At 68.6% G+C, this 55,552-nt stretch carries 44 protein-coding genes, 1 tRNA gene, 1 other RNA gene and 1 pseudogene; 23 read left to right on the top strand and 24 right to left on the bottom strand.

The window, feature by feature from the left end; translation table 11 throughout:
- Together IG99_RS38415 and ffs are read right to left on the bottom strand one after the other, a co-directional pair.
- On the bottom strand, positions 1-1,472 hold a 1,472-nt coding region (locus IG99_RS38415; protein WP_037682629.1), incomplete at its 3' end, for a DNA polymerase III subunit gamma and tau.
- A 44-nt stretch (positions 1,473-1,516) separates the two neighbouring features.
- Positions 1,517-1,611: signal recognition particle sRNA small type (gene ffs, locus IG99_RS44885), an RNA gene on the bottom strand.
- 73 nt (positions 1,612-1,684) lie between these two features.
- Here ffs and IG99_RS38410 point away from each other — a divergent pair.
- A tRNA-Ser gene (locus IG99_RS38410) sits at positions 1,685-1,769 on the top strand.
- A gap of 616 nt (positions 1,770-2,385) precedes the next feature.
- Here the strand turns inward: IG99_RS38410 and IG99_RS38405 are convergent.
- Positions 2,386-3,207: a hypothetical protein gene (locus IG99_RS38405; RefSeq protein WP_158973327.1), complete on the bottom strand. Its 822-nt coding sequence runs from the start codon at positions 3,205-3,207 to the stop codon at positions 2,386-2,388.
- Positions 3,208-3,343: 136 nt separating this feature from the next.
- On the bottom strand, positions 3,344-4,639 hold the full coding sequence (locus IG99_RS38400) for a HEPN/Toprim-associated domain-containing protein (protein ID WP_234312105.1): 1,296 nt from the start codon (positions 4,637-4,639) through the stop codon (positions 3,344-3,346).
- Positions 4,640-4,894: 255 nt separating this feature from the next.
- Here IG99_RS38400 and IG99_RS38395 point away from each other — a divergent pair, with 255 nt between their 5' ends.
- The gene (locus IG99_RS38395) at positions 4,895-5,596 is read left to right on the top strand and encodes a restriction endonuclease (protein WP_234312104.1); all 702 of its coding nucleotides are present in this window, start codon (positions 4,895-4,897) and stop codon (positions 5,594-5,596) included.
- Positions 5,597-5,737: 141 nt separating this feature from the next.
- Here IG99_RS38395 and IG99_RS38390 read toward each other — a convergent pair whose 3' ends face one another.
- Positions 5,738-5,995 carry a DUF397 domain-containing protein gene (locus IG99_RS38390; RefSeq protein WP_037682625.1) on the bottom strand — a complete coding sequence of 86 codons (258 nt, stop codon included), beginning with the start codon at positions 5,993-5,995 and terminating at the stop codon, positions 5,738-5,740.
- Positions 5,992-6,873: a helix-turn-helix domain-containing protein gene (locus tag IG99_RS38385; protein ID WP_037682622.1), complete on the bottom strand. Its 882-nt coding sequence runs from the start codon at positions 6,871-6,873 to the stop codon at positions 5,992-5,994. Before IG99_RS38385 ends, IG99_RS38390 begins: the two co-directional genes overlap by 4 nt.
- Positions 6,874-7,094: 221 nt before the next feature.
- Between IG99_RS38385 and IG99_RS38380 the strand changes: the two genes are divergently transcribed.
- On the top strand, positions 7,095-8,435 hold the full coding sequence (locus IG99_RS38380) for a hypothetical protein (protein ID WP_037682619.1): 1,341 nt from the start codon (positions 7,095-7,097) through the stop codon (positions 8,433-8,435).
- A 55-nt stretch (positions 8,436-8,490) separates the two neighbouring features.
- On the top strand, positions 8,491-9,195 hold the full coding sequence (locus tag IG99_RS38375) for a 2'-5' RNA ligase family protein (protein ID WP_037682616.1): 705 nt from the start codon (positions 8,491-8,493) through the stop codon (positions 9,193-9,195).
- Here the strand turns inward: IG99_RS38375 and IG99_RS50930 are convergent.
- Complete coding sequence (locus IG99_RS50930) at positions 9,091-9,636, bottom strand: ATP-binding protein (protein WP_078948167.1); 546 nt, start codon at positions 9,634-9,636, stop codon at positions 9,091-9,093. The two genes, IG99_RS38375 and IG99_RS50930, sit on opposite strands and share 105 nt — an antisense overlap.
- Positions 9,637-9,848: 212 nt before the next feature.
- On the opposite strand from IG99_RS50930, the gene IG99_RS38370 reads away from it, so the two are divergent.
- The 6 genes from IG99_RS38370 to fxlM all read left to right on the top strand — a co-directional run bounded on the left by IG99_RS38370 (position 9,849) and on the right by fxlM (position 16,446).
- Positions 9,849-10,256 carry a hypothetical protein gene (locus tag IG99_RS38370; protein ID WP_234312103.1) on the top strand — a complete coding sequence of 136 codons (408 nt, stop codon included), beginning with the start codon at positions 9,849-9,851 and terminating at the stop codon, positions 10,254-10,256.
- Positions 10,257-10,264: 8 nt separating this feature from the next.
- Positions 10,265-10,432, top strand: coding sequence for a hypothetical protein (locus IG99_RS49235; RefSeq protein ID WP_199815701.1), 168 nt, complete (start codon positions 10,265-10,267; stop codon positions 10,430-10,432).
- Between the two features lie 185 nt (positions 10,433-10,617).
- On the top strand, positions 10,618-10,821 hold the full coding sequence (locus IG99_RS38365; protein ID WP_037682614.1) for an FxLD family lanthipeptide: 204 nt from the start codon (positions 10,618-10,620) through the stop codon (positions 10,819-10,821).
- Between the two features lie 79 nt (positions 10,822-10,900).
- Positions 10,901-13,954, top strand: a complete 3,054-nt coding sequence (locus IG99_RS38360; RefSeq protein ID WP_037682612.1) for a lantibiotic dehydratase — start codon at positions 10,901-10,903, stop codon at positions 13,952-13,954.
- Positions 13,954-15,129 (top strand): lanthionine synthetase C family protein, encoded by a 1,176-nt coding sequence (locus IG99_RS38355; protein WP_037682644.1) that lies wholly within the window; start codon positions 13,954-13,956, stop codon positions 15,127-15,129. Before IG99_RS38360 ends, IG99_RS38355 begins: the two co-directional genes overlap by 1 nt.
- A gap of 87 nt (positions 15,130-15,216) precedes the next feature.
- The gene (fxlM, locus tag IG99_RS38350; protein ID WP_037682609.1) at positions 15,217-16,446 is read left to right on the top strand and encodes a methyltransferase, FxLD system; all 1,230 of its coding nucleotides are present in this window, start codon (positions 15,217-15,219) and stop codon (positions 16,444-16,446) included.
- A 460-nt stretch (positions 16,447-16,906) separates the two neighbouring features.
- On the opposite strand, the gene haaN is transcribed toward fxlM, so the two are convergent.
- The 4 genes from haaN to haaT all read right to left on the bottom strand — a co-directional run bounded on the left by haaN (position 16,907) and on the right by haaT (position 21,750).
- Positions 16,907-17,386, bottom strand: coding sequence for a cyclophane-containing RiPP N-acetyltransferase HaaN (gene haaN, locus IG99_RS38345; RefSeq protein WP_037682606.1), 480 nt, complete (start codon positions 17,384-17,386; stop codon positions 16,907-16,909).
- Between the two features lie 92 nt (positions 17,387-17,478).
- Entirely contained in the window at positions 17,479-18,639 is a 1,161-nt protein-coding gene (locus IG99_RS38340; RefSeq protein ID WP_037682604.1) for an FxsB family cyclophane-forming radical SAM/SPASM peptide maturase, read from the bottom strand.
- Between the two features lie 13 nt (positions 18,640-18,652).
- The gene (gene haaA / locus IG99_RS38335) at positions 18,653-18,856 is read right to left on the bottom strand and encodes a HaaA family cyclophane-containing RiPP peptide (RefSeq protein WP_037682602.1); all 204 of its coding nucleotides are present in this window, start codon (positions 18,854-18,856) and stop codon (positions 18,653-18,655) included.
- Between the two features lie 128 nt (positions 18,857-18,984).
- Positions 18,985-21,750 (bottom strand): cyclophane-containing RiPP biosynthesis TPR protein HaaT, encoded by a 2,766-nt coding sequence (haaT, locus tag IG99_RS38330; RefSeq protein ID WP_199815698.1) that lies wholly within the window; start codon positions 21,748-21,750, stop codon positions 18,985-18,987.
- Positions 21,751-22,281: 531 nt separating this feature from the next.
- On the opposite strand from haaT, the gene IG99_RS38325 reads away from it, so the two are divergent.
- Entirely contained in the window at positions 22,282-23,031 is a 750-nt protein-coding gene (locus tag IG99_RS38325) for an SPDY domain-containing protein (protein WP_037682600.1), read from the top strand.
- On the opposite strand, the gene IG99_RS52220 is transcribed toward IG99_RS38325, so the two are convergent.
- Complete coding sequence (locus IG99_RS52220; RefSeq protein WP_394298073.1) at positions 22,948-23,133, bottom strand: TilS substrate-binding domain-containing protein; 186 nt, start codon at positions 23,131-23,133, stop codon at positions 22,948-22,950. The genes IG99_RS38325 and IG99_RS52220 overlap by 84 nt on opposite strands.
- A 19-nt stretch (positions 23,134-23,152) precedes the next feature.
- On the opposite strand from IG99_RS52220, the gene IG99_RS49845 reads away from it, so the two are divergent.
- Together IG99_RS49845 and IG99_RS38315 are read left to right on the top strand one after the other, a co-directional pair.
- Entirely contained in the window at positions 23,153-23,599 is a 447-nt protein-coding gene (locus tag IG99_RS49845; protein WP_234312102.1) for a hypothetical protein, read from the top strand.
- A gap of 93 nt (positions 23,600-23,692) precedes the next feature.
- Positions 23,693-24,400 (top strand): hypothetical protein, encoded by a 708-nt coding sequence (locus tag IG99_RS38315; protein WP_037682598.1) that lies wholly within the window; start codon positions 23,693-23,695, stop codon positions 24,398-24,400.
- 198 nt (positions 24,401-24,598) lie between these two features.
- On the opposite strand, the gene IG99_RS44535 is transcribed toward IG99_RS38315, so the two are convergent.
- From IG99_RS44535 to IG99_RS38290, 5 genes are all read right to left on the bottom strand, one after another.
- On the bottom strand, positions 24,599-25,600 hold the full coding sequence (locus tag IG99_RS44535) for a ParB/RepB/Spo0J family partition protein (protein WP_158973325.1): 1,002 nt from the start codon (positions 25,598-25,600) through the stop codon (positions 24,599-24,601).
- Positions 25,601-25,667: 67 nt separating this feature from the next.
- Positions 25,668-27,389, bottom strand: a complete 1,722-nt coding sequence (locus IG99_RS38305) for a relaxase/mobilization nuclease domain-containing protein (RefSeq protein ID WP_037682597.1) — start codon at positions 27,387-27,389, stop codon at positions 25,668-25,670.
- Complete coding sequence (locus tag IG99_RS38300) at positions 27,386-28,030, bottom strand: MobC family plasmid mobilization relaxosome protein (RefSeq protein ID WP_037682594.1); 645 nt, start codon at positions 28,028-28,030, stop codon at positions 27,386-27,388. The genes IG99_RS38305 and IG99_RS38300 overlap by 4 nt, the downstream gene beginning before the upstream one ends.
- A gap of 123 nt (positions 28,031-28,153) precedes the next feature.
- Positions 28,154-29,137 (bottom strand): DUF2637 domain-containing protein, encoded by a 984-nt coding sequence (locus tag IG99_RS38295; protein ID WP_037682592.1) that lies wholly within the window; start codon positions 29,135-29,137, stop codon positions 28,154-28,156.
- Between the two features lie 375 nt (positions 29,138-29,512).
- Positions 29,513-31,033: a DnaB-like helicase N-terminal domain-containing protein gene (locus IG99_RS38290; protein ID WP_037682590.1), complete on the bottom strand. Its 1,521-nt coding sequence runs from the start codon at positions 31,031-31,033 to the stop codon at positions 29,513-29,515.
- A 279-nt stretch (positions 31,034-31,312) separates the two neighbouring features.
- Here IG99_RS38290 and IG99_RS38285 point away from each other — a divergent pair, with 279 nt between their 5' ends.
- From IG99_RS38285 to IG99_RS38275, 3 genes and pseudogenes are all read left to right on the top strand, one after another.
- Positions 31,313-31,852: a helix-turn-helix domain-containing protein gene (locus IG99_RS38285; protein WP_037682587.1), complete on the top strand. Its 540-nt coding sequence runs from the start codon at positions 31,313-31,315 to the stop codon at positions 31,850-31,852.
- A 160-nt stretch (positions 31,853-32,012) separates the two neighbouring features.
- Positions 32,013-32,309 (top strand): helix-turn-helix domain-containing protein, encoded by a 297-nt coding sequence (locus tag IG99_RS38280; RefSeq protein WP_037682585.1) that lies wholly within the window; start codon positions 32,013-32,015, stop codon positions 32,307-32,309.
- Positions 32,310-32,320: 11 nt separating this feature from the next.
- Positions 32,321-33,544: pseudogene (locus tag IG99_RS38275) on the top strand (tyrosine-type recombinase/integrase); the annotation flags it as partial.
- Between the two features lie 617 nt (positions 33,545-34,161).
- Here IG99_RS38275 and IG99_RS38270 read toward each other — a convergent pair.
- Together IG99_RS38270 and IG99_RS38265 are read right to left on the bottom strand one after the other, a co-directional pair.
- Positions 34,162-36,732, bottom strand: coding sequence for a DEAD/DEAH box helicase family protein (locus IG99_RS38270; RefSeq protein ID WP_037682583.1), 2,571 nt, complete (start codon positions 36,730-36,732; stop codon positions 34,162-34,164).
- Positions 36,732-38,837, bottom strand: a complete 2,106-nt coding sequence (locus IG99_RS38265; protein WP_078948166.1) for a site-specific DNA-methyltransferase — start codon at positions 38,835-38,837, stop codon at positions 36,732-36,734. The genes IG99_RS38270 and IG99_RS38265 overlap by 1 nt, the downstream gene beginning before the upstream one ends.
- A 363-nt stretch (positions 38,838-39,200) precedes the next feature.
- On the opposite strand from IG99_RS38265, the gene IG99_RS44530 reads away from it, so the two are divergent.
- Positions 39,201-40,109, top strand: coding sequence for a DUF559 domain-containing protein (locus IG99_RS44530; RefSeq protein ID WP_051866424.1), 909 nt, complete (start codon positions 39,201-39,203; stop codon positions 40,107-40,109).
- A gap of 258 nt (positions 40,110-40,367) precedes the next feature.
- Here the strand turns inward: IG99_RS44530 and IG99_RS38255 are convergent, their stop codons facing one another.
- Positions 40,368-41,327: a hypothetical protein gene (locus tag IG99_RS38255; RefSeq protein ID WP_051866421.1), complete on the bottom strand. Its 960-nt coding sequence runs from the start codon at positions 41,325-41,327 to the stop codon at positions 40,368-40,370.
- 210 nt (positions 41,328-41,537) lie between these two features.
- Between IG99_RS38255 and IG99_RS38250 the strand changes: the two genes are divergently transcribed.
- The 5 genes from IG99_RS38250 (at position 41,538) to IG99_RS38230 (ending at position 50,216) form a co-directional block, all read left to right on the top strand.
- The gene (locus IG99_RS38250; protein ID WP_158973324.1) at positions 41,538-43,052 is read left to right on the top strand and encodes a hypothetical protein; all 1,515 of its coding nucleotides are present in this window, start codon (positions 41,538-41,540) and stop codon (positions 43,050-43,052) included.
- The gene (locus IG99_RS44525; protein ID WP_051866419.1) at positions 43,039-43,830 is read left to right on the top strand and encodes a hypothetical protein; all 792 of its coding nucleotides are present in this window, start codon (positions 43,039-43,041) and stop codon (positions 43,828-43,830) included. The genes IG99_RS38250 and IG99_RS44525 overlap by 14 nt, the downstream gene beginning before the upstream one ends.
- Positions 43,830-48,215 (top strand): coiled-coil domain-containing protein, encoded by a 4,386-nt coding sequence (locus IG99_RS38240; RefSeq protein ID WP_037682580.1) that lies wholly within the window; start codon positions 43,830-43,832, stop codon positions 48,213-48,215. Before IG99_RS44525 ends, IG99_RS38240 begins: the two co-directional genes overlap by 1 nt.
- Positions 48,212-49,252 carry a hypothetical protein gene (locus IG99_RS38235; protein WP_037682578.1) on the top strand — a complete coding sequence of 347 codons (1,041 nt, stop codon included), beginning with the start codon at positions 48,212-48,214 and terminating at the stop codon, positions 49,250-49,252. Before IG99_RS38240 ends, IG99_RS38235 begins: the two co-directional genes overlap by 4 nt.
- 742 nt (positions 49,253-49,994) lie before the next feature.
- Positions 49,995-50,216 carry a hypothetical protein gene (locus IG99_RS38230; protein ID WP_037682575.1) on the top strand — a complete coding sequence of 74 codons (222 nt, stop codon included), beginning with the start codon at positions 49,995-49,997 and terminating at the stop codon, positions 50,214-50,216.
- Between the two features lie 340 nt (positions 50,217-50,556).
- On the opposite strand, the gene IG99_RS38225 is transcribed toward IG99_RS38230, so the two are convergent.
- Both IG99_RS38225 and IG99_RS38220 read right to left on the bottom strand, forming a co-directional pair.
- Complete coding sequence (locus IG99_RS38225) at positions 50,557-51,399, bottom strand: arginase family protein (RefSeq protein WP_037682573.1); 843 nt, start codon at positions 51,397-51,399, stop codon at positions 50,557-50,559.
- A gap of 230 nt (positions 51,400-51,629) precedes the next feature.
- Positions 51,630-52,916 carry a phosphatase PAP2 family protein gene (locus tag IG99_RS38220; protein WP_199815699.1) on the bottom strand — a complete coding sequence of 429 codons (1,287 nt, stop codon included), beginning with the start codon at positions 52,914-52,916 and terminating at the stop codon, positions 51,630-51,632.
- Positions 52,917-53,354: 438 nt separating this feature from the next.
- Between IG99_RS38220 and IG99_RS49840 the strand changes: the two genes are divergently transcribed.
- Entirely contained in the window at positions 53,355-53,639 is a 285-nt protein-coding gene (locus IG99_RS49840) for a hypothetical protein (RefSeq protein WP_199815700.1), read from the top strand.
- Between the two features lie 30 nt (positions 53,640-53,669).
- Here the strand turns inward: IG99_RS49840 and IG99_RS38210 are convergent, their stop codons facing one another.
- Positions 53,670-54,569 carry an SgcJ/EcaC family oxidoreductase gene (locus tag IG99_RS38210; protein ID WP_037682572.1) on the bottom strand — a complete coding sequence of 300 codons (900 nt, stop codon included), beginning with the start codon at positions 54,567-54,569 and terminating at the stop codon, positions 53,670-53,672.
- 5 nt (positions 54,570-54,574) lie between these two features.
- A complete protein-coding gene (locus IG99_RS38205; RefSeq protein WP_051866415.1) occupies positions 54,575-55,246 on the bottom strand; it encodes a hypothetical protein in 672 nt (223 codons plus the stop codon).
- Positions 55,247-55,552: the final 306 nt, after the last annotated feature.

Here is a 55,552-nt window from a genome sequence, read left to right as displayed (position 1 = left end):
GCGGGGGCGGGCGTGTGGGTGGGGGTGGGAGCCGAAGGCTGGGCCGGTGTTCCGGGCGCCCCCGGCGTGCCGGCCGAGGCCGGTCCCGAAGCACGCACCGCGGCCCGGGCGGCGGCCGCACCGCCCCCCGGCGGGATGGGCGCGGCGGCGGCAGGCGCACCCCCCTGCGCCGGACCACCGCCGTGCGGCGCGGGACCACCCTGCGCCGCCGCTCCGCCCTGCGCCCCCGCTCCGCCCTGCGCCGCCGCTCCTCCGTGCGCCTCGGGGCCGGGGACGTACCCCATGGCGGGCATCGCGCCGCCCGCCGAGAAGTTCACGCCGCGCTCCAGGCGGTCGAGGCGGGCCATGACGGACCGTTCGTCGCCGTAGGTGGCGGGCAGCAGCACGCGCGCGCAGATCAGCTCGAGCTGGAGGCGGGGCGAGTTGGCTCCCCGCATCTCGGTGAGACCCTCGTTGACCAGGTCGGCGGCGCGGCTGAGCTCGGCGGCGCCGAAGACGCCGGCCTGGGCCTGCATCCGTTCCAGCACGTCGGCCGGGGCGTCGATGAGTCCTTTCTCCACCGCGTCCGGGACGGCGGCGATGATCACCAGGTCGCGCAGTCGCTCCAGCAGGTCGGCCACGAACCGCCGGGGGTCGTTGCCACCTTCGATGACACGGTCGACGACCTCGAAGGCGGCGGATCCGTCACCGGTGGCGAAGGCCTCCACGACGGAGTCGAGCAGAGACCCGTCGGTGTACCCGAGCAGCGAGGTCGCCATGGCATACGTCACACCGTCCTCGGCCGCGCCGGCGAGGAGCTGGTCCATGACGGACATGGAGTCACGCACGGACCCGGCACCGGACCGCACGACGAGCGGCAGCACACCCTCCTCGACGGGGATGTCCTCCTTCTGGCACACCTCGCCGAGGTAGTCCCGCAGGGTGCCCGGGGGCACGAGCCGGAAGGGGTAGTGGTGGGTCCGGGACCGGATGGTCCCGATGACCTTCTCGGGCTCGGTCGTGGCGAAGATGAACTTGAGATGCTCCGGCGGCTCCTCGACGACCTTCAGCAGCGCGTTGAAGCCGGCCGACGTGACCATGTGGGCCTCGTCGATGATGTAGATCTTGTAGCGGCTGCGGGCGGGCCCGAAGAAGGCCTTTTCCCGCAGGTCACGGGCGTCGTCCACACCACCGTGAGAGGCCGCGTCGATCTCGATGACATCGATGGAACCGGGCCCGTTGCGCGCGAGGTCCTTGCAGGACTCGCACTCGCCGCACGGAGTCGGCGTGGGACCTTGCTCGCAGTTCAGGCAGCGGGCGAGGATGCGGGCGCTGGTCGTCTTGCCACAACCGCGCGGACCGCTGAACAGGTACGCGTGATTGACCCGGTTGTTCCGCAGCGCCTGCTGCAGCGGGTCAGTGACATGCTCCTGCCCGATGACCTCGGCGAACGACTCCGGGCGATAGCGGCGGTACAGCGCGAGAGACGACACGCCTACGAGGTTATAGGCGCCCACTGACAAAGCGGACCGCGCACGCAAACGCCCCCCACGCACCCGCCAGAGCCAACCTACCCTTGCTGCCTTCCGGCCCTGGGGGAGTTCAGTCAGATAGCGCCGCGTGAGGGGCTCCGCACAGGTTACCTGATGTCGGGGGCCGCGAACGAGTTCGCGAGCACTCCTCTCGGTCATGTAATGTTTCCGGCGGAGGATTCGCCTAGAGGCCTAGGGCGCACGCTTGGAAAGCGTGTTGGGGGCAACCCCTCACGAGTTCGAATCTCGTATCCTCCGCACCCGCCCACCAGGGCAAACGAAGGCTCCGACCGGATCTCGGTCGGAGCCTTCGTCGTGCCGTGGTTGCAGTTTTGGTTGCAGTTCCCGGTTACGGCCCGTTGAGGACCGCCCGGCACACGCGGCAGTACATCGCCGCGTACCGCCCGTACCTGCGCATCAGCTGGCCGCACACGGCCCCAGCTCCCACATCGGGCATCCCAGCGCGGCGGAGGCGGCGGCCCGCTCGACTGGCGTGATCCGCATCGGACCACCAGAGCCCCCGCACGGGCGTGCGCGGGAACGGTGATGCCACCAGTCGGCCGGCCGTGGTCGCGGATGGGCCGGGCGTCGCTGACGAACCAGGCTTCTTCTCCTGCCCGGCAGGTGCGGTCGATCTGCTGCTCGGCGAAGGTGATCACGTGGTCGTCCTCTCGGCCGAGGCTGGGGGAAGAGGCGTCCGTTCGCCGACGATCTCCTCCCACAGCGTGCGGTTGTCCGCCGGCTTGTGGGCGCTGTTTGGAACTGACCACTGACCGTCTGCAGGCGAAGCTATAGGCCGGGCATAGCTCTTTATCGCGTCTCAGCCATCGGCGACGCAGTCGGCCGGGGCTGCTTCAACAGATTGACAGTCGGATCAGAGTCCAGCGTGCTGAAGCAGCCTTCGGACGATGCTGGTGATGATCAGCATCCTGAAGCGCGCCTCGTCTGCGTTGGATCGGCCAGGGTGGGGCCCATCGGGGTGCGAGATGTCCCAGGCCCCCTGCAGGAGTCGGCCCCACTTTGCGGGTACGACCTTCTTCTGGTCGACCATGAAGTTGATGGCGTTGCCGCCCGAGGTGCCCGTGTAGCCGTACTTCTGCGCGACTCGAAAGGTCACGTCTTCGAGCATCGGGCGGAGGGCGCCGTTGCTGGCCTCGTAGTTGTGATGGTTGAGGTTGTCGACAGCCTGCTTGTAGTGGTTGAGGGCGACCTCAAAGCCGGCGGCGCCGAGTTGCGCCTCCAGACCGCTGATCTCCTTGGCCATCTCGACGCCCGGCGCTTCAGTCGGACGGATGTGATAGACGACGGGCCCCTTGCGGATTTCGATCCAGCTGTCGAGGTCGGCCTCCTTCTGGATGTTCGGGTCGTCCCACTGGAGGTCGTAGCCGTCTGCAAGAAGGGCGTCCTTGAGCTGGAACAGCAAAGTCTCTGGACCCAGTTCGTCGGGGTGCCGGAAGCCGCTCGTCTGCTCCTTGGCGAACGCAAGCAGGCCGCGGTGGGCGTCCTTGTCGCCCTTCTGCGCCGCTCGCCGGGCGTCCATCAAGACCGTCTGGACGAGCCTCTCTTTGGAGGATGCCTCGGTGATGAACCGGTCCAGGTTGGCGGCGAGCAAGCTCGTGTGGATCTCCTTCGCCGTTCGCGTGACAGCGATCTTGATCAGGACGGCCAGAGTGGGACTCGAGAGGGTCTGCATCACAGCGAGACATCCTCGGTGACCGACCACCGTTCCGTCCTGTGGTTTCTGAGATCAGCGCTCGGGCTCGTCGGAGACGGAGAGGCCCGGCCTGCGTCCTCGGTCGCAGTCAGCCGTGCCCGCTCACCGCCTCGGGTGGTCATTCGGGGTCAGGCACTGCCAGGTTCACGAGCCTCTCAGCAAGGCGTCGCATCGGGTCCCAGTCACTCCCAAGGGGGTCCTCCCCAGCTTCGGCGGATCGGAGCATCTCCTTGATGCGCCTCTGGACGTGGGGTTTGTTGACGAGCTCCCCTTGGCGATCGTTCATCGCATCGTTGCGGCCCCTCCATCGGACCGGGACCAGCTTCCCGTCTGTTCCAAGAAGGCAATTCTGTCCGAAGTAGAACTCCACGGAACATGCACGACCTGCCACGTCGTCGACGGAAGCCCCTGAGGGGCCTTCGGTCGGATAGGCATGTGCATAGTCGAGGTCGGGCAGCCTGCAGACTGCGTAATGTTCAGGCAGAGGAGTGCTGGCAAGCAGCTTTTCAGCTTGCCGACCTGCCGTGTCGTCGTCCAAGATCCCGATCACCCGGTTCATGACGCCGGCCGCCGCGAAACTTCTCATGTTTTTGACGACCTGATCGACGCCACCAGCGGCCTTCATCGTTTCGATGTCCCAGAATTTGAAGTATCCGGCGATTTCGGGACGGACGAGTCTGAGCGCCCGAGGTATGACCTGGGCGTCAAACTTGCCTTCGGTGATCACGATGATGGGGCCTGTGTTCGCTGTGAGTGAGCTCAACTCTCGGATGGCCTGGGCAGACAGGTCTTCAGAGCTGTTGCAATAGTCGGCCGCCAGAAGGTCCGACAGGTCCATCGTCACTGTGTTCTGCGGATCCTGGCCATGCAGGATGGCTGCAAGGAGGAACCTCGGATCATCCGAGTCGTCGTCAAAATGGTATGCCAACGCCTCTAGGCAGTTCAGCTCCACCAGGTCGAGATGCTTGTCGTTGAATCCGTAGCGGGTGCAAGCCTTGATATGGGCTTTGAGTCCGTTATCGACGACCTGCTCGGGAGACATCTGATGAGGTGTTTGCTCGGTGATCTGGTTCCCAAATACAAGGAGGATCTCTTCTGCTTCCCCGTTCTCTTTGAGGTTCGATCTGCGGATCTCTGCCATCGAGCGCCTGCTGGCCTCGGGCGTGAAGCCCATGAGCTTCAGTCGGGCAAGGACGGTTGCGACTGTGGTGCGGTAGCCAAAACGGTCAAACGTGTCGACGTCATCGTCCAACTCGATGAGCGTTGCAAGTTCCTGAAGCTCTGGCGGGATCTCTTCGCCCAAGGGAACGCTGTTGAGCTGGTCGACGGCTTGAGCCCAGTCGTCCTGCATGTACTTGTCTTCTTCTTGGAAGATGGCCATGAGCCGCGACGGAAACTTGTTCTTGCCGAACATGACCTGCCGCTCCCCCAGCAACAGCCGCCATCTGTCCCCCACGAGCGTCTCCGTTTCAGTGCCGGCAACGAGCCATGGTGATGATGCCAAGGATGGGGTCGATGCGAGTCATCGGCTTCGGTGCCGACCAAGCTGACGTCGACCGGCAATCGGCGAGACCTTCAGGATCCGGACATGGCCAACTCGCGCCCTTCTCGCGCTGCCTCGGGCTGATCAGACTGCCGTACACGGACCTGTGGAGGAGGAGTTTCGAGCGTGGCTGGGCGTAGACGGGGTGCGGCTGCTCGCAGGCGGCGGGCGGCGCGGCTGAAGGCGGTGGCGGCCGGCGGTGGTCTGGTGCTGGTCCTGCTGGTGGTGTTCTGGTCGGCCGTGTGGCCGTACATCACGGGCGCACTGGTCCTCGGCGGCGCCGGAGCGGCGGCCTGGTGGCTGTGGCGTACGGACCGGCTCGTGCGCGGGCGGGACCGTCTCTGGCGGCAGGAAGAGGCGGTGAAGGCCGGTCACCGGACGCTCGCCGAGGTGGACGCGATGACCGGCACCGAGTTCGAGGACCTGGTCGCAAGCCTGTGCCGACGGGACGGCTGCACGCAGGTGCGGCGGGTGGGCGGTGCGAACGACAACGGCGCCGACGTCGTCGGCCGCCTTCCGGACGGCCGGAGCATGGTGATCCAGTGCAAGCGCTACGCGCCGAGCAGCACGATCGCGAGTCGCGAGCTACGCGATCTGCTGGGTGCCAAGGTGCACTTCGGGGCCGACCTGGCGGTGTTCGTGACGACCACGCGCTTCAGCCGCCCCTCCGAGCGGTTCGCCGTGCAGCACGGCATCCTCGCGGTGCACCGCGACCACCTCGCCCTGTGGAACAACGGAGCCTCCCTGCTCTCCCTGAGTGAGGTGAACGGCCGCGGCCAGGGAGACTCCCGGCACCGAGCGCGCTGGAAGCGCGCGTACGGGAGATGACCGGCTTCGCGGGTGCGCGAGACCGGCCATGTCGGACGTTTCGCAGCGCGGCCTCAGTCAGCGCCACGCCGGTCGTGAGACCCGAGACGCCTACGCCTACGACGGCGACACGTCTCTCTCCTCTACGCCCCAGCTCTCTGCTCAGCCCAGGTGCTCACCGATTGCTCCGCTGGCGATTCCGCCAACCAGCGCGCGCATCGCCGTCCTCGGGAAGAGCAACGGTCCACGGCTGATGTCCTTTGAGTCGCGCACTGCGGCGTGTTTGCCCAGGACAGCGACTTCCAAGCAGTCGTTCGCACCCCCGCTGTACGAACTCTTCCGCCAACGCGCGCGTGCGAGGTCGACGTCGTGCCGGGCTGCGGTGACGTCGTGCGGGGCGGCCATGCGGGGCGTGCTCACTCTTCGAGCTCCTTGCTGATGCGTGCGATGCGGGTGCGGGTCTCCGATGGGTCGAGGGCGCTGTACCTCAACTGATCGAAGATATCCGTGTAGTTGTCCACGTCCTCCGGGGACTCGAGATACACGGAGTTCTTGGGATTCTCCAGCCACACCAGGTCCGGCGTGGGGTGCGGGAACGTCAGGATGACGAATGGGCCGTACAGCCCCGGATGCGCGCCGAGCGAGAACGGCAGCAGCTGCACGGTGACGTTCGACCGCTCGCTCGCCTCCACCAGCTTCCGCACTTGGTCGCGCATCACTTCGGCGGAGCCGACCGTCCTGCGCAGCACGGCTTCGTCGAGGATCGCCCAGAGCCTGGCGGGGGCCTCACCGCCCAGGCGGCTGTTCTGCCGCTCCATGCGGACCCTGACCAAGGACTCGACCTGCGGCGGGGACAGGTCCTTCCTCATCTGGGAGATCACGGCACGCGCGTAGTCCTCGGTCTGGAGCAGTCCCGGCACGAGCATTGGCTGGTAGCTGGCGAGGTGCGTCGCGCCGGCCTCCAGCGCGAGGTACCCGTCGTAGCGGGTCGGGGTGAGCACTGTCGAGTACTTCCGCCACCAGGGCTTCTGTTGCTCCTTGTCCGCTCGCACGAGGTCGAGCACGTCAGCGCGCCGGTCCTCGTCTTTGACGCCGTACAGGTCCAGCAGTGCCCGGACGAGGACCGGCGTCGTGCCGCGTTCGCCGTTCTCGATGCGGCTTAGCGACCCCTGGTTGACCTCCAGTTGGTCGGCGACCTCGATGAGGGTGAGCCCGGTCGCATCACGCAGTTCCTTCAGCCGTGCCGCGAGCTGTCGCCGGTACACCGACTGCGGGACCAGGCTTCTCTTCAAGGCCATGCCGGAAGTCTCTCCGTACCGGCGACACCTCTACAACCCATACGGGTCAACTTCACCAGACATATTGCCTAGTTGATGGTTGCGTCGGCATCCTGTCAGAAGTCGCGGCGCGCGTTGGTACGGGCGTGCGCCGCAGCCGACCGATGGGCGAGCAGGCCCCGACCTCGCTACCGGCACGCGCCTTCGCGTCGGTCCTGCACGCCGTACCAGGAGGGTGGGCCATGCCACGGACAACGCTGCTTCGGCAGCTGCTCCAGCAACGGCACCTGACGACGCACGAGGCTTTCGCCGCCCAGTACGAGCGGGCCGCCGCCCGGCTGGCAGAGCTCGACCGAGACCCCCGCCTGGCGTCCCTCCAGGTCTCTTCACGCCAGTTCGACCGCTGGTACGGCGGGGAGTTGCTGACTCTGCCCCGTCCTGACGCCTGCCGAGTTCTGGAGCACATGCTGGGCAGACCCGTGTCCGAGCTGTTCTCCACGGCGTACGACGGCGACTCCGCGCACGACCGCGACGAGGGGTCGAGCACGGGCCAGCAGGCGACGAGTGCGCCTCCGCCACGCGAGGACGACGAGAACCCACTGGACATCGTCACTCGGACCCGGCAGCTCACGGCCAGCAACGCCGACGACGCGACGCTCGCCTTCCTCGACTCCTCGCTGGAGGGCATCGCCAGCCGGTACGAAGAGGACGGGCCGTACGTCCTCCGTCCCCAGGCCCGCCAGGTGCGGCAGCTCGCCCACACCCTCCTTGACGGCCGCCAGCCCCCACGCACGCGCCGGGAGCTCTTCCGCGTCGCCGCCCGTGCCTCCGGCCTGCTCGGATACATGGCGGTGAACACGGGCGACTTCGCGCTCTCGGAGGCGTACTGCACCGAAGCCCGGGATCTCAGCCGTGAGATCGGCGACCTGGACACCGACCTCTGGGCGTGCGGCACCCTCTCCTTCAGCCTCTACTACGCCGGCCGGTACGACGAGGCGGACGCTTGCGCGGCCGCGGCCGTCGAGCGAGCCCCGCGCCACGCCCAGTCCATCCGCCTGCTCGCCAACGGCCGGGCCCGGGCCCTCGGCAAGACCGGCGACCGGCGTGCCGTCGAGCAGACCATCGGACAGGCACTCCGCCTCTCCGACCTCCACGAGGTACCCGTCGGGCTGACCTCCTGCATCTCCTTCGAGCCGTACGGACGGGCCCGGACGCTGGCCAACGCCGTCACGTCACACGTCGCGCTGCGCAACACGGCCCAGGTACTGCGCGACGCCGAGCACATCGACGACCTGGTGGAGCACTCGACCTCCTCCTGGAGCCGTTCGCTCGTACGCCTCGACGTCGCCACCGCGCTGCTGCAGCAGCGCACGCCCGACATCGACGAGGCGATGGCGCTGGGCCGTGAGGCACTGCGGCTGTGCGGAGACACACCGATCAGCTCCGTCTACCAACGCTCCCGTGACCTGCATGAGCAGGCCGGGCCGTGGCGTGATCACTCGGCGGTACGCGATTATGGCGACGAGTTCCGGACCTGGAGCTCGCAGCCAGCGGCCCTGGCCATGGCGTCATCCGCGTCGTAGGCGCCATGGGTGTCGTCGTATTCCGGGGCAGTGTGAAGCCGAAGGAGTACGTCGGGTGCACCTGCTCAGCGCCGATCCCGCCGCCTTCCCCGCCGAGCCCCCCGCCGACACGCACGACCCGGCGGTCACCGCGGCCCACGACTGGGCGGCGTTCAGCGCACTCGACGAGATGACCGACCACTGGGCACGCCCAGGCTGGTCGGACGGCAGCCGGGCGTACTACTGGATGCTGACCTTCCCAGATGATCAGCGGCTCGCTGCTCTCGCCGGGCACTGCCAGGAGGAGCTGGCGCCCCTCGGCCTCGACCCGGTGCCGACGGACGGCTTGCACATCACCCTCGCCCGAGTCGGAACGCCGGGCGTCGTCACCCCCGGCCAGCTGGACAGCTTGGCACGGGACGCCGAGGCGCTGCTGCCCTCCGCGTTCTCCGTACACGCCATGCCGCTGGCCGGCTCCCGCGGCGCTGTCCGGCTATCCCTCGGACCCTGGGAACCCCTGCTCCGGCTGCACCACGCGCTGGCCAAGGCGGGAAGCAGCGTCGATCTGGCCCCGAAGAAGCCGACGTCCGCGTTCCGGCCGCACCTGAGCCTCGCGTACAACAACCGCCGGCGCCCCGCCGCGCCCGTTGTGGAGACGGTCTCAGGACTTCGCGCTCTACCGGCTGTCGAACTCTCCGTGTCCGCCGTCCAGTTGGTGGAACTCCGCCGTGAAAGGCGGACGTACCGCTGGGATGTGCGGAGGAACGTCACGCTCGGGTAGCCCGCTGGCGCCCAAGGCGAGAACCACGACCACTTCCTTGCCGATCGCGGTCTGCCGGACGGACCACGCGGAGGCCAACTCCGCGACGAGCAGCAGTCCGAGACCACTGCCCGTCAACTCATCCACCGACTCCTCCGCAGAGCGTGCCCGGACCCTGGAGACATCCCGTCCTGCGTCATGGACTCGTAGTACCGCCACGTCCCGGTAGACCTCCACACACATGCAGTCCGGTCCGCCGACTGTGTGCCTGAGCGCATTGCCCACGAGCTCCGAGGCGATCAGAACGGCGTCGTCGACCCGCTCCGGCGCGGCACGACCATCAAGGAACTCTCGTACGTGTCTGCGCGCGAGGCCCGAAGGCTCGGTGCAATCGGCCAGCTTCACCCAATGACGCCGTACTGGCGTCCGCCTGCAGAGGCGCTCTTCGTCCACCGCGTCCATCGCCGCTTCTCGTTTCCGCTTGGCACTGGACCGATCAGCCTCGCCACGCGTGAGCTGCGGCGGTACGCCGCGGCTCCGCCTCCTTGCGCGCCGCCGGACGGCGGACGAACGGCGTGCTGACGGCGTACCGCCGCCGACTGCCCCCGGCGAGGCTCTTCGTCGAGGCGCCGGACCCTTGGCGTCTCGGTTCACCTGGCTGGAGGTAACGCGGAATGAGCGGCAGTGCGAGGCAGACCGCACCACACGAGGTGCCCCCGGGCACGCACCTGGTGTTGTACGCCTGTCTGCCCGCGTCACTCGGTGAGGCCGCCGACCACAGTGTGGCCAGCGCACGGCGGTACGTGGCCGATGCCGGCTGGGAGGCGGTCGAGACGTTCGTCGACCGGGCGGCACCGTTCGAGAGCCGCGCCCTGTGCGAGGGCTGGCACAACGCTTTGGCCGCGGTCGAGCAGGGGAAGGCGGCCGGGATCGTCACCCCTCTGCTCGTGATGCTGGGGCATCTGGAGGAGGACAGGGCGAACCTCGCTGCCTGGCAGGCTCGCACCGGAGCGCTGATCACGACCCCGTGGGCGGTCGTCGATGCCGCAGGCGCCACGGTCGCACGGCGGTCGGCGGCGTGATGGCCCGGATGCGGCAACGGTTGCTCCTGCAGATGCTCGGCCAGGTCGGATGGGTGCTGCGGCATCCGGCTACGTACATCGGTCGGTTCGGCTTCGGCACCTTCCAGGTGCTGTTCCTGCCCGTCCTGGTGACCGGCACAACCTTGACCACGCTCTACGCGGGCCAGTCCCGGTAGCCCCGGCCCGTGTCCTCGACCCCTCTCTCCGGATGCTCCGAATCCATGTCCCCCACGGAATCCGGTCAACCGGAGAGGGGCCGCACCCAAGGTGCGAACGCAGAAACCCGGCCTTGCGGCAATCCATACGCAGGCCGGGCAGCACGACGAACCGTTCGGATCCTTCCGACAGAAGAGGAAGTGCGATGACCGCAACCATGCTCAGCCCGATCACGACGGCCACCACCGGGGCGTCCGCTGCGACGGCCGTCCCCGAGGCGCCCGCTGACCCGTTCGACGTCGACCTGACCATCGTCACGGAGGTCGGTGCCGATCTGCTCCCCAAGGCGTGCGGTACCGGTGACGGGTGTGCGCCGTCCTGTGCCTCTTCCTGCGCGAGCGCCGTCTGACGGCGGCTCGTGCTCGGGGTCGGGGGCGGTGCCGCTCCCGACCCCGCTCGTTCACAGCACTGATGGCGGAGGCATGGGGATGGGAAGCGACGGAAAGCTCTACCAGCACACGGGCGCGGCGCTGCTGCGGGCCGCCGCGATGCCGCTGACGGGTCTGCCGACATGGTGGCCTGATTCGTCCGACACGGAGGCGTGCGGCAGGTGGCTGAAGCAGGTGTGGGCCGATGCGCGGTTCTCGGACGCCGTACGGCAGGCGAGCGGTGATCTCGCCTCTCGGGTCGACGCGATCTGCGCCGGGCAGCCGACACGCTCCAAGCAGGTCCGGCGCGCCGCCATGGCCACCGGCCGCTACTTGTTGCGCGCCACCGGACGACCGACCCCGTTCGGCCTCTTCGCGGGAGTCACCGCGGCCAGCGTGGGTTCGACGCCACACGTGAGGTGGGGAGACGCACACCAGGCCGTGGCGCGGGTGGATACCGAGTGGCTGGACGACGTCATCGTCCGCCTGGAGGCGTGCCCGACCCTGCTGGAGCGCCTGGATGTCGTCCTCAACAACCTGGCGGCGCGCCGCGGCGGGCGGCTGCATGTCCCGCACGGCGGACCGATGGGGGCCACCGTCCGGCGCACCAGTGCGGTACGCGTGATCGAGCGCCTCGCGGGCGGGTCGGTCCGCTTCGCCGCCCTCGCCGAGCAGTTGGCCGCCTCCTTCCCTCAAACTGAGCCGCAGAACATCCGCACACTGCTCGGCGCGCTGGTGCGCGAGAAATTCCTGATCACCAATTTGCGCGCGCCGATGACCAACACCGATCCGCTGTCCCACCTGATTGACCGGCTGCACGGCGCGGACGCGGGCACGATGCCGGAGGTCGCGCCGGTTCTGCACGAGCTGGAAGCGGTGCAACGCGCCGTACACGAGCACAACCGGCGCCCGGCGAGCACGCAAGGGCTGGCTCGGGAGGAACTCACGGGGCGGCTACGTCGGCTCTCCGACGCGGGCCGAAGCCCCTTGGCCGTCGACCTGAGGCTGGATGCCGAAGTACGGATCCCCGAGAGCGTCGCGCAGGAGATGGAGAGAGCTGCCGATGCTCTGCTGCGGCTCACCCGCCGACCGACGGGCCAAGGTGTGTGGAAGGAGTACCAGGTCGCGTTCTGGGAACGGTACGGCACCGGCACCCTCGTACCGGTGAAGGAGGTCGTCGACCCAGCGTCCGGGCTCGGCTACCCGGCCGAATACCCGGGCAGCCGCATGACCGCACCGCCCCCAACAGTCTCCGAGCGTGACGAGCGGCTGTTGGCCCTGGCCTGGCAGGCGCTGGCTGACGGCAGCAGGGAGATCGTCCTCACCGACGACCTGATCGACCGCCTGGCCGGCGATGCACCGACCGGGCAGGAGGCACCGCCCCACGTGGAGATGTGCGCGCGTCTGCACGCCGACAGCCTGTCCGCCCTGGAACGCGGGGACTTCACACTCACGGTGACACCAGCCCGCGCCGCAGGCACGCTCACCTCCCGGTTCACTCCGGTCGCCACCGGCACGGGACTCGACGAGGTCTACCGCCAAGCTCCCACGGGCGTCGAGAACGCGCTGACCGCGCAGCTCTCCTTCCCGCCCCTCTATCCGCACACAGAGAACGTCGCCCGCATCCCCGCCTATCTTCCGCACGTGATTCCGTTGGGCGAGCACCGCAGCCTCGACAACAACACCGCGCCGACGGTCATCGACGTCGACGACCTCGCGGTCACAGCCACGCACACCCGGCTGTACCTGGTCAGCATCTCCCGCCGTCGCCTGGTGGACCCGCAGGTCTTCCACGCCATGGCCCTGGACAAGCAACCCCCGCCCCTGGCCAGGTTCCTGGCGCACCTGACCCGTTCCTTCGGCCCTGCCTGGACCAGCTTCGACTGGGGGCCGCACGGCGCACGGCTGCCGTTCCTGCCACGCGTCCGCTACGGGCGCGTGAACCTCTCTCCCAGTCGCTGGAACCTGACCGCTGACGACCTTCCAAGCCGCGGCGCGGACATGCGGGAGTGGACCGACGCCCTCGGCCGGTGGCGGAAGCGGTGGCACTGCCATGGCGCCGTCGAACTGCGGGAGGACGACCGGACACGTCGGCTCCAACTCGACGTGCCCGCCCACGCCACCGTCCTACGCGCCCACCTGGACCGGGAAAACCATGCCGTGCTGACGGAGGCGCCGGCCGAGGAGACCTACGGCTGGATCGGCGGCCACGTCCACGAGATCGCCCTGCCGATGACCAGCACCCGCCGGCCGATACCCGACCCGCTCTCCGGCTTCCTCCCCGTGCTCACCAACAGCACCCTCGGGCCCGTACCGGGCGCGGTCCAGGCACCCTGGCTGAACGCCAAGATCTACAGCCACCCCGAACAGCTCGATGAGCTGATCGGTACCCACCTCGCGCGGCTCGCGGCCCAACTCCCGAGCACACCCGAGTGGTGGTTCGTCCGATACCGCACCCCGAACGACCTCGACCACCTGCGTCTGCGCATCCGCACCCGCAGCCCCGGACAGTACGCCGCCTGCACTGAGCTCGTCGCCGGATGGGCCACCGGGCTGCGCCGCGAGGGGCTCAGCAGCAAGCTCGTGTTCGACACGTACACCCCCGAGATCGGCCGTTACGGCCCAGCCGCCGCCCTGCGCTGTGCCGAGGCGGTGTTCACGGCCGACTCGGCCTACGTCCTCGCCGCCTTGCAGGGCCCCGGAGTCGACGGCGTCGACGGACGTGCGCTGGCCGCGGTCGGCATGGTGGACATCGCCTGCGGCTTGCTCGGCCCCGACGAGGGCATGCGGTGGCTGGCGAACCGGCCCGCGCCTCCGGCTCGCGTCGAGCGAGGCGTCAGCGACCAGGCCATCGAACTCGTTCGCCGCACTACGCCTCGTGCCCGAAGCTGGGGCGAAGAGCTCGCCCAAGCGTGGCACCGTCGCGCCGTGGCCCTGGCGCTGTATCGCGAGCACCTCGCCGAGACCATGGACCTCGACTCCGTCCTGGAATCCTTGCTGCACATGCACCACAACCGCCTTCGTAGCCTGGACCGGGAGGACGAGAGGATCTGCCGCCGCCTTGCCCGTCAGTCCGCCGTCGCGTGGGTTGCCTGGCCGGGGGAGAGCCGCTGATGACCTACGACGCGCCACCCACACCCACCGGGCCGGGCTGGGGCCAGTCGCTGTACTCCGGCGCGGCGGGAGTCGCCCTGCTGCACGCCGTCAGGGCCCACACCGGCGAAGACGACAGGGACGCGCTCCGGCCATGGGCCGCCGCCATGCTCAAGGGCCCGATCCAAGCCGCCGCCGAAGCATGCGGTCTGTACGAGGGCGCCCCGGCCGTCGCGTACGTCCTCACCTTCACGCACACGAACACCGCCACGCGCGCCCTGGCGACCCTGGACACACACCTCGCCGACGTCACACGCCAACGACTCCAGCGGGCACACGCCCGCATCGATCGCGGCGCGTTGCCCACCCTGGGCGAGTACGACCTCATCAGCGGACTGACCGGGCTGGCCGTGTACCACCTGCACCGCGGCCACAAGACGGAACTTCAGGACGTCCTCGCCTACCTGGTGCGGCTGACGGAACCGATCACCATCGAAGCGCAACGTCTGCCCGGCTGGTGGACGGAAGACAGCCCCGATCTGCGACCGACGCCGCGATGGCCCGGCGGACACGGCAACCTCGGCCTCGCCCACGGCATCACCGGACCGCTGGCGCTGCTGGCCACGGCCCTGCGACACGGCCACACGGTGCCCGGACAGACGCAAGCCATCACCCGAATCTGCGACTGGCTTGACCGGTGGCGCAACGGCACCGACTTGGACGCCTGGTGGCCGGACCTGATCACCCGAGCCGAACACCGACGCGGCGAACTCCAGCGCCCAGGACCGAGACGCCCGTCCTGGTGCTATGGCACACCCGGCATCGCCCGCGCCCAGCAACTCGCCGGCCTCGCCCTCGGCGACCGTGACCGGCAACGCCAGGCCGAGCAGGCCCTGGCCGGATGCCTGGCCGACGACCAGCAGCTCGCCCAGCTCACCGACGCCTCCCTCTGTCACGGCTGGGCGGGGCTCATACAGACCGTCTCCCGTGCCGCCGCCGACGCCCTCAACGACGAACTCGCATCGCATCTACGCCGCCTGAACATCCGGCTCGACAAGCACCTGGACCACCACGGACTACCGGACGGTACCGGCCTGATGGACGGCACGGCAGGCATCCACCTGGTCCGTCTCACCGACCCCGCCAACACTGCGATCACCGCCCCCTGGGACCGCTGCCTGCTCCTGACAGGGTGACGCCGCGAACCGCATCCGCACACCAGAACAAATGAGAACGATCTACCCCTGCCGTACGCACAGCCGGGCACCTTCCGAAAGGACGCGATGAACACCACCACTGGCGCCTCCCCCGACGACCTGCGCAACCGTCTGGTCGACGCCATCCTGAAAGAGGACCTCTCCGGCCTCCGCGACGCACGCGTCGAAACCGCGCTGCGGACCGTACCCCGCCACGCCTTCCTCCCCGACGCGCCCATCGAGGAGGCGTACGCCAACAAGAGCGTGACGATCAAGGAGAACCCCGACAAGGACGCACTCCCGCTGAGCTGCGCCTCCCAGCCCGACGTCGTGCACTTCATGCTGGTCCAGCTCGCCGTCCGCGAAGGCGACAACGTCTTCGAGATCGGGGCCGGCACCGGCTACAACGCCGCCCTTCTCAAGCACCTCACCGGGAAGTCCGGACAGGTCACCACATGCGACATCGCCCCCGACGTGACCGCCTACGCCCGCCGGACGCTGGACGCCAACGGATACGAAGACGTTCGCGTCGTCACGAGGGACGGCGCCCTCGGCGCCCCGGAGTTCAGCCCGTACGACCGAATGATCGCCACGGTCGGCATGTGGGACCTTCCCGGCGCCTGGTGGGACCAGCTCGCTGTCGGCGGACGCCTCGTGGTCCCACTGCGGTGGCGCGGGCTCTCCAGGGCCGTGGCCTTCCAACGCGAGGAGAGTCGGATGCGGTCCGACTCCGTCAAGATGTGCGGCTTCCTCCCGGTGATCGGCCAGGACGGAGAGCGGAACGATTACATCGACGACGACCGGCTCGTCAGGCTCTACTGGGACGAGGACCAGTCCATCGCCCCGGAACTCCTTCGCGACGCGCTCACCCGAACGAAGTCGGTCGTCTGGACCGATGTGACGGTCGGCCCCGTCGAGTCGTTCGACGGCGTCTGGCTGCGGCTGAGCGCCACCGAGCGAGCGACCTGCCGCATCACTGCGAAGCCCGCAGCGGTGGAGGCCGGCCTCCACCGCCCCGCCTCACCCGCCCTGAGCCCCGCCCTCGTCGAGGGGGACTCCATCGCGTACCTCACCCTGGAACGGACCGCCGAAGCCCCCGAGACAGAACCCCGGTTCCAGCTGGGAGCCGTCGGCTACGGCCCGGCCGGCGCCGATCTCGCCGAGCGGATCTGCGCGCAGATCCGCGCCTGGAGCCCGGCCCGGACCGCCGAACCCGTGGTCACGGCCTACCCCGCGGACACACCGGACGGCGACCTCGCCGACGGAGCCTTGATCGACCGGCCCTCCGTGCGGCTCGTCATCGCCTACTGCTCCTGACGCCAGGGGGCGTGGCCGTTGGCAGGTGCGGCCGCGCCCACCGAACGAGAACAGAGCGGCGTTGGAGCACGGGGGTCAGCCCTGCGCGAGGTTCGCCTCACAGTCGGTGCACCGCCGCACGGCCCGTCGCCTCGGATTGCCCGCGGTGGCGGTCGCCGGAGAAGCACTGCTCAACCGCTCCCAGAGCCCAGGTGGAGGATTCGGGATCCACCCCCACCTCGGGGGCCGTACGTCGTCCTCGGTCATGTGGTCGCACCATCCGGGCCTGTGCGCGACCTGCTTCGGGGAGATCAGGATCGTGTCATCCGGGTGAGCACGCCACTCCCTCTTCACGAACGTGCCTACGGAACGCGCGGGCGCCGACGCCGACGAGCCCGGCGGACACTCGCATCCGAGCCCGATGACGATCTTGCCGCCGCACTCGCCGCAGCGCTCTACTTCCACTGGCCTCGTACCACCCTCACGCCCTGCTGGAGTCGACCCGGTAGACGATCTTCCCGTCGGACTCGGTGAACCCGCGCGACTCGTAGAAGGCCCGTGCGCCTGGGTTGTCGCGGTCGGCCATCCATTCCACCCGGCTGCAGCCGGGGCGCGCGGCGGCCAGGGCGCGGAGTTCGTCCATGAGGCGAGCACCGATGCCCTGCCGACGCAGGGTGTCGCGGACGTAGAGCTCCTTCAGGAACAGGGAGTGCGAGGAACCGGCGGCCGGCCAGAGGAAGGAATACGCGGCGAGGCCCACAATGCCCCCGGTCTCGTCCTCGACGAGCAGGGCGGAAGCCAGCGGTGGCACGCCGAAGAGGGCTTCTTCCACCTGGATGCGGCGCTCCTCGATCGGCTGGATATCTGTGTCGGTCGCCCCGTAGAACCGCTCGATCTCCTCGATCAGCTCGGCCACGGCCGGGACGTCCCGCTTCTCCGCGGGACGGATCGTCACGGTCATCGGCGCCTCCTGTCCTTCCTCGATTGCTTCGGTCGCTGCTGCACTCGTTCGTTCCAACGCGTGATCCCCTCCTGGCGGTACGGCACACGCGTCTACGGCGACGAGGCGGCCTGCGCGTAGGGGTCCCAGCCGTGCTGCCGCAGGGAGCCCTGGACGTGTCGGATGAGGTACTCCAGGTCCGCGCAGTAGACAGACGGATTCCGGTAACCCTGGGCTTCGCTGAAGCGGTGTGGGAGGTAGCCACCGCCGCACACGTCCACGAGCGGGCAGGCGCGGCACTGCTCGGCGAGCGCTTCCTTGCCGTGCTGCCGGTGCAGCAGCTTTGGATGCGACAGCGCTTCGTCGAAGGAGTGGCGGAGGACGTCGAGACCGAGCCAGGTGGCACCCTCCTCGACCGACCTCAGGGTGTCCACGGCCTCGATGGAGCCGTCGGACTCGATCACGACGCTCGTCGGCGGGGCCAGGCCGAGCGTCTCCACCGAGCCGCGCACGCCAGAGGTGAGAGCCACGATGTCCTCAAGCATCCGGACGCTGTGCCCGTACTCGGGCCGGGCGAGCCAGGCGTCATACACCCTGCTCATCCACAGCCCGTATTCGGGCACGCTCGGGTCGGAGCGGTGCGGCGGGTCGTCGTGGGTTGCGTGCGGCAGGCCGAAGTCGATCACCGGCGGTTCGAACGCCGCCAGATAGTCGTGGACCTTTACGGGGTCGTTGGCCAGGTCCACGACGGCGAGCAGCCCCGCGAACAGATGTGGCCGCGACCGCAGGAGTTCGATGCCGCGCACGGCGGAGGCGGCGCTCGACCGCCCGGTGTGCGTCAGCCGGTGCCGGTCGTTCGCACGCGGCGGTCCGTCGAGGCTGACGCCCACCGCGACCTCGTACTGTTCGAAGAGGTCCAGCCATGCACCGGAAAGAAGAGTCCCGTTGGTCTGGAGCTCGAAGAGGACCCGGGTCCCGGCCGGCACGCTGTCCCGGACGGCCTGCAACAGATCGGCCATGTGCCCGACACCGACGAGAAGCGGCTCCCCGCCATGCAGGACGACGTGGATGGCCCGAAGGCGGTGCGCGGAAGCGTGCTCACCTATCTGCCGGGCCGCAGCCCGTACCACGGCGAGGTCCATTCGGGCGGGCAGGCGCCGCGCCGCCTGGTCCTTGGAGTTGAAGACGAAACAGTAGTCGCAGTCGATATTGCAGCGGTTGGCGACCTTGAGGATGAACGTCCGGAAAGGAACGGGGCCTTCGGGTTCTGTCATCGAGCGGACGTGCTCACAGCGGCCAGGGCCAGATGAGCGAGGCCGCGTGGGCGCCGTCGCCGACCCGGCTCGTCGCGCCCTCCTCGGCCTCCAGCCGCTTCCGGACACGGGCGGCCACGCGGTCCAGGACGGCGGTGCCGGCCGCCGTCGGCTCCGCGGACGCCGGGCCGACGGGCGTGATGATGCGTGGCTCGGTGACGGACGCGGGTGACGGCATTCAACGCTCCTCGTGAGGTACGTGCCGGAGGTGGCACGGTGCGATGGGGCTGAAGCGACCAGATCAGCCGGAAACTTAGCATCCTCAACCACCCACCTGGCACAGGAAATTCGGCCACATGGTCGGCGTCAACCGGACCGCGGCACCAGCAACCGTTCGATGTCGTCCGCGGCCGCGCTCACGCCCAATCGCCGGTACACGGTCGCGGCGGCTCGAAGCGAGGTCACTCCGTGACCAGGCCCGTCAATCGTCCAGTCGCAGCGGCCGATGCCTTCCAGTGCCCGCGCCTCCTCAAGCGGGCAGCGGGAGTCCCGCGCGAGCGTGAGCCCCTGATCGAAGTGCCGACGGGCGGCCGGCGGTTCATCGGAGGTGAGCAGCAGCATCCCCCAGTGGTTCAGTACCTCTGCCTCGCCGCACCGGTCGCCCAAGTCCCGCAGGATCTCCAAGCCGCGTTGGAACGCCTCGATCGCGCCGTCGCGCTCACCGACGATGCCGCGCGCCACGCCCAGCTCGCTCAGCGAGGCGGCCTCACCTCCGCGGCTGCCGAGTTCGCGGTAAACGTCCAGGGCCTCCACCAGAAGCCGGATCGCCTCTGTCGCATCCCCGGTCACACGCTCCACGACGCCAAGGTGGCGGACGCTGGTCGCGCGGCCGAACCGTTCACCGAGCTCGGTAAAGTGCGTCAGGGCCTGGCTGTGTGCCGTCCGCGCTCCCTCGGTGTCCCCGGTCAGCCGTCGGACGACGCCCAACTCATTCAGCGCGTAAGCCTGGTGCACACGGTCGTCCAGCTCCAGGTAGATGTCGAACGCTTCCTGATGATGCCGCGTGGCCAGGTCGTACGTGCCCATGAGGCAGTGCGCGACACCCAGGTCCCGCAGGGAGTTCGCCTCCCCGTACCGGTCACCGAGTTCCCGGTAGATCGCCAGGGCCTCGCTCTGCGCCTCCACTGCGGCGTCGAACCGACTCATCTGCCGGTGTGTCATGCCGAGATCGGCAAGCGCGTTCGCCTGTCCGAGCCGGTTGCCCAGCTCACGGTAGAGGGAGAGGGCCTCGGTCTGGGCGCGGGCTGCGTCCTCGTTGTCCGCAGTCAGGTACCAGACGATGCCGAGCTGGTTGAGTGCGTCCGCCTTGCCGCGCCGGTCGTCGACTGCTTCGTACGCCGTCACGGCGTCGTTCAGGGCCTCGATCGCCTGTGGGTAGGCGGCCATGAAGCGGCGTACGACCCCCAGCTCGGCGAGAGCATCGCCCCGTGCCCGCTGGTCGCCGGTGTGGCGGGCGGCCTCGGCAGCGGTCCGGTGGAGCCCGACAGCCTGGTCCCAGGGACCGGCCTGGCGCAGGAAGGGCGCCATAGCCGCGGCGAGCCGGACCACGAGGTCATACAGGGCGAGGCCGTTCGCCCGCCGGACGCAGGCCAGGATGTTGGCCCGCTCGGTCTCCAGCCAGCTCAGGGCATCCGCCCGCGACTCCAAGGCTGGGGTTTCCACCCGCGAGGCGCTGTCCGGAGCCGGTGGCACCGCGGCGCCGCTGCGCACGATGTGCCCATTCGCAACGACGAGAGTGGCCAGGTAGTAGGTGCACACACGCTGGACGGCCTGTACGTGGTCCATGCTGTCTCCCTCGGCAGCGAGACCGCGAGCGTAGTCGCGCAAGAGATCATGCAGCCGGTAGCGACTCCCCGGTTGTTCGTCGATCAGATGGTCGTCGTAGAGCGCCTCAAGATGTCGACGGGCCACCACGACCGAGACCTCATCAAGCGCCGCACCGACGTGCGGGTCGAGATCGGTGCCCGGAAAGAAGCCGAGCTGTCGGAAGAAGCGCTGCCGCTCCGGCGCGAGATCCCGATAGGACAGATCGAACGTCGCGGTGACGGCGCGTTCCCCGGCGCGCAGCTCCCCCAGCCGGTCCCGCGCCGCCACCAGCCGCCCGCGCAGGTCCTCGGCGCCCCAGGACGGATGGTGCCGCAACCGTGCCGCGAGCAACGACACCCCCAGCGGCAGACACCCGCACAGTCGCACCAACTCGTCCACCACATCCCGGCCGAGAGCGTCGGCTGGCCGCCCACTGAGCCGCACGAAGAGGTCGACCGCGTGATCCGGCGGCAGTGCGTCCACCGACATGACCACCTCCTCGTTCGCCACCAGCCGCTTGCGACTGGTCACCAACACCAAGCACCCGCTCCCACCGGGGAGCAGCGGCTCCAACTGTCGGTAGCTGGCCGCGTTGTCGAGAATCAGCAGCGCCTTCTTGTCCGCGAGCCTGCTCCGCCACATGGCGGCCCGGGCCTCCGTGACCGCTCCGATGTCGTCACCGACGGGAATCTGCTGCGTCGGCACGCCGGCGGCCGCGAGAAGCGAGGCGAGCGCCTCGCCGGCCTGCACCGGAGTGCGCCCCGGCGTGTGCCCGTTGAGGTTCACGAAGAGCTGTCCGTCGGGGAACCGCTCGGAGAGCAGGTGGCCTGCGTGCACGGCGAAGGTGGTCTTCCCAACACCGGGCATGCCGTCGATCACGTGAACGGGCAGCCCCTCGCCACGCTCCTGTGAGGCCCGCACCGAGCCCACCAGCCGTTCCAGCTCCGCGGCACGGTCGGTGAACGCGGCGGTGTCGCGCGGCAACGAACGCAGCACCTGAGCGGCCCCTGGCCCTGCTCCGTCCTCCGGTCGGCCCGGAGGGGTGGGAGGCCGCGTCTCGGAGAGGCCGGCGAGCAGGGCCGTCAGCCCCGCCATCGTCACGCCCAACACGACGAACGAGAACCAGGCGTGCTCCTGTAACCACCCCAGCCAGCCGGGCCACCGCGACTCATCGGACACGGCGTTCGTGACGAGCCCGACCAGCATTGTGGTCACAGCGCCGCCTCCGGCGACGACGGCGATCGCGATCCCGCGCCGGAGTCTCATACGGAGGCCCCATCAGCCGAGGGAACGGCCGATTCCTGCCTGGTGGCGCTATTGACGCACCACGCACCGCCAACCGACCTGGTCACGAAGGCAACCCCCGAGTAGAACGCCCCAACTTCCCTAACGGAACAGTCCTCGTAGACCTTGGTCAAGGGCGCGTCTGAGCCACGGGGCGCACCAGCTTCCGCAAGGCGCGCTGTCGGCTACGACAACGGCACGGTTAGGACTCCCAAGCTAGTCGATCAAGTGCGGGATGTGGACCGCGCTGCGCGCCATCGGCGGCCGCCCGTCGAGGGCCACCGCGACGTATGACCCTGGCGATCACACGCCGGATCCGCGATGGGCGCGGCCCGCCTCTTTGAGCAATCCCGTCCACCTTTCAACCAGTTCGCCGCAGGCAGACAGGAAAGATGGCGAAACGACTGGCGAACAGCCGCACAGCCATGCCACCCTCCAACACCTTGCCGGAAGACCTGGCCAGCGAAGTGACGCCGATAATCCTGGACGGCCAGTCTTCTACCCCACGAACTCATGGAGGCGCCCCTGCTCCCGCACCACTCCAGCGACCGCTCCCGACCCGACTTGCCCGACCCTGTGTACTGGGTCACCCCGCGTCATCTGGCCGGCGACGACGGTGTGCTCGCCGAACAGATCGGCGCCACCCTGTCCGACCTCGGCTGGCGCATGTGGCCCACCTCCCGTCACACGCTTCTATACGTAAGCCCGGACGGGCTGCGTGGCGCCGAGTGGATCCTCGCGGCCTACCCGTTCGAGCTGGGCGGTCTGCCCGTCGCCTGGCAGCTGAGCGTCCGCGCGCATGCCGCCTCCGCGATGCCGGTGTGGAACGCGTACTTCACCACCGGCGTCTCCTACGAGGCGCTCGCCGATCTCCTCATGGCGCTCGACGCCCGTGAGGCGCCCAATGTCTGCTTCGAGGGGCCTGAGACGGTCCTCGAAGCGTTGAGTGCCCGGGGCTGGATCCGCGATGTGGACCGCCCCCGCACCACTGCCGCAGACCCCGGGTTCTCCTCCTGCGTCTCCCTGGAGATGCTGCCGCCGCTCATCGAGGACGGCGACCCGCGTCCTGACCTGGTGGGCTGGCAGGCGTGGGCGGACCCCGTTCCTGGCGCCCCGTACCTGTGGTGTGCCAGCTTCAGCGCCAGCGTCCCCCATGACTTGGTCGCCGCGTTCGCGTCCTCACTCGCCTCCCCGGTCCCGGTGCCTCGCCACACTGTGCCCGAGAGCGCTGAGGGGCGGCTCACTGTCGTCCGCCGCAGCTGATAGCCGCTGCCCCAGAGGATCCACTGTTGTGCGGCTCGTCGCCGATCTCCCCGAGTAGCAGCAGGTCAGACGTATGAGGCGTGTTCTCCGCGCCTGCCCGATGACAGAGAAGGAGAAAGTCGTGTTCTTTCGACGCGCCCGCGAGGACCGTGCATTCCGTGAAGCCCAGCGTGCGGGCTACGAGCTGCTCCTGCGACTGCAGGCCACCCAGCCATGGCCCGGCTGCCCCGAGCCCCCACCACAGGATCCTGCCGCGGAGGAAGTGGCGGTGCCCGACTTCCTGCCGCCGGAGTTGCGGCTGCCGTCGGCCCAGGAGGTGGCCGGGGTGATGATGCGCTGGCTTCAGCCGCTCGTCGTCGACGGCGAGGTCCGTACGTGCCCCGGGTGCGGCGCGTATCGGGATTGGATCGTCTTCTGCCTGCGCGACGACTCGATATGGCTGCGCTGCCGGGCGGGCCACGAGACGAGGGAGCCCGGCCTGGATGCGGTCTGGTTCAACCGTCACTCCGGTCCTGTCGACCGGTTCCACCCCACTCTCGAAGAGGGCCTGCGCCACCTCGGCCATTGACCTCCCGAAACCCCCGCTCCCCTTCGTACTGCCGACGCCCGGAGGGCCGGCCTGGTCAGACCGTCCGCTTCGCAGGCCACAAAGGGGTTTCCTATGCGCCTTCACACCACGACCGTCCTCAGCCTCAGCGCCCTTGCCGTCCTGACCCTGGCGGGCTGTTCCCATGGCAGCGCCGTCTCCTCCGGCCCGATGTCCTCCCCGATCGTCCCGGTGCACCCAGACGACGAGAGCGTCCCGGCGCCCGCTCCGCTGTCCTCGGCCGCGCTGGCCAAGCGACTCCTGGAAGAGAGCGACCTGGGCCAGGGCTACGCCCGAATGCCGCAGCGTTCCGCGCAGCACGAAAACGTGAGCGTGATCGGCTGCCCGGCACTGGAGAAAATCGGCGGCGACGCGGGGACCGGCGTCAGCCTCGTCTTCCCCCGCAAGGCGAAGGTGTCCTTCACCTACGCCGGCGGCAACAACTCCGAGCTGACCGAGGAGCTGTACAGCGATACTGCGGCGAAGCTGTCCAAGGACATCGGGGAGATCTTCGATGCGATGGTCTCTTGTCCGACGTACCAGGTGGTGTCGGGCAACACCCCCATCACCGTCACACCCCAAAACGTGCCCGCACCCCGGCTGGGGGACGAGCGGTGGAGCCTGCTGCTCACCTTCACCGCTGACGGGCGCAGCAGTCTCATCAAGCAGACGGCCGTCCGCACCGGGCCGATGGTAGTCGTGATCTCCGGTAGCCCCAGCCTGGTCGACGCCCACTTGCACGAGGCGGTCGCCAAGGCCACGGCGGTCAGGCTCACGGGGTGATGGGCCGGGATCGGCAGGCACGGACGGCGTCGCAGGCCCCGAGTCCGAGGCCGGTTCCTGTACCGCCAGATCCCCGCCGTGGTCATGGAGTTGCCTGTCGTTTCCCCACGGTGGTGAGCCCCGTGACCAGGGCGGTCTTCACCGTCCTCGCCCCTGGAGGCCGGAGCCCACAAGGCCGGCCCCAGGGGCGCCGCCGTGTCAGGCCAGGGCGGTCAGGTTCTGGACGAGGGACCGGACTTCGGGCGTGAGGCCGTCAAGGATGTCCCGCCTGTAGGGGGTCTCGGGTCGGGCAGCGAGGTCTTGGACCGTGGCCCAGTTCTCGGCGACCACCCGGAGAGCCTGCTGCGCTTGCTGGACGGCGTTCCGCCGGTGGACGAGGAACTCTTCGGCGCGCTGGTGGGCCTGCTCCCAGGTGATGTCTCCCCGCTCGACGAGCTGGGCCAGGGGCGGGGCGGAGTCTCCGTCGGCGAGGCGGAGAGCGTCCGTGTGCTGCACGGACTGCCGGAGCTGTTCTTCGTGCTGCCGCTGGTCGAGTGCCGCTATGGCGTTGTCAAGGGTGCGGAGGCCCTCCACGACCTGTTCGGCAAGGTCGGGGGCATGCTCGCGCAGGCGGCCGTGCTGGGCCTGGATCTCGGCGGAGCGGGCCTGGCGTTCGCGCACGGTGCTGTAGGCGGCATCGAGGCTGAGCTGGCCGCTGCGGACCTGCTCGGCGAGGGGAGGGTTGTGCTTGAGGACCGTGGCCGCGTTGGAGAGACGGGTCAGGCTGATGCTGTGGACCTTGGCCTGGTGGCGCAGGGAGTGTTCCGAAAAGGAACGGGCCATCGCCACGATCATCGCCTGCTGGCCCTTGCTGATGTGCCGACGTCGCAGGTTGTGGGCGAGGATCAGCCCCTTGGGGTCGCTGCCGCTGTAGGTGGTGAAGCGCGGCTCGACGCCGGCGATCTCGCAGGCGGCCAGACGGTTACGCCCGTCGAGGAGGACACCGTCGGCGGACAGGACGATGGCCTCGTGCTGGCCCTCGGTCTTGATGGACTCGGCCAGGTCGTGCAGCTCGTCGGCGCTCAGCATCGGGAACATGTCGGCGGTGGGGTGGGTCTGGATGATGGGCTCCTCGTCGGATGGGGTGCCGGTGACGCACCGCAGATGTCCTGCGGCGTCGTAAGGCCGGGGGCAGGGCTGTTGTCTTTGATCGGTTGTCATCGTGACTTCGGTGGTTCTCGGTAGCGGGTGCGAGGCGTGCGCGGCCGCTGCGTCAGGGGGCTGGTGCTCACCGCGGCCGGTGAGGGCGGGATGGCGTCTGCGTGGATATGGGGGGTGTCGCTGCGGTGGCCCGCGCTGTGGACCCGACGCGGGGGATGTGGGGGCTACTGGCTTGCGCGGCTCGTGCACCTGGGCCGGGGGCGTGCCGGTCGCCGAGGCGTTGGATACGCCAGACGAGAACTTCGGATGCCGATTTGGCGTCGCTCAAGGAGCGCTGCTGGGCTGCCTGCCGGAGGACGGCTGCGGGGATGTGGCCTGCGGCTTCGGCGGCGGCGAGGGCTGCGGTGAGTGCGGGCCAGGCAGCCTCGGTGAGGATCTGTCCGGAGTGGGAGGGCAGGACCTCGTGCAGGGTGCGGGCGTACCGGTGGACAGTGCTTTCGGAAGGCCGGCGCCTGGCGAGTACGGCGAGGCTGGCGGGGGTGATCTGGTCGTAGGCGGCCTGGAGATGGATGAGCGTTTGGCGAGCGGCGGCCACCTGCCGGTCGTGGTGGTGCAGCGCGCTGCGGCGCTGGGCTGCGACGACGACGAGGATGGCGACGTCCAGGAGCATGGCCAGGCCGGTGTGGTCCGCGGGCTGGTAGCGCATGGCTTTCAGAGCGCCGCGCAGGGCGCGGGCGTGCTGGTGGTCGGCGCGGGCACAGGTGTGGGCGGCGTGCTCGAAGGCGACGGCGGCGCGGTGGAGTTCGGCCTTGAGATGGACGGGGGCGTGGGCGGGCAAGGCGTAGAGGACTTCGCCGAAGACGGTCAGGTGGGCTTGTGCGGCGCTGTCGTCGGCGTGATCAAGGTGGTGGGGGATACGTTCTGCGGCTGCGGTGGCCCGGTGCCAAGGGCTTGGGCGGTAGTGGCCGGCTGGTGAGGCCGCCGTGGCGGAGTGCGCTTCGGCGGCGGCCAGACGCTGCTGGATCTGCGGGAGGGACAGATCGGTGGCGAGGCTGGAGCCGGAGTACCAGATGGGTGTGCCGTCGTCAGGCAGGGCGACTTTGTAGCCGCCGAGGTCGCCGGAGGGCAAAGTGCGGGTCTCGACCTGAAGACCGGCGTCGGCGAGCAGGTTGAAGAACTCGTCCAGGTCCTTCGCGTGGGAGAGCGCGATCCGCACGGTGTGCCGCAGCCGCTCGCGAGCCGTCTTGTGGTGGCCCAGCCGTCGGGCCTTCTCCTGCTCGGCGCGGGTGGGGCGCTTCGCCGCCGGAGTGCCGGTGGCGGCTTCGGGGCCCCGCGGAACCTGGGTGAGGCCGAAGTCCTTCTCGATCCTGGCGAGTTCGGTCATGGCGCGGTGGTAGTCGTTCCAGTTCCGCGGCGGGCGCAGGTCGCCGCGGACTTTGGTGGCGACGATGTGGATGTGGTCGTCCGCGTGGCGCACGGCCACCCACCGGCAGCCGTCCGGATCGCCCTCCGGTGCGATGCCGGTCGCATGGACCATGCGCTTGGCGATCGTCGCCCACTCGGCATCGGTCAGGAGGCGGTCCTCGGGCGCGGCGCGCACCGAGCAGTGCCACACGTGTCCCTCGGGTGCCTTGTCGCCAGCCTGCTCGACCCGCAGATCCAGGGCCTTGGTGAGCTGGCCGAGCCGCTGCTTGTGCCCGGGGCTGTCATACGGGCCGGGGTCCAGAACGAAGTCATCCCAGGAAGCGACGATGTGCTGGTCGGTGTGTTCGTTGGCGCGGCCCTTGTCGAAGAGGTACGCCAGGACGCCGTAGGTGTTGTTGCCCGGCTTGACGATGTTCGCGATCAACTCAGGCCACCCGCCTTCTGCCCGGCTGCCCGGAAAGCCGCGTCGTCGATCGCCCGGACCGTGTCGTGGGCGGTGGCGAGCAGGCGCTCCGCCCGCTGAAGGATCGCGGCGTCCACAGGGTGTGGATCGCCGCCCGAGTTGAGGCGCCGGGCGATCTGGTTGACGTTGTTGCCGATCCGGGCGATCTGCGCCCGGATGGTGGCGAGCTCATCGACCGCATCGTCGTAGACAGTGCGAGGGGCGGCGACGGTGATCTCACCGCGGACGCGGGCCATGGTGGCGTCGGCGATGTATCGCGCCATGGTCACGTGCTCGGCTTTCGCCGCCGACTGGATGTCGTGCTTCTCATGCGGAGCGAAGCGGGCGGTGACGTGCTCGGAACGCTGCGCGTCGAGGTTCGCGCGGCGGTGCGGCGTACGCTGCCTGGCCCCCCTGACGAGACCGGTCGGCTGTCCGCCGGCGCTCACCCGCTCCTGCTCTGGCACGCCCTCGTGCCGGAGCAGCTCCTCCGCCACCCCCGGGGCGGAGGTGTTCGCGATGGACCGGCCTATGGACGGTCCATCGCCATTGCTTGCTCCGCTGTTCAGGCCGGTGGGCATCTCCTGCTGGCGGGTGGCGAGTTCGCGGTGCGGATCGTGCATCGAACTGTTCTCCGTGGGGTGCTGGTGTCCGGTGCTTCGCTTTGCGCGGCCTCGTGCCCCCGCGCTTGTCCGCACGGGGCACGGGGGAGCCGGAAGGGTGGGGCGAAGGTGCGTTTTGCGGGGTCAGGCGGAGCCGACGGGGGCGGTGTCGAGTTCCCTCTGCCGCTGGGAGGCGGCTTCGTCGAGCCCGTCGAGAGGCGCGGTCTCGAAGTCGTCGTACGCGGTGGGCTCGGCCTGGCTGGTGCGCTCGGCCTGCAGCTGGTCGCGGAGGGCTCGGGCGCGTTTCTGGCCGATCCGTAGTGCGCTGCGCAGACGCTCGGCGGTCAGCCGGTCGTCGCTCCAGTCGGCAGTCAGGAGTCGGGCCTCGTCGAGGATTTCGGCGTCGGTGCGGGTTCGGTCGGCGGTCGACTTGGCGGTGGCGCGGAGCCGACTGGTCGCCCGACGCGCGGCAGCCCTGGTCGACTCCACCGTGGCGGCCGACTGGGGCGGTCGGGTAGCGGGGGCCGAATCGTCGGCTTCGGTCGGCCTCGTCACCGCTGCCTCGGCGACCTTCACGGGTGCCGACTCGGTCGGCTGCTCGGGGGCCGATTCGGCCTGGTCAGACCTCGACCTTGCGGCCTGCTCGTCAGCTGGCCGACTCTCCGACTGGGCAAAGGCCGCTTCGGCGGAGTCGGCCGACTCGGGGGTGTGGTGCAGCACCTTCGCCACGAGGTCCGACCCGAAGTAGATCGACCCGACCGGGAGCGAGGTCGCCAGCAGCACAAGGGCACAGTTCGCAGGGTCCCAGTCGGCCAGTCGGCCCCACTGGACCGACTCGGTGTGCAGGGCCGGGATGAGGCCGTGCACGTAGTTCAGCAGGAGGCTGGCGATCGTGTAGGTCGCCAGGACCCGCAGTGCGAACTTGCGGTCGTTGCCGGTCAGCACGAGCGTGGCGACCAGCGCGAGGGCCATCAGCCCGTCGATGACGATCGGGTAGAGCAGGGCGGCGGTGGGGTCGGCGCCGATGGCGCGGGCCACGTCGGACAGCGCGTTCCACGAGACCCGGAAGGCCATGAGGACGACGGCCACCAGGCCGACGACGAGGGTGATGCGTCCGTTGCGGTTCACGCGACGACCTCCAGCGGGTGCGAGTACTCGGCGGCCGGGGCGAGCGGGAGCAGGGTGATGCCGGCGCGGCTGCCGCGTATGGCTGCCGGGGCGCTCGGGGCAGGGGAGTGCAAGGGCGTGGGCTCCGGGGCGAGAGTGAGGCTTGCGGGGGTGGGAGTGAGCGGCGTTCACGGAGGGGGCGTTCACGCGGGCCCCCTTCTAAAGGGGGCCCCGCGCGTGATCGCCTGGGCGCGTGTACGGCGTGGACGCTCGCGTGATCGCTCTACCTGCGGTTTTGCTGTGAGCGTGCGCGCTGTGAGCGGTTCATGGCGGGGTGTTCGCGTGAGGGCCGCGTGTACGGTCGCGTGATCGCTCCGCGTTGGCCGGTGGCGGGGCTCAGCCGACGGCGGTGAGGTGGCGGGAGGAGGCGTAGTAGCGGGTCTGCTGCCCGCCTCCGGCTCCTCCGGCGACGCCGTCGGCCCTGGTGGCCAGGCCGCTGTCGACGAGGCGAGCCAGGTGGCGCCGTGCCTTTTCGACGTCGGCCCGTTCGGGTTCGCCGCCGCCGATGAGGACGGTCGCCAGGTCGCGGGCGGTCATGCCGCCAGGGGCGTTGCGCAGCAGGACGGCGGGGTCCTTGGTCGGGTCGACCGTGGTGGTGCCGCGCTTGTGGTCGTGGGTGACGTCCAGCGGGCCGACCTCACCGGTGGGGGTCTTGAGGTGGTGCAGGGTGACGGCTGGGTCGCCTGCCCGGCCGGTGACGAAGAGGACGCTGCCCGCGCCGGCGGTGATCCAAGTGGAGCCGTAGACCTGGTCCAGGCTGGGGCGCTGGCCGCGTGGGGCGTCGGCGGTGGCCTTGCGCTGGTGGTGCAGCTCCAGGATCTCCACGCCGCCTCGCAGGGCGCGCATGCGGGCGTTGTGGAAGGCGACGGCGAGGCTGTCGTCGACCATCGTGCTGACCGCGTCCTTGAGGCTGTCGATCACGATGGTGTCGGCCTGGTGGGCGGCGGCGAGGTCGGCGAGGAGGTCGGGCTCTTTGTCGAGGGTGGTGGGCAGTGGCCCCTCCCAGACGACGAGCCGCTCACGCAGGATCGCTTCGTCGGTGTCGAAGACGCGGCGGGCCATGGCCTTGGCGATCTGCTTGGGCCGGTCCATTGCCAGGTAGAGCACCCGCCTGCTGGGAGCGACCGGCATCTCCAGGACCGTCTCCTGCAGGCCGAGGCGGGCGAAGATCACCTGGTGGGCCAGGGTGGTCTTGCCGACACCGGGTGCGCCCACGATCATCAGGCTCTCGCCCGGTGCCCAGACGGTCTTCTCTCGGGTGCCCCACAGGGGCTCGGCGTCCGCGCCGGTCTCCTTGACGAAGGACCACCCGTCGATGGCGAAGCGGTTCAGCCGGCCCTGGCCCGAGGCGAGGGCCCGCTCGCGCTCGGCCCGCATCTCCGCTTCGACCTCACTGCGGATCGCCTCGGGGTCGGCGCCCGGCTCCTGGGCACGCTGGACGGTGCGGACCGCGGAGGCGAGCAGGCGGCGGAGGTTGGCCTTCTCGCGGATGATCTCCGCATGCTGCTCTGCGCCACCGGTGCCGTAGTGCACGTCGGCGAGCTGGTGCAGGTAGGGACGGCCACCGACACGCTGCAGGTCCCCTTGCTGCTGGAGCAGCTCGGTGAGGACGATCGGGTCGGTCGGCCTGTCCTCGCGGTGCTGGGCGAGGAGCGCGCGCCAGATCGTCTCGTGCGCGGGGCGATAGAAGGCGTCCTCGCCCAGGATGGGCCGGACCACGTCGATGATGTCGGATTTGTGCATGCAGGCGCCGAGGACCGCGCGCTCGGCGTCCACGTTGTACGGAGGCTCCATAGGCGTGGGGCCCTCGTCGAAGCGGGATGGCATCTCGGGCGGCAGGGTCGTACCCTGAGGCATAGAGCTCCTCACCCGGCAGGCCACTATGGGGCGGCAACCCCGGCGGTGCCGGTTTCGATCGTTCAGGGATGGATGGTTGTGCGGTGGAGCCTCTACCTCGGCCCCGGTGTTCGTAGCACCGGGGCCGCTTGCGTGTGCGGATGCGTCCACCGCTGTACGGCGGACTACGACCATAGCTGAAATTTTCGGAAGCGCAACGCCTTGCATTTCACTCCGCAATGATGTTTAGTTGTGGACGCTCGCCCCAGTGGGCCCGTTGTCGTGTGAAGGGAGGTGCGAATGAGCGGTGAGGAAGGTGCGGAGCGCGCCGGCCCGGGTCGTCCGATGCCGGAGGATCATGCCGCCGCACGCATCAAGCTGGAGCGCGAGGTCCGCGGTTGGAGCACGGTGAAGCTCGCCGAGGAGATGGCCGCTGCCGGCCATCCGATCAACCAGTCGGCGATCTGGCGCATCGAGAGCGGCAAACCCCGTCGCAGGGTCAACCTCGACGAGGCGCTCGGCTTCTGCAAGGTCTTCGACATCACCATGCAGGACCTGACCGGACCGCCAGGAGAGCTGGCCACGCCCCGCATCCGCCAGCTCGCCCAGACGTACGTCCAGATGACGCTGGAGTACCGCCAACTGCGAGCGGCGATCGACCGGAACCAGATGCACCTGCACGAGATCCAGATGGAACTCGACGCCTACGGGGACAAGGGCCCCGAGCAGAGAGGACAGGTCGACGAACTCCTCCGGCTCGAAGAACGAGCCGCGATGAGAAGCCTGCACCCTTCCCAGGCACACCTGCGAAACCAGGAGCAGCCGCCCGCCGACGAGTAGCCGGCCGTTGCCCCACCGGCGCTACGAACGCCGAGAACCCCATAAGCGCGGCGACCCCTGTCGCCGACGATCACCCATCCATCCCTGAACGACGCCACCGGCCAGGCCGACGGGAGTTGCCGCTCCCGCGAGGCCGCGATGCCGGCGGGAGGAGTACCCCTTGTCGCAGCCCGCCCTGCCCATATCCCAGATAGCCCAGCTCCTGGACGTCCCCGAAGACGCCCTGCGCACCCTGATGGCCGAGCGGCGAACCGCCAGCGACACAACCCTGGTCGCCCTCACCGTCACCGAGGCCGCCCGCCGGATCGGCATCGGCCGCACCAAGCTGTACGAGTACGTCTCCTCCGGCGAGATCGCCTCCGTCAAGATCGGCAGCCTGCGCCGCATACCCGCTGAGGCGGTCGGTGAGTTCCTAGCCCGACGCTTTCGGGCCTCGGACTTCGACGCTGCGGCCTGAGGCGGGCGCGCATGGCAAAGGCCAAGAAGCCCAGCACGTCCCGCCAGCCCAACGGCGCCTCCTCGATCTTCCTCGGGAAGGACGGTCGCTGGCACGGCTATGTCACCGTCGGCGTCAAGGACGACGGCACCCCGGACCGGCGCCACGTCAGCCGCAAGACGCGCCCCGAGGTCACCAAACTCGTGCGCGAACTGGAGAAGCAGCGCGACTCCACCGGTGTCGCCAAGGCGGGCCAGACCTGGACCGTCGCGACGTGGCTGACCCACTGGGTGGAGAACATCGCCGCGCCCAGCGTCGGCGAGAACACCATCGACGGCTACCGCGTGGCGGTCTACCACCACCTCATCCCCGGCCTGGGCGCCCACCGCCTGGAGAAGCTGGAGCCGGAACACCTGGAGCGCTTCTACCGGAAGATGCAGGCGAACGGCAGCTCCGCCGGCACCGCCCACCAGGCGCACCGCACGGTCCGCACGGCACTCAACGAGGCCGTACGCCGCCGCCATCTCGCCATCAACCCGGCCTCCATCGCCAAGGCCCCCAAGCTCGAAGAGGAGGAGGTCGAGCCGTACACGATCGAGGAGGTCCAGCGCCTCCTCCTCGAAGCGGGCAAGCACCGCAACACCGCCCGCTGGGTCATCGCCCTCGCCCTCGGCCTGCGCCAGGGCGAGGCCCTCGGGTTGCAGTGGGGGGACGTCGACTTCGAGAACGGCGTGATCCTCGTACGCCGAGGGCGCCTGCGGCCCCGCTACAAGCACGGCTGCGGCGACAAGTGCGGGCGCAAGCCCGGCTATTGTCCGCAGAAGATCAGCATCCGTCGCGAGACGAAGGACACCAAGACCCGCGCCGGCAAGCGCCCGATCGGCATGCCCGAAGAGTTGCTCAAGCTGCTGCGGCAGCACAAGGAGAAACAGGACCGCGAGCGCACTCTCGCCCGGGACCTGTGGGTGGAGAAGGGGTACGTGTTCACCTCGCCGATCGGCGAGCCGCTCAACCCCAACACCGACTTCCACCGGTGGAAGGACCTGCTGAAGGCGGCGAACGTCCGCGACGGACGCCTCCACGACGCCCGGCACACCGCCGCCACGGTGCTGCTCATCCTCGGCGTCCCCGAAGCGGTCGTCGACAGGATCATGGGCTGGGAGCCCGGCAAGTCCGCCCGGATGCGTCGCCGCTACCAGCACCTCACCGGCCAAGTGCTCCAGCAGACGGCAGCGAAGGTCGGCGCCCTGATCTGGGGCTCAACACCGCACCAGTTCCCGGCGACACCTGGAGGTCCCGTGTCGGGTTTGAGTCAGGGCCCCGTACAAGCAGGGTCGGATGTGTACGTGGCCTGTCTCGGCGAGCGGTATGTTCCGTTCCTGCACAACGAGCATGCCCAGGCCGTGGTCTCCCAGTGGCGCGCCGATCACCCTGGCAAGCCTGCGCATGTGGAGAAGTGGGACCGGCCGCAGTGGGAGCGCGAAGGCCCTGGCGGCGTGCAAGCTATCCGCGACCGCATGCCGGACCGCCGGGTTGTCCACCATGCCCACGCCATGTTCCTGCCCGGCGGCGAACGGCTCAACATCGGCCGCGACGAGCAATGGTCCACGCCAGCCTGGGAGTTCGAAACCGATCTCTACACGGATCTACCGGTGCGCTGGCACACCACCCGCCGATCTGGCCAGGAGGTCGAGGCTCAGGTCCGCGGCACGGACCGCGAGGCTGTGACCACGGCGTTCGCCGATGCTCGTGCACAGGCTGTGGATAGGGCCAGGAATCCCGGAAAGTACGGGGACGGCTACGCGTAGTAGCGAGCTGTGGCGTTACGAAGCCGGGCGGCGAGTGTCCGTCGCCCGGCTTCACGTCGTTCAACCTACTGGCCGAAGCCCTTCAGGAACTCCCAGGACCCTTGAGCGTCCTCGACGTCCTGCTCGCCCACAAGGAGGTACTTCCAGGTGATGTCGACGTCTGGTGAGGAGTTCGCGGTGTTGGCCCACCTCCGGGCTGCCTTGCGCTTGGCAACCACCTCGGCAGAGGTCATGTCCTTGTCTGCCTTCGTCTCAACCAGCCAGCCGATGCGCTGCCCGTCCACCTTTTCGATGACGACGAAGTCAGGGTTGTACTCTCGCCCCTCCGAGGTCCATTTGATGGGCACATCGTTGATGTGCAGACGGGCCCACACGACCACGTTCTTGCCGCTGTCGATAGCGTTGGCTGCCTTGAACTCCGGCGAGGTGTCAAACCAGGCATGGCTGTAGAGGTTCTTGCTCCAGCCGTTGAAGGCGATCGCCTTGTCGAATGAACCATCGGCATGGCCGGCCACCTGGCGCTTGCGCGTCTCGCGAGTCTTGGTGAGTGCGACGAGCTGTACGTCGTCGTCATAGGTGACCTGGGCCTGGGTTACGTCTCGGAGGGTTTTGGCCACCTCGGTGGCGAGACGCTGGCCACACCGGTCGACGAAGGCAGAGAGATGGTCGGCTGCCTTCTCCCCCATCGCTTCAATGAGGCGGTCGACGATGCGTTGGGCAGCTCCAAGCTCCAATGCGCGATTCGGCACGCCCTTGACGGACATGACTCGGCGGACGAGCGCTTCCCGCGTAACCGAGAGAGGGATGTCGAGCGGCAACGCGGAGACTATTTTGTCGTTGGCTGTCTCGGTCGCCGTCGTGACCTTGCGGCCGTCGTGACTGGCGACGATCTTCGTCCGCTTCAACTCATCGGAATAGTCGGCGGTGAGGGTGCGGCCGAGCCGCTCAAACGGGCCGTAGTCGACGATTTCGTTAAGGCTGACCTGGGCGAACTGCGGCACCGAGATCAGCTTAGGGATCAGGATAGGTTCTCGATCAGGCAGCGGATCGTAGTGGACCACCGTGGAGGTCTTCTTGGCGGCCTCCGCTGCCTCGCGCGTACGGGTTTCCACATCCACAACCCCGCGCCCATCGGGGGCAGCCGGCGCGGGGACTGCTGGAGTGACTCCCGAGGTCAATCCCCGCCCAGTAGCCGACGCACCGCTCTGGCTGACGTTGTCTCCCTCAGGCCGGCTGGTATCGCCGGCCTGAGAGAGACCACCTCCGGGAAGGCCGATGACCTCCCCGTCACTCTCGACCGTCTTCTGGCGGACCACGGAGCTGCCATCGGCCAGTCGCCGTACTTCTGCGTATGTGGCGTAGTCGATGAAAGCCTCGTTGAGGACCTTCCGCTTCTCCAGTAGCTCGCTGTACTTCTCGTGGGCCAGGATTTCGAGCGTGTCGAGGATCTCGACATCCGTGTACTTGCTGAACGGAAGCCGCATACCGCGGCCGAGGGTCTGTTCGGTCATGACTTCCGAGACCGATGCCCGCATGGAGGCGATCACGTAGACGCTCTTGACGTCCCAGCCTTCCTTCAGCATTCCGACGCTGATGATGATGCGGACCGGCGAGTCAGGGTTCTCGACGGCTTGGAGATCGGCCAGAGCCTTCTCTTTTGCATCGCCGGTCAACTTCGAATGAATCAGGAGCGTCTTTCCAACCCACGCACCACCGTCGAAGCTGCCCGAGTCGAGGACGGCCTGGAATTCTTCGGCCTCCTCAATGTTCCGGGCGATGACCAGCATTACTGGGTTCACCCGGGGCAGACCATTCTCGTCACAATAGGCGTCGACGGCTTGGCCCTTGTAACGCAGCAGATTGACGCCGTCGAGCAGCTTCGTCTCGACGTCAGAGCGGTCGTCACGGCGAGCCACCATCACGGGGGTCTTCACGAGCTTGTCCGCGATAGCGGCGGCCAGCGGGTAACGGAATGCAACGAGGGACTCGTCCGCTCTAACGGGCGTGGCAGTCATACCGACTACGAGCTCGGGCTTCAAGTCCCGGATGGTTCGAGAGAACGCCGGTCCTCGGTAGCAGTGGTGCTCGTCCGCCAGAATGACGAGGTCATCGAGCCGCGCGAGGTGGTCGAAGAAGGACATGCCCAAGTTTTCCAGGGGCACGTGTGTTGCACGCCCCTCGCCTGTAGCTGACGTCAGGGCCTGAACCGTAAAAACGTACAGCTTCGTGACCGTCGGATCATCGATCGCGACTCGGGTGGACTGCGCGTTGAAGTTGTCGGCCGTGATGACGTACGGGGCGGATCGCAGCATGTGCCGCAGCGACTTCGGGTTGCCAGCGGTGAAGTTGAGGATCGACTTGTCCCGGATTGTCCGTCCGGGCGCCAACAGCAGGAAGTTGCGGACCGGGGTCGCAGCTCCGGCCAGGTACTCCATCAGTCCGGCCATGACGTAGGTCTTTCCCACGCCGGTGGCCGAGTCCACGATGCACTCGTACGGCTCAGTCTCCTCCTGCACGTCGTAGTGGTCGGACGTGCGGAGAATCACCGACTCGATGGCTTTGCGGTTCGGCTCACGCAGGTCGAGGCGGTGGGCGACCTCGGCCAGGAGGTCGGGCTGGAACTGCAACTCGCCCATCAGGCGGTCTCCCCTTCGGTAACGGCGGCAACGGTGGTGGTCTCAGCCGGTTCCTCGGTGGCCCGAGGTGATGGGACCGCGGAACGACCTGCGCCGAACGGAGACTTGCGGGCTGACTTGCGCCGGTAGTTGTCGAGAACCTTGTCAGGAATGAGTTCGAGCCGGGATCCGCGGCGGGCCTGCTTCAGTGCCTCGGCGGCACCGTCCTGGATTTGGGTGGCCCACACTTCCACGACCTCGTCCTCTGCGAGCCTGTCGACGATGGACGCGACGGTGCCCGTACCGACCATGCCGTCGATGACGACGTAACGGGAACGGCCCTGCTTGGCTGCGAAGATGCCGTCGGGCTTGTAAGGGACGGACAGCTGGGCGCACATCGCCTCGGCCAGTGCGCCTTGGACGGCCCAGTCGGCCAGCAGGACCATGCCACTCATCTCGACGAACATGGACTCGCCGACCTGGAGATGAGTGAAGCTCCCCCCACCGTGCCAGTTGACGTTCTTGACGTTCTTGGTCTTGGTGGCCGCCTTGAGTGCCTTGACGGTGCTGGCATCGAGTTCGGACCCGACAGCCTTGGTGACCTTGGTGAGCAGCCGGTTGAACTCGTGCGCCTCGTCCGGCGTCATTCCATCAGGAAGGCCGCCCTCGCGGTCTTCGTCATCGTCAACCGCCGAGACTCGCTCGGTAACGGTGGTGATGCCCCCAGGATCCTGGCCGTTGACGACCTTGGCGAGCCGGGGCAGCGTGTATCGGGCCACGGTCTCGGGCAACAGTTCGCTGGTCACCCATCGCCGGCCCATCTTGTGGGCGACGGCCGCGGTAGTGCCTGACCCGGCGAAACAGTCCAGGACGATGTCGCCGGGATTGGAGGCGATGTGGATGATGCGGGCCATCAGAGCCTCCGGTTTCGGCGTCGCGAACGGATGCTCGTCAGGGAACAGATTCTTGATTTCGATCTTGCCTCGAAGGTTTCCTCCGACTTCGCTTCCCAGCCAGAGCGTCTCGGGAACGCGACCGTTGTCCTCCAGATGCTTCTTGCGCTGGATGCGCTCCCGGAGGCCGAGCATCACGATGTCGGGCCAGTGCCCCGCGTCATAGCGGGCGCGGGCGATTTTGGCGGCCTCTTCGACGGGCACCGACAGCATGATCGCTGGAACGCCGGCCTTGACCTTGTCCGCTGTTGTCCCGCAGATGCGTGCGCGCTCCTCTTCGTCGCCGATGTCACGCAACTCGTACGGCGCATACTCCGACATCTGCTTCAGCATCCACGACTGCGCCTTCCCCCAGCAGCGGCCAGCAGTCGGATACATCAGGCCCCCGGTGACAGGGTGCTGGATCGCGTAGACCATCGGATGGTTCGTTGCCGCCTTGCCCGCGGTCGCATCTCCGTCACGCCAGGGCACGGGGTCCCCGTCACGTGACTGGTAGCGGCTCGTGTTCGAGGAGGCGAGCCTGGGCATTCTGTTCGGGGACCAGGACTCGGACTTCCGGTAGACCAGGATCGTGTCCTGAGACGTCGAAAGCAGCCTGGTGTCGTTTCGGGGCGAGTCCGCCTTTTGCCAGGCGACCTCTGCAACGAAGTTACTCTCCCCCAGCTCCTCGTCGAGGACAACACGGCACCTATGCGACTCCATGTGATCGAGGTGCACCCACACGGTTCCGTCGTCCGCGAGCAGCGGCCTGATCTGGCGGATCCGGTCCCGCAGGAGGGTGAGCCAGATCGAGTGCGCGATGTTGTCTTCGTAGTTGGTGAATGCCTGACCTGTATTGAAGGGCGGGTCGATATAGACCAATTTCACCCGACCCAGGTACTTCTCGGCATAGGCCGGAATCTTGGCGAGCGCGTCCAGTACGTGCATCGCATCGCCGGTGATGAGGAGGTTGTCGTGGGTCGGCGCCGGCAGGTCTGCCGGACGACCTTCGGGTGTCGGTGCCTCGACTCGATCAACCTCGTGGAGGAGCCGGACCTCGGAGACCCTGTAGTCCGACGGTTCGACGAACGTGTAGTCGTACCTACCGTCTCCGGTCGACAGCAGCGTCTTGTCTTTGTCGGTCCAGGTGAGTTCGAGGCGCCCCTGGTGTCGGGGCGTCGAGTTCGAGGTCATGCAGCGTTCCCTTGCAGGTTGAAGGTGACCAGCCTATTTTGTCGCACTCCTGCCGCACCGGTATGCGAATCCTCTCTGGACACGTCCTACCACCTGCATCCCGCACGCCGCATAGGGCCGCCTGCCGGAGTGCGCCACGCCTCGACGTCTCCTCTGTTCCTCAAGGTCGGGCTTGCTTGAGACGAGCCGTCGCGGCAACGGGCTGCGGGCTAAAAACCGGCCCCCTGAACCCGGGGGAACGGATCCAAGGGGGCTAGACGCGGCCACCGACGAACCGTCCTTCTGATCAAACCTCCAGACGGGCGAACCATCTCGGTCGTACCGTCACCACACCAGATCATCTGAAACCACCCGGGAGGCCCAGTGCCGTCCATTTACCTCGCAGGAAAGATCGGACCCTATGACTGGCGCCATGAACTGCTCGGCTGGGAACTCCGCTACGCCTGGGAAGTCACGGACGACAACCCATCCGAGCCGTGGCCCGTTATGAAGCGAGGTGTCCTCGACACCTTCGACTACGTCGGCCCCTACTTCATCGGCGACGACCACAGGTGCGGCCATGGTCCCAGCACGCACGGTTGCGGCATGGACGGCTGCTTGGCTTGCTACACCTACGGCAACCTTCCGCAGCGACCCAAGATCCGGGAACTCTGCCTCGCGGCCATCGACGTCGCCGACATCGTCTTTGCCTGGCTCGACGACCCCACCGCCTACGGCACGCTCGTCGAGATCGGTTACGCCAAAGGCCGCGGCAAGCCCGTCGTTGTCGCGGCCCCCGAACTGCCGCACACCTACGAAGACCTGTCCGGTCACGGCTTGGGTATCCCTGACGGTCCCACCAACGATCTCTGGTTCGCGTTCTCCTGCGCCACCGTCACGATCACTGCCGCGACACCCGATGCCGCCCTCAAGCAGGTCGTGGACCTCTTTCCCAGCCTCGAATCACCCATCGAGGAAGCGTTCTGGCGCGCCTACCTGCACACGACTCCCCCAGAGTTGAGCGGCCTGAAGTCGCAGCATCCCGTCTTCGGCGGCCGGTACAGGATCGACTTCGCCCTGCCCGACCAGAAGATCGGCATCGAACTCGACGGCTACTCCTGGCACTCCAGTCCGGAAGCTTTCACCCGCGACAGGGCCAGACAGCGCGAACTCGAACTCGACGGCTGGCGCATCGTCCGTTTCAGCGGATCCGAGGTCACCAGAGACGCCAAAGAATGCGTGCAGCAGGCCGCCGCACTCGCAGCCCGCATCAAGCACGACGGGCACTCCTGACACCTCCACCCCCGAAAGCACGCCGACCGGGACCTGTTCAAACCAGGCCCCGGCAGGTCGCCGCCCGTATAGACGCCGCTTGGGCATGCGAGGCGCGAGGCAGCAGCGCGAGGAGTTCGCCGCCGCACGAGCCGTCGGCCTCGCCAGACTGCACGCCCAACGAGTCCGCAGCCAAGCTTCCGGCAGCGGGAAGCTTCCGGGCCCCACACGACTGTCAGGCGGACCGCCCTCTGGCCGTCGGGCGCGGCGTTCTCCCCGTCACGCAGCCAGAGGCGGTGTCTCCTCTGCCTGGGAGGGAGGCGCGAGGAGAGGGAAGGCGCAGTCCTCAGGGCGCCGGCCCATCCGCTGCACCATGGCCGCCGCGAGCAGCGCTACGCCCGGGCCGGTCACCGGCGAGCCTTCCATTCCCACATAGAAGATCCCGTTCTCGTCGGGCTCAACATCCACGCGGTCGAGGCTGGCGGACAGCGCGGCGCAGTACCCCCACAGGTCCGCTCGCAACCCGCTGGGGATGTCAGTGCGGACCCAGACCAGAGGATGCAGCGCTCCCTGCTCGTCGTAGCCGATCGCGACCATGGCTCCGACGCCCTCGGGAAGCGGGTAGACCTCCTCCGGCATGTCCTCGGCCGTGCCGGCAAGTGCACCAGTGATCAGCGTGCGCAGTGCCGTGATCACCTCCTCGTCACTGCGCCAGCCGTGCAGTGGCGCGTAGGCGGATCCTTCGTAGAGGTCGCGCACGTCCATGCTCTGCTTCACGCCCACGTCGGGCGGATCGTCTGCAGGACCGCGCTCCGGGCCGACCTCGCCCAAGAAGGTCTCGGCCGGGTCGACCTCCTCCAGGAAAGTCTCGGCGAAGGTCACCTCTTCCTCGGCATCCACCGTGATGGCGGCCCAGCCATGACTGATGTACTCGGAGAAGAGCCGCCGGATGTGGTGCTTCTTCGCTCCCTCAGACAGTCCGGGGACCGTGGCGACCACGATCCGGCCGCGTAGGGCGATGAGCCACGCTTGGTGGTCGTCGCCCAGCTCCTTCTCGAAGAACGTCGCGCCCAGCGCGTCTCCCAGGACCTCGACCGACAGAGCCCATGCGTCATGCGCCCGCAGCATGGACGCGGCCCGCTCTGGCGCCGAGGTCGACGCCTGCAGCGCACCGGTACCGGACTGTTCCTTGCAGACTCGGGCGCTGTTCGTGACCGTGCGATCCGAATTGGCTTCCATGATGCTTCCTTTCGCCGGGAAACTGAGCAAAGCCAGTCTTTGGCGGCAAGACGCACGCTGCCGCATATAGTCGGAAAAGGTCTTCTCGTTTGCTCTGCACCTGCCAGGCTCAGAGGCCCGAACGATGGAGGGGTCGTGGCCTCGGTTGCTGGACATACTCATTGGCATCAGGGAGTCGACGGCGTAGCCCGACCGGCTGAGGAGGTGCGCGTGAAGAGCACCGGTTCTCCGCTGACAAGCACTGCCGCGCGCCGCCGTCGAACACTTGCGCATCTCTCGCCGATTTTCGAGGTGCACCTGAACCGGGCGAGGAACCCATCGAGTGTGCAGTGGCAGGCGTACGATTTCGTCGCCTTGATCCAGTCGTGCGTGGACACGATCGCGCTGTCCTCCGGGCTGGAGGGCACTCTCGGCGCCCCCCGTGACGAGGTGCTCGCTGACATGGCCCGGGTGGCCGGCAGCATGGCCCCGCGCCGCCCTGCTGAGGAACACGAACACGTCGCCCGGCACCTCCTCGACCACCTCCTGCGCCACGACGAGCCGACCCCGTACTTCACTGTCGAGTACGCGGATCCCGACTCCAGCTGGCAGCCGGTTCCCCTTCAGGTACGTGTGCTGTACGAGACGTTGGCCGCCGACGGGCGCACCCTGCACGTCAACGCTGACAACACCGCCGTGACCTTGCTGCTCATCGCGACCAACCGGTCGTTGGAGGACGAGCACGAGGCAGTGATCGCAGTCATGCGGGCACAGGCCGAGAGCGGGCGTCTGGACGCGGCGATCGACTCGGCGGAGGACGCCCTGACGCTGTCGCGAACCTACGCGGCGAACGTCCGGCGCATGATCGCCGAGGCCGAACGTGATGTGACCCGTGTCGACTACCTGCGGGTCCTGCGGCCTGAGCTCATAGCCGCGGCTGCGCATCTGGAGCGGCGCATCAACGTCGACGGGACGTTGTTGCGGCACCTGGAGAACTTGCGGGCGGACGCCTCCGAAGAACAAGACCCAGTGGCGGTCCGGCAGTTGTCCGTGGCCGCGTCGCGGCTCGGTGACGCGGTGGAGACCCTGGCCGCGCTGCAGACCGATGTGATCGGGGCCGCTCCGCGCTGGCGTGAGGCCCAGGCCGCGCAGGCGTTCAGTGCTGTGCCGGTGAGCGAGATCGACCCGACCGCAGACGTGCTCACGGCGCTTCTGGGCGGCCTGCCGTTGCCCCGCGGCGCTGAGCTGTCTCCGCCGGCTCCACGGGTGCTGTTGGATGTCGCGACGCTCGCGAACCGACTTGCCGTGCCGCCGCAGCAAGTGCCGACCCCGGAAGCTGCGCCCATTGCGGAGGAGCCGCTCGAAGACGCTGACGGAGTGTACGAGCAGTTCCCGGAGCAGTTCCACGATGTGGCCCACGTGCTGCGTGCCCACAGGGTCATGCCGGGAGCCAAGGCGCGGCTGACCGACTTGCTGGCCGACGCTGACAGGCTGTTCGCCGCCGACGAGCCGTCCGCCGTCCTCGACGGGTTGGTCGCCGTCGTCGGAGGTTCACGTGAGACCGCCCGTCGCAGATTGCGGCTGCTGCTCGCGCTCGACGCGATGATGCTCTGGCGGCCCGACGGCCGACCCGATGCTTCGGACGAGTGGTGGGCGCTGGACGACGGGATACGGGGAGTGCTCTCCGATCTGGACGTTCCCGATCTGCTCGTCTGCCGGAAAGGGGACGAAGATGACGGCACGTGACGACGCGCGGGATGTCGGCCTCCTCCTGAGGTACGGCCTCGACCCCACCGTGTCCCCAGCCCGCCATGACGGCTACAGCCGACTGCTGGACCGCTTCCACACCGACCCTGACCTGCGCACCGCCTTCGACGAAACAGCCGACGGCCTCGGCCTGCGGGTACTGACCGCTGATCGCTCAGCAGGGCTCGTGCTGATCGCCGAACCCACCTCGCCGCTGGCAGTCACGGACGTCAGCACCTGGCTTCGTATCCGGGGAACGGCTGATCGCCTGGTGTACGGGCTGGCCCTCGGCGGAGCGACGGCCTGGTGCTATCCGACCGCTCGTGCGGTGCGTGAGCCGGGTACGCGGCGCGTCACGGCCCTGGATGTCGATCGTCTCGTACGGGAACACGCGACGGCCATCGAGGCGGAGGAAATCACGCTCGACGGCGGGCTCGGCGAGGCGTGGCGCGAGTACGCCACCAACCGTAAACAGGTCGCTCTGACATCGAGTGGCCGCTTGAAGCGCGACTGCACGGTGCGGATGTGCGAGGACGTGCTGGTGATGCTGGCGTCCTTCGGACTGGTCGTGGTCGACACGACAGTTGCGCCACCCCGAGCTGAGCTGAAGGTGTGGCGGTCCACCGACCGCTTCCGCGCTCATGTCGCGACCGCCGGCGGCCCTCTCGTGTGGCAGACAATCATCGGTTCGCAGGTGCCGGAAGGGCACCGACAGGACAGCCAGGGTAAGTCCGCCCACACCGGCTACGTCGAACCCTTCGGCGAGAGGGGGCAGTGATGCAGACGGGCTGGCGCCTCGAGCGCACCTATCTGGTAGGCGCAGGCTTCCCCGAGTCACGGCTGGAGGGGCTCAGCATCAACTGGTCCGATCCCTTTGAGCCCACCGGACACGCCGCGCTGTGGGCCGACAACGGCACGGGAAAGACGACGATCACAGCTCTGCGTTTCGGGCTGTACCTGCCGCACACGCGGGACTTCATCCGGGGTGAATCCGACCGGTCCCTGGCGAAGCTGGTGCGCTCGGGCGATGTCTGTCACGTGGTCGAGCAGGCCACCCGAGTCGTGGACGGCGAACTCCAGCGCATCGTCATGGGCATGGTCGCCGACTGGGCAGACGGCGGCACTCAGGACCTCGACAACCCACGCAAACTGCAGCGCGACTTCTACGGATGGGTGACCTACGGCTCGGGGCCGACCATCGAAGACCTGCCGTTCCGTACCAGCGTCGGCCGACGCGCGACCCATGCGCAGTTCGTGGAGGCGGTGCGCGGGATGCTGCCCAACGGCGGCGCGCTACCGCCGCATCGTCCCTCGGACCACCAACGGGCCTGGGGTGACTGGCTGGCCGCCGCTGGAGTCGATGTGGAGCAGTTGCGGTTCCAGTCCGAGATGAACGCCTCCGAAGGCGGCGTCGACCATGTGATGCGGTTTCCTGATTCCGACGCCTGCGTACGTTGGCTCATCGGCGCGACCACCCCGACCACGACCGTCGAGCAGATCAGCAAGAGCATCGAAGTCCTGCGGGCGAACGCCACCGCCCGCCCCCGATGGTCCGACGAACTCGCCCTGTGGGAGAGCCTCACCGAACCGTTGCTCCGCCTCGCCATCGCCCATGATCAGGTCGCTACTCACCGACGGGCGGTGGCCACCGCCGAGGCGAACGCCGCAACTGTTGTGGCCGACTCCGAGGCGACGCTCGCCGAACTGGCCGCCGAGGACGCCAGTGCCGGCGAGAAACATGAGGAGCACGAACGCCTGCGCCGGGAGGCGGGCGCGACCGCACGCAGGGCACAGGCGCACCGGTTGCGGATGCGGCTGAGAGGGGCCGAACTCAGGGCCAACGCCGCCGCAGCCCTCGCCGACAAGCGCCGCGCGGTCCGCGACCGGGCAGTTCGCGAACTGGCCGCCTGGCGACTCGTCCAGGATGTACTCGACGCCAGCACGGCCAAGACTCAGCTGGCCGGGCTCACGGCCCGCCTTGAGGCTGCCGAGAAGCAGACCGCGGACCTTCGTAAGGAGGAACAGCAGCACCTGCATGCCCTCGCCCGGCTCCTCACCGACCAACGCGACCGTGCCGCCGCCGACCTCCGTGCCGCCGAGGAGCGACGGGAACAGGCCCTCACTTCCCTGGCGACAGCCCAGGACCAACGCCAGAAGGCCGTGGCGGCACACGCGACCGCCGCCGAGCAGATCCGGCACGTCAGTGATCAGATCACCGAGTCCGAAAGGATCCTCTCCGAGGCGGTCACCGTCGACCTGCTCCGTGAGGGTGCCGATCCGGCAGCAGTGGAAGCCGAGTGGGCGGAGAAAGCCGCTTCGGCGCTGAGGGGCCGCGAGGCTGCTGGCGGAGCGCTCAAATCCGTCGACAAACAGGCTGATGCCCAGCGGAAGGCCGTCTCGAAGGCCCAGAACGCGATCGTCGCCGCCCGGCACGACGTGGAGAGCGCAGAGCGGCAGCTACGGCAGGTGAACCAGAGGGTCCGCGCGCTGGAGGATGACGAACGTATACGAGACGCCGTCGGTGACAGCGGCATCGAGCTGTGGACCGCCCGCACAGCACTCACGGATGCGCTGAGCCAACGCGCCGAGACGGCTGACGGGGACGCCGACGAGGCACGTACCGTGGCCGCTGAGGCCCGGCGTACCCTCGACGCGGTCGGCGCCGACGGTCTGCTTCCGGCATCCGTGCTGGTCGAAGAGGCCGTCCGGCGCTGCCAGGACGCCGATGTGCCGGCCTGGCCGGGATGGCGGTGGCTGGCAGACACGATGACCTCTCAAGCCGCCCGATCTTTCGCGACGGCACGTCCCGACATCGCGTCCGGCGTGGTGGTCTCCCACCCCAACCACTTCCATCGTGCCCTCGACGCCATCGGTGATCTCGACACCGACACGGCGGTCTGGGTCGGTGCCGTCCTTGACCCAGAGACCGCCATATCACCGAGTGCGGCCGACCACTCCGACGGAACACTCGCCCGAGTCCTGCTCCCCCACCCGGGTACCTACGACCGGGAGGCGGCGAGTGACATGCTCACCGCCGCCGAGAGCGCGCTGACCTCAGCGACTCTTCGCCTCCAGGAAGCTGGTCAGCGTGCCTCCGACGCCCGCGGCGCCCTCGCGGCCCTGACCCAGTTCTGGAAGGACTTCCCTGGGGATCCGCGTACCGCTGTCCAGGAGAAGATCCGGTCCGCTCAGGAACGGGTGGAAGCAGCCCGCAGCGATGCACAAGCCGCGGCGGACGCACTCCAGGACCTCGCCCGGCTCAAGCAGGAGCACGAGGCCGCGCGAGCTGCCGCGCAAGAAGTCATCGACCGCGCGACCGAGATGCGGCGGCTCCTCATCCCTGTGATCAGCGCTGCAGACGCCCTCTCCAGCGCCCGTGAGAAGCTGCCGGGGCTACGCACGGCCGAGGCCGAGCACCGCCGCCGCGTCAACCAGCTCGGCGAGGAGATGCCTGCCCTCGCCGTCGCTGTCGACCGGGCACGCGACCTTGTACGCACCCTCGCAGGCCGCCGGGACGACGCGGCCGACGAACTACGCAGCGCAGGGCTGTCCGCCACCATCGACGGCCCTGTCCCCACCGATGACGCGCCCACCATCCGAGCGCGGCTGAAGAGCGTCACATCGGCCCTGGAAGATGCCGCGGTCGACCCGGAACTGCGCCAACTGATCACTGACACCAGGCAACACCTCGCGGACCTGGACGCGAAACTGGACGCCGACATCGACCTGCGGCGTCTGGCCGAGCGGTTCGCCGGCACCGATGACGCGCGGCATCCTGTCGCGCTCGGCACCGCCACCCGTCAGGCCGAGGCTCGCGAGGCGGAAGCGCGCGAGGAGTACGCGAAGGCATGGCAGGCCGCTGATACGGCCAAGCGGGAATTCCAGCGGCAGGCCGAGGACCGGGCAGACCGATCCTCCCCTGACATCGAGGGGTTTCCGTCGGCGGATCTGGTCGCCGAGGGGGACGAAGCCGATGGGTTCGCCGACCAGCTCGACGAACTGGCGTCCCAGTCGCTGCTCACCCAGCGCTCCGAGGAACAACTCGCCCGAAACGCGGAGACCGCTGTGACGGCGGCGCGCCAGTCAGCCCAGCTGGTCGAGGCAAGCGTGAGCGGGCTGCGCTATCTCGCCGACCCGGCACTGACCGGTCGCCGTGCGGATGACATCGCCGCCCTCACCGCCCGGATCTCGGCCGTCTCCGAACGCGTCCGCGAGTCACGGAAGCACCTGACGGACAGCGAGCAGGCCCGGCAGAGGGAGGCCAGCACAGTCCGCGCACACGCCAACAGCTCACAGGCGCGCAAGGTCGAGGCCGCGGAGGATTCCCGCGTCATCGACCTGATCTCACGGTTGCGCGGCGACGAGCAGCTTCCCGCGGAGTCGGAACGCATCGCGGGCGAGCTCGAACAGCGAGCTGTTTCGCTGCGGGACGACCTGAACCGACATGACCGCGACGTCCATACCTGCGCGGTCATGCTGCACGTGCAGGCGTCGCGGGCGCTCGACCGGCTTCGCGCCTACCAGAACCAGTCACGGCTCCCGGACGGACTGGGCGAGTGGTCCCAGCGACGCTTCGTCGTCATCGAGCACGAAAAGATTCCAGCCGACGAATCCGTCGCCATCGACCGGGTCGCTCGCGTCGTCCACTCCCTCCTGACACCCGGCGCCGGCCGGTCGGACGCACGGTCGCTGCTGTTCGCCGCCGCCCGGGCGCTGGTAGACGCGCCCTTCAGGGTGCGTCTGCTCAAACCGCACATCGACCTATCCCTCGACCGCGTCGACGTATCCGAGCTGAAGAACTTCTCCGGTGGGCAGCGAGTGACGGCAGGCGTCCTCCTGTACGCGACGATGACGAAAGTCCGGGCTCTCTCGGACACCACCTCGGTCGGCTGGCTGTGGCTGGACAACCCGTTCGGCCAGGCATCCGCGGACCAGTTCGTCCGGACGATGCGACGCGCCGCCGACCAGCTCGGCCTGCAGTTGCTGTTCACCGCGGCGCCCAAGGACAAAGGGGCACTGTCGATGTTCGACCGCACCATCATGCTCGGCCGGCGCTCCCGCCCGTCTTCGGGTGAGAAGGTCGTGGTCGTGGACGACGGATCCCACGAGTTGACCGACTTGGTCCTCGTACAACGTGACGTCAGGGCGGTGCTCGGAGAATGAGTTCCGTCAACCTGACCGATCTGATCGTCGCACTTGACCCTGACGGCCGCGGGGGCCGTCGCCACGCCGACGACCTTGCCGCCGCTATTGGAGCGCAGAACCCCGGGATCGAAGCGTCCGCGCTGCCCGAAGTCGTCCACGACACGATCAGGCGCGGGGAGCAAGAAGGACTGTGGTCAGCGAGCCGGACCACGACCGTACGCCGGGGACGAACGGTCCTACCCAAAGCCATAACCCTGCCGGGGGCAACCCGCCCCGCCGACAAGCTGCTGACGGTCGGCGTACCCCTGCGCAGTGAACTCGCCGGCTGGGCAGCCACGCTTCGTCTCTCCGCGACACAGCGACAGCTCCTCCTGGCCGTCAACGACTGGCTGCGGCGTACCGACGGCGGTAAGGTCCCGGTCGTCTCCGTCGCTGAACGGGCATACGAACTCCTCCTCGACGAGAAGGCGTTCGATGCCAACCCTCCGCGCGGGGGAAGCACCCTATGGGCGCCCGACCGGCTGACTTTCGAGCTGCTGCGCTGCGAGCGGCTGCCGACTCCTCTCGTCTGGGAGCCGGTCACCTCGGAGATCGGCCAATCCAGCGCCGTCGTCTGCGTCGAGAACCACGCCACCTTCCGCACGCTCCTCCGCGTCCTGCGCGCCCGCGCGGTCCCACCCTGGGCCGCCGTCGCCTGGGTCCAGGGCCGCAACACCGCGCCTCTGGAGTCTCTAACGGCGTTGCCCTTCCCGGTCACACGTCTGGACTACCTCGGCGACCTGGATGCCGCCGGTCTTCAGATCGCCATCACGGCCTGCGCCACGGTCGAGCGTGCCGGTATCCCGGCCGGACCGGCCGAACGCCTCTGGGCCATGCTCGTCCTCCGGCCACCGCGCCCGGCTCGTCCCACATCGGAGGCCAAGGCCCGGGAGCTGGTCGCATGGCTCCCAGCCTCAGTCCGCGATCAGGCTCGCGCCCTGTTGGTCACCGGCCAAGCGATTCCGCAGGAGGCCCTTCGCTTCGACGTGCTCAGTGACGTGCCGCTGGCACATTGATTTGGGGCTCGGGGGTTCTGGCAGACGGACGCGGGCGGCCGGTCTGCCGACCCACATCCCCACGGCACCAAACCCTTCTGACCAGGCAGAACAAGTGCACCGCTGGTTGCAGTTTTGGTTGCATTCACCCCCGTCCAGCGCCGTCCGCCGCCCGTCCAGCGAACCGCTCCACCGCAGGTCAGGACGTTCCCGCATATCCCCGAACCCCCAGACGAACATTTGGAAAGCGTGTTGGGGGCAACCCCTCACGAGTTCGAATCTCGTATCCTCCGCCAGTGCCTCACCGGGCACGATGTCGAAGGGCCCCACCGTTCGCGGTGGGGCCCTTCGGCGTTGTCCCGTCTCGGTTTCCGTCTCGGTTTCCGTCTCGGCCGCCCGCCCGCCTTGCCATCGAGGTTCGGCAGCACGAGACCGATCGGTCGCCTTGGCGGCGCCCGTCGTGGTTCCGCTCCTGCGTGGCAGGCGTGCACCGTCGTCCTGAAGCCGTGCTCGATGCCCACGAGCTCGCCGAGCAGGAGGGCACGGGGACAGGCGGCTACGAGGGAGTGCGACCGGGAAGTCCTCAGTGCTTGACGCGGAGGCGTGTGCAGCGACGGAGCCCACGGTGGCAAGATCGTCCGATCCGTTTTTCTGCGTCACCCGTTCCCGAAATACCAGGTCAGCGGCGTGAAGCGGTTGCTCCCGTCCGGATTTGTGCCGACGGCCACAGCGAAACGGGACACACGTGGGCTCATACTGAGCCATGACAAAGCCTGCTGCGTCGAAACGTCACCTGCCTACCAGCCCCTTCAAGGCCCCGGTCCCACCGGCTCCCAAGCACTTCGCCGTGGGTGACCAAGTCACCCACGACGTGTACGGCCTCGGCCGAGTGATGGGCATCGAGGACGGAATCGCGGCACTCGTGGATTTCGGCTCGGCACAGATGCGGATCTTGAGCCCGTACGCCAAGATGACCAAGCTGTAGGACCGCTGTGCGCGGCCACGGCGCACCAGGCCCCTTCAGGGACCTGCCAGCCAGGGACCTGTTACGAAAGAGAGTCCTCTCATCGACCCGACGTCGCTGTTTTCCGCCATGGAAGGGCAGCCCCGCAGCTCCTCCGCGGCATCGCCGCCTCCGGCGACCAACCCCTTCCAGGCCCCTGACTTCGGGGAAGAGGGGGAAGAGGAGGCCTGGCCGCTCGAGGACCCACAGGAGCCCGCTTCGCGCCAACGTGCGACACGCCGCAGGGCGGCGTAGCTCCGTGCTGCGGTGAGGAGCGCGGCCGTCTCAGGCTGCCCCGTCCTTCAGCCCCGTTCCGCGCCCCTCATGCTGCGCCCGCCTTGTCGAGCAGTGGCTGGAGGGCGTCGAGGAGCGGGCCGGGGGTGACGAGGTCGCTCGCCGGGTGCTCGGCGGCCTCGAACTCGCCGACCTCGAGGCCGACGATCTCGTGCTCGGCAAGCATGCCGGCGACGGAACGGAGGTCGTCCAGGGTGAGCCCCCCGGGCACGAGGTAGTCGGTCGGGACGATGCCGGGGTCGAGGACGTCGCAGTCGATGTGGACGTACACCGGGCGGCCGGCGATCGCGGCTCGGAGCCCGGCCGTGATGTCGGGGCCCACCCCTACGAGTGTGATGTCGCCGCGGTCGATCAGCGCCTGCTCGGGCGGGTCGATGTCACGGGCTCCGCAGAGGATCACGTTCTCGTTCCGCAGCCCGTCGCCGAGACCGGTGGGCCACATCCCGAGTGGCCCGCTCAGCGCGAGGCCGCCCAGGTAGCCGGTCGTGGTGGTGTGCGGGGTGTTCAGGTCGGCATGCGCGTCGAACCAGACGACGACCGCGTCGGGACGATGCCCGGCGACGACCGGAAGGGTGGCCAGGGCCACCGCGCACCGGCTCAGCGCCGTGACCGGCGTACCGCCGACACGGAAGATCCGCTCGTACTGCTGGGCCATCGCCAGGAGCGCGGGGTGCGCCGCCGTCAGTTCGGTGTCCCAGTTCGTGCAGAGCGCCGGCTCGGGCCGTCCGATCACCACCGGTTCGGTCTTCAGGCGGGAGGCGAGTTCGGCGGCGATCATCCCCGAGCCCTGCATGGCGCGGTCGTTGTGATCACCCGCGCGGGCGGCGAAGTGCGTGATCACCGGGGGCCTTCGGGCGGCCGGGCTGGTCATGGGAACTCGCTCTCGAACTGCGGAGGCTGGCACTTGGACCGTATGACCCGGCTGTCTGACGGGGCAACCGGCGGGCACTGCCCCCGGATCTCACGTCCCCCGGATCTCACGCCCTCGGCCTCACGCAGCCGTCGTAGAGGCCGCAGCCGCCCGGACCACCACTCGGCGCACGAGGGTCCCGACCGCCAACCCGGCCGGGGCCCTCGTCGTGTCGTGGCACGCGGCATGGCTCAGACCGGTTCGGGCTGGGGTTCCGGTTGCCGGGCTGCTGGTGGGGATTGGGGTTCCCCCTGCCTGGTGGTGCGTATGTAGCCGTGGATCACGGAGGCCGTCGCGAGGATGAGGAGGGGGCCGAAGACCCAGGGGTGCTCGGCCATCTGCATCGGCAGCCAGCGGTACGCGACCAGGAGCGCGGCGAAGACCGTGGTGCCGTAGGCGACGAGTTGGATTCCCGACCGCTCCCAGCCGTGGGCGAGCGAGCGCATGGCGACCTCGACGGTGAGGGCGAACACCACGCCGGCGATGATGTCCGTGCCGTAGTGGTAGCCGAAGCCCAGTGTGGCGCCGAGGGTGGCGATCAGCCAGAAGGTGCCCGCGAACCGGAGAACCCGCGGGGCCCTGCGGGAGTGAATGAAGATCGTGGTGGCCCACGCGGTGTGCAGGCTGGGCATGCAGTTGCGCGGGGTGATCTCGTCGAACGGCATCGAGTGCGGGGCGGTGAGCGGCGGAGGCGTGTCCGGCCAGAGGTTCCCCAGTGCCCAGTGTCCGCCGTCGGCGCCGTAGGCGAAGATCGGGCCGACCACCGGGAAGAGCATGTAGATGCCCGGCCCGAGGAGGCCGATGACGAGGAACGTGCGCACCAGGTGGTGGCTCGGGAAGCGGCGCTCCGCGGCCACGTGGCGCAGTTGGTACAGCGCCATGACCACTGCGGCCACGGCGAGTTGCACGTAGACCCAGTCGAGAACATGGGCGCCGACCGAGCCGGTGGCCCTGACCAGCCGGCCCGCCACCCACGACGGGTTTCCCAGCGCGTGGTCGGCGACGGCCAGGTACGGGTCGAGCACCGCGGGCCGTGTCTTCGACGTGATGAGCAGCCAGGTGTCGCCGGTCTTGCGGCCGGCCACCAGCAGCAGGGCCAGTCCGACCCCCTTGAGCAGCAGGATGCGTTCCTGGCCCGTGCGGCGCGTGACGGCGATGACCGCGCAGCCGAGGATCACCCACAAGGCGCCGTTCCCGAACGGGTGGCCCTCGGTCGCCTTGACGTGGAACGCCCACCGCACCAGTACGAAGACGAGGTCGATGCCGATGGCGAAACCAGCCGCGATGAGCCGTTGCCGCCAGGTGAGCACCGTCATCATCAGCGCCATGCTGGCGTACAGCAGGAAACCCGACTTGGGGCGCAGTACTACCTCTTGCACCTGGGTTGTGATCGGACCCGGCAGGCCGTAGTGGCGCGCGGCGATCTCCAGCGCGATGAGGAACCCGAGGGTCACCACACCCGCCAGGGCCCACAGGATCACCCGCGGTTGACGCCACGCGGCGAACGCCGATCTGCTTTTTATTCGCGAGAACAACCGCGATGCTATAGGTATCAATGCTTTGGCCGATTTGTCAGTTGTCAGCTAAATGAGTCGCTCTTTGTACTGAATGGCACGCTTTTCCGATGAAGGGCGAGCGATGAGGGCGATCATCATAAGTTCGAACATGCTATCGGCGTAGTGCGGCCTGGAACTGGAAAGGTCGGAGGAGGCCGAAAAGGGCCCACGCGGACACCGAGGAAGGCGACGAGCCCGCGACGCAGCGTGTTGCGGGCGACCTGCTGGGCGAGGTGTCCGTCTTCAGCGGCACCCACGCGCACGGCGGAAGTGGTCGCTCTCACCCCGTGTGAGGCCGTCGTGCTGGAAGCGGAACGGTTCCGCCGTTTCATCGAACAGTGTGGGCTCATGCTGGACTTGATGCGCCGAGCGCAGGCGATCCTGGCCGCGGCGAGCGAACACGTCACCCACCTCGCCGCGGTCATCTCGCAGCGTGTCTACGAGGACGTCGTCCGGGCGGACGAGCGGGCGGAGTTGCGGTCCCGGCTCATGTCGGGCAGCTACGACCCGCACACCCGCCTGCTCCGCGCGCTGATCGGGACGAGCCGCATCGCCCGGACCAAGAACAGGTGCGTACAAGCCGCCGTGCTCATGCTGCTCCCCGCGGTCGCCGCCGTGAGCGTGGGGCTGCTGTCCGGTGTGTGAGGGCGGCGGCCGGGGCGGAGGAGGCGGCGTTCAGGCGCCGGTGGGGTCGGACGGTGGGCGGGGGCCACCGAAACCGTGTTCGGAGAGGTCGAACCAGTTGCCCTCGGGGTCCATGGCGCGGTACTCCGCGAAGGGGCGGTCGGTGAAGCGTTCGGCCGGCTTGGGAGTGCCCGCGGCCACCAGGGCGTCGGAGGTGGCCGTGGTGTCGTCGATGTGGAAGCCGAAGTGGTTCATGCCGACGGGGGTCTCGCCGTCGAGCTGGTGCTTGATGAGGGCGAGGGAGAGGTAGCCGTCGGAGAGGAAGCAACTGCCGTCGGGGTCGCGGTGGAAGAGCTCCATGGCGAAGACGGAGGAGTAGAACTCGGCCAGTTTCTCGGGGTCGCGGGCCACGATGGCCAGGTGACGAAGCCTGGGCCGGGCGCGGGGGCGGGGTTCAGGCCGGGGTCCGGGTTCGGGTTGGTTCACCTGGGACTCCTTCGCGTCGGGGGTGCGCCGCGCCGGGCGGGCCGCGGGGACCATGTTGTGGAACGCCTGGATGAGCCATTGGCCTTGCGCTGTCCGTTCCACGACGGCCAAGGCATGCGTGCTGGTCAGGGTCCGGCCGTCCGGGGCGGTGATCGTGGACTCCGCCTCGACGGTGGCCAGTCCGGGGCGCAGGAACCGGACGGCCACGACACGGGCGTCAAGCGTGGTTCCGGCGTACGGGCCGTGGAAGAGGGCGCCGTGCCCGGCCTCGATGCCGGTCCGACCGGGGGGCTTGTCGCCTCGTACGGTCGTGAAGTCGCATTCCTCGGCGAAGCTCGCGGCGAAGAGAGCGGCGTCACCGGCCGCCCAGCCCCTTGCCATCTCGGCCCACAGGGCTCGGATGGCACGGGTGTCGTCGTCCTGGGTGCCGTCACCCGGGGCGCCGTCGTGGTCCTGTTCGTGCATCGCGCTCACGCCTCCGCCAGTGAACTCGTACGGACCCGTAGGGGGACCTGCGGGCATTCGGCAGCCTCAGCACCCTCGCGCGCGGGAGGCGGGGACCAGGCCGCCAGGGCGTGGTAGAACACGCCACCCCTGCGTTCCAGGTAGCAGATGATGTTGAGGGGCCAGCCGGTGCGGCCGAAGAGGTGGCGGTCCATCGGGGTCGGGCGCTCGCTGAGCGTGTGGCCGCGTTCCGAGGGAGGGCCCAGGCGGTGCCAGTCGGGGTGCATGTGGATGGAGCCGAGCAGGTCCATCTCGAGGGCGTCCGCCTCGCGGGACGCCGTCAGAACGTCCCGTGAGTCCATCCACCAGCCGCGGGACTCGTTTTCGTAGGCCGGTCCGAACCTCGGCACGATCGTCTCGCGGAACTCCCGTCGAGCCGCGGGGTCACGGGTCCGGGCGTTGCGGCCGAAGGCGATGCGTCGGACGAGGTACGTCGTCCCCTCCGCGCTGCCCAGCAGGAGCGCGAAGCAGGGCAACGGGGCTTCGGCGGTGATGAGTCGGTACTCGCCGACTGCCGCACTGAGGAAGTCGGTGAGGGCCCGGTCGTCCATCAGGACGGTGGGGGCGGCCGTAGGGGTGGGGGTGCTCCATCGCTCGTCCGGTAAGCCGGGTCCTGGGGCGGTCGTCGCAGCGGGCATGGGGTGCGGTCTCCGTCGGGATGGGGGTGGGGAGGCCTGAGCGGATGCCCGGAGACGTTACTTGAGAGTTCACCATTGTCGATCGTCAGCGGTGAATCATGGGGTTTTCCCTACGGCTTGTTAGGGGCTTGCGGCGGCTGCGACGCGAGGGCGTCGGTCGGCTGTGCCGATGGCGCTTCCGCTGACGCCTTGGAGGGGGACGTCGGAGTGCCGGATGGTGCGGGCGTGGGGCCGGTCGGGGGCTCGGAAGGTACGGCGGACGGAGCGATGGACGGGAGGGAGGACGGGGCGGAGGTGTCGGTGGAC

The organism is Streptomyces griseus subsp. griseus, assembly GCF_000720255.1.
Lineage (GTDB): Bacteria > Actinomycetota > Actinomycetes > Streptomycetales > Streptomycetaceae > Streptomyces > Streptomyces griseus_I.
The sequence above is the reverse complement of the archived record's forward strand: the minus strand, read 5'-3'. Positions and strand labels throughout refer to the sequence as shown.

What these genes read in the sequence shown, in the direction of transcription:
- IG99_RS44525 (WP_051866419.1), top strand. Translation starts at nt 43,039, where the DNA reads ATGACGGCACGTGACGACGCGCGGGATGTCGGCCTCCTCCTGAGGTAC.
- haaN (WP_037682606.1), bottom strand. Translation starts at nt 17,386, where the DNA reads ATGACCGTGACGATCCGTCCCGCGGAGAAGCGGGACGTCCCGGCCGTG.
- IG99_RS38325 (WP_037682600.1), top strand. Translation starts at nt 22,282, where the DNA reads ATGGAGGCGCCCCTGCTCCCGCACCACTCCAGCGACCGCTCCCGACCC.
- IG99_RS38365 (WP_037682614.1), top strand. Translation starts at nt 10,618, where the DNA reads ATGACCGCAACCATGCTCAGCCCGATCACGACGGCCACCACCGGGGCG.
- IG99_RS49235 (WP_199815701.1), top strand. Translation starts at nt 10,265, where the DNA reads ATGCGGCAACGGTTGCTCCTGCAGATGCTCGGCCAGGTCGGATGGGTG.
- IG99_RS38385 (WP_037682622.1), bottom strand. Translation starts at nt 6,873, where the DNA reads ATGGCCTTGAAGAGAAGCCTGGTCCCGCAGTCGGTGTACCGGCGACAG.
- IG99_RS38380 (WP_037682619.1), top strand. Translation starts at nt 7,095, where the DNA reads ATGCCACGGACAACGCTGCTTCGGCAGCTGCTCCAGCAACGGCACCTG.
- IG99_RS38230 (WP_037682575.1), top strand. Translation starts at nt 49,995, where the DNA reads ATGACAAAGCCTGCTGCGTCGAAACGTCACCTGCCTACCAGCCCCTTC.
- IG99_RS38300 (WP_037682594.1), bottom strand. Translation starts at nt 28,030, where the DNA reads ATGCACGATCCGCACCGCGAACTCGCCACCCGCCAGCAGGAGATGCCC.
- IG99_RS38255 (WP_051866421.1), bottom strand. Translation starts at nt 41,327, where the DNA reads ATGGAAGCCAATTCGGATCGCACGGTCACGAACAGCGCCCGAGTCTGC.
- IG99_RS38400 (WP_234312105.1), bottom strand. Translation starts at nt 4,639, where the DNA reads ATGTTCGGCAAGAACAAGTTTCCGTCGCGGCTCATGGCCATCTTCCAA.
- IG99_RS38265 (WP_078948166.1), bottom strand. Translation starts at nt 38,837, where the DNA reads ATGACCTCGAACTCGACGCCCCGACACCAGGGGCGCCTCGAACTCACC.
- IG99_RS50930 (WP_078948167.1), bottom strand. Translation starts at nt 9,636, where the DNA reads ATGGACGCGGTGGACGAAGAGCGCCTCTGCAGGCGGACGCCAGTACGG.
- fxlM (WP_037682609.1), top strand. Translation starts at nt 15,217, where the DNA reads ATGAACACCACCACTGGCGCCTCCCCCGACGACCTGCGCAACCGTCTG.
- IG99_RS38285 (WP_037682587.1), top strand. Translation starts at nt 31,313, where the DNA reads ATGAGCGGTGAGGAAGGTGCGGAGCGCGCCGGCCCGGGTCGTCCGATG.
- IG99_RS38290 (WP_037682590.1), bottom strand. Translation starts at nt 31,033, where the DNA reads ATGCCTCAGGGTACGACCCTGCCGCCCGAGATGCCATCCCGCTTCGAC.
- IG99_RS44535 (WP_158973325.1), bottom strand. Translation starts at nt 25,600, where the DNA reads ATGACAACCGATCAAAGACAACAGCCCTGCCCCCGGCCTTACGACGCC.
- IG99_RS38360 (WP_037682612.1), top strand. Translation starts at nt 10,901, where the DNA reads ATGGGAAGCGACGGAAAGCTCTACCAGCACACGGGCGCGGCGCTGCTG.
- IG99_RS38240 (WP_037682580.1), top strand. Translation starts at nt 43,830, where the DNA reads ATGCAGACGGGCTGGCGCCTCGAGCGCACCTATCTGGTAGGCGCAGGC.
- IG99_RS38225 (WP_037682573.1), bottom strand. Translation starts at nt 51,399, where the DNA reads ATGACCAGCCCGGCCGCCCGAAGGCCCCCGGTGATCACGCACTTCGCC.
- IG99_RS38270 (WP_037682583.1), bottom strand. Translation starts at nt 36,732, where the DNA reads ATGGGCGAGTTGCAGTTCCAGCCCGACCTCCTGGCCGAGGTCGCCCAC.
- IG99_RS38355 (WP_037682644.1), top strand. Translation starts at nt 13,954, where the DNA reads ATGACCTACGACGCGCCACCCACACCCACCGGGCCGGGCTGGGGCCAG.
- IG99_RS38210 (WP_037682572.1), bottom strand. Translation starts at nt 54,569, where the DNA reads ATGCACGAACAGGACCACGACGGCGCCCCGGGTGACGGCACCCAGGAC.
- IG99_RS38205 (WP_051866415.1), bottom strand. Translation starts at nt 55,246, where the DNA reads ATGCCCGCTGCGACGACCGCCCCAGGACCCGGCTTACCGGACGAGCGA.
- IG99_RS38340 (WP_037682604.1), bottom strand. Translation starts at nt 18,639, where the DNA reads ATGACAGAACCCGAAGGCCCCGTTCCTTTCCGGACGTTCATCCTCAAG.
- haaA (WP_037682602.1), bottom strand. Translation starts at nt 18,856, where the DNA reads ATGCCGTCACCCGCGTCCGTCACCGAGCCACGCATCATCACGCCCGTC.
- haaT (WP_199815698.1), bottom strand. Translation starts at nt 21,750, where the DNA reads ATGAGACTCCGGCGCGGGATCGCGATCGCCGTCGTCGCCGGAGGCGGC.
- IG99_RS38370 (WP_234312103.1), top strand. Translation starts at nt 9,849, where the DNA reads ATGAGCGGCAGTGCGAGGCAGACCGCACCACACGAGGTGCCCCCGGGC.
- IG99_RS49840 (WP_199815700.1), top strand. Translation starts at nt 53,355, where the DNA reads ATGCGCCGAGCGCAGGCGATCCTGGCCGCGGCGAGCGAACACGTCACC.
- IG99_RS38315 (WP_037682598.1), top strand. Translation starts at nt 23,693, where the DNA reads ATGCGCCTTCACACCACGACCGTCCTCAGCCTCAGCGCCCTTGCCGTC.
- IG99_RS38235 (WP_037682578.1), top strand. Translation starts at nt 48,212, where the DNA reads ATGAGTTCCGTCAACCTGACCGATCTGATCGTCGCACTTGACCCTGAC.